This is a genomic window from Bacillus sp. AK031, assembly GCF_053903065.1.
The window spans coordinates 1491776-1549446 of sequence record NZ_CP096424.1; the positions used below are offsets into that span (position 1 = coordinate 1491776).

General features: G+C 41.5%; 61 protein-coding genes (1 of these 61 cut by a window edge). 58 read left to right on the forward strand and 3 right to left on the reverse strand.

The features are described 5' to 3' along the window. Positions 1-65: 65 nt before the first annotated feature. From M1E09_RS07435 to M1E09_RS07450, 4 genes are all read left to right on the forward strand, one after another. Positions 66-971, forward strand: coding sequence for a MerR family transcriptional regulator (locus tag M1E09_RS07435; protein WP_456274203.1), 906 nt, complete (start codon positions 66-68; stop codon positions 969-971). A 175-nt stretch (positions 972-1146) separates the two neighbouring features. Beyond that, a complete protein-coding gene (locus M1E09_RS07440; RefSeq protein WP_456274204.1) occupies positions 1147-1695 on the forward strand; it encodes an adaptor protein MecA in 549 nt (182 codons plus the stop codon). A gap of 414 nt (positions 1696-2109) precedes the next feature. Further along, positions 2110-3387, forward strand: coding sequence for a Glu/Leu/Phe/Val family dehydrogenase (locus M1E09_RS07445; protein ID WP_456274205.1), 1278 nt, complete (start codon positions 2110-2112; stop codon positions 3385-3387). Positions 3388-3618: 231 nt separating this feature from the next. Next, positions 3619-4581 carry a YpdA family putative bacillithiol disulfide reductase gene (locus tag M1E09_RS07450; protein WP_456274206.1) on the forward strand — a complete coding sequence of 321 codons (963 nt, stop codon included), beginning with the start codon at positions 3619-3621 and terminating at the stop codon, positions 4579-4581. A 147-nt stretch (positions 4582-4728) separates the two neighbouring features. On the opposite strand, the gene M1E09_RS07455 is transcribed toward M1E09_RS07450, so the two are convergent. Further along, on the reverse strand, positions 4729-5709 hold the full coding sequence (locus M1E09_RS07455) for an asparaginase (RefSeq protein WP_456274207.1): 981 nt from the start codon (positions 5707-5709) through the stop codon (positions 4729-4731). 110 nt (positions 5710-5819) lie between these two features. Here M1E09_RS07455 and prsW point away from each other — a divergent pair, with 110 nt between their 5' ends. The 8 genes from prsW (at position 5820) to rpsA (ending at position 12816) form a co-directional block, all read left to right on the forward strand. Further along, entirely contained in the window at positions 5820-6509 is a 690-nt protein-coding gene (prsW, locus tag M1E09_RS07460; protein WP_456274208.1) for a glutamic-type intramembrane protease PrsW, read from the forward strand. A gap of 166 nt (positions 6510-6675) precedes the next feature. Continuing rightward, positions 6676-7533 (forward strand): spore cortex-lytic enzyme, encoded by an 858-nt coding sequence (sleB, locus tag M1E09_RS07465; protein ID WP_456274933.1) that lies wholly within the window; start codon positions 6676-6678, stop codon positions 7531-7533. Positions 7534-7546: 13 nt separating this feature from the next. Continuing rightward, positions 7547-8893 carry a germination protein YpeB gene (gene ypeB / locus M1E09_RS07470; protein WP_456274209.1) on the forward strand — a complete coding sequence of 449 codons (1347 nt, stop codon included), beginning with the start codon at positions 7547-7549 and terminating at the stop codon, positions 8891-8893. A 193-nt stretch (positions 8894-9086) separates the two neighbouring features. Beyond that, a complete protein-coding gene (locus M1E09_RS07475; protein ID WP_456274210.1) occupies positions 9087-9734 on the forward strand; it encodes a flagellar brake protein in 648 nt (215 codons plus the stop codon). A gap of 156 nt (positions 9735-9890) precedes the next feature. Next, a complete protein-coding gene (locus tag M1E09_RS07480; protein WP_456274211.1) occupies positions 9891-10079 on the forward strand; it encodes a YpfB family protein in 189 nt (62 codons plus the stop codon). Between the two features lie 219 nt (positions 10080-10298). Continuing rightward, a complete protein-coding gene (cmk, locus tag M1E09_RS07485) occupies positions 10299-10976 on the forward strand; it encodes a (d)CMP kinase (RefSeq protein ID WP_456274212.1) in 678 nt (225 codons plus the stop codon). Next, positions 10976-11557 carry a lysophospholipid acyltransferase family protein gene (locus M1E09_RS07490; protein WP_456274213.1) on the forward strand — a complete coding sequence of 194 codons (582 nt, stop codon included), beginning with the start codon at positions 10976-10978 and terminating at the stop codon, positions 11555-11557. Before cmk ends, M1E09_RS07490 begins: the two co-directional genes overlap by 1 nt. 119 nt (positions 11558-11676) lie before the next feature. After that, entirely contained in the window at positions 11677-12816 is a 1140-nt protein-coding gene (gene rpsA, locus M1E09_RS07495) for a 30S ribosomal protein S1 (RefSeq protein WP_456274214.1), read from the forward strand. Between the two features lie 145 nt (positions 12817-12961). Here rpsA and M1E09_RS07500 read toward each other — a convergent pair whose 3' ends face one another. Further along, entirely contained in the window at positions 12962-13093 is a 132-nt protein-coding gene (locus M1E09_RS07500; protein WP_456274215.1) for a YpzI family protein, read from the reverse strand. Positions 13094-13194: 101 nt separating this feature from the next. Here M1E09_RS07500 and M1E09_RS07505 point away from each other — a divergent pair, with 101 nt between their 5' ends. The 31 genes from M1E09_RS07505 to M1E09_RS07655 all read left to right on the forward strand — a co-directional run bounded on the left by M1E09_RS07505 (position 13195) and on the right by M1E09_RS07655 (position 42290). Further along, positions 13195-13815 (forward strand): YphA family membrane protein, encoded by a 621-nt coding sequence (locus M1E09_RS07505; protein ID WP_456274216.1) that lies wholly within the window; start codon positions 13195-13197, stop codon positions 13813-13815. Then, positions 13812-14708, forward strand: coding sequence for a YIEGIA family protein (locus M1E09_RS07510; protein ID WP_456274217.1), 897 nt, complete (start codon positions 13812-13814; stop codon positions 14706-14708). The genes M1E09_RS07505 and M1E09_RS07510 overlap by 4 nt, the downstream gene beginning before the upstream one ends. After that, entirely contained in the window at positions 14705-14890 is a 186-nt protein-coding gene (locus tag M1E09_RS07515) for a capping complex subunit for YIEGIA (protein WP_456274218.1), read from the forward strand. The genes M1E09_RS07510 and M1E09_RS07515 overlap by 4 nt, the downstream gene beginning before the upstream one ends. Before the next feature lie 414 nt (positions 14891-15304). Next, the gene (gene der / locus M1E09_RS07520) at positions 15305-16615 is read left to right on the forward strand and encodes a ribosome biogenesis GTPase Der (protein ID WP_456274219.1); all 1311 of its coding nucleotides are present in this window, start codon (positions 15305-15307) and stop codon (positions 16613-16615) included. Between the two features lie 81 nt (positions 16616-16696). Next, positions 16697-17689 carry an NAD(P)H-dependent glycerol-3-phosphate dehydrogenase gene (locus M1E09_RS07525; protein ID WP_456274934.1) on the forward strand — a complete coding sequence of 331 codons (993 nt, stop codon included), beginning with the start codon at positions 16697-16699 and terminating at the stop codon, positions 17687-17689. Between the two features lie 491 nt (positions 17690-18180). Beyond that, entirely contained in the window at positions 18181-18378 is a 198-nt protein-coding gene (locus M1E09_RS07530) for a DUF2768 domain-containing protein (protein ID WP_456274220.1), read from the forward strand. A gap of 27 nt (positions 18379-18405) precedes the next feature. Next, on the forward strand, positions 18406-19113 hold the full coding sequence (locus tag M1E09_RS07535) for an LptM family lipoprotein (RefSeq protein WP_456274221.1): 708 nt from the start codon (positions 18406-18408) through the stop codon (positions 19111-19113). 236 nt (positions 19114-19349) lie between these two features. Beyond that, the gene (spoIVA, locus tag M1E09_RS07540) at positions 19350-20828 is read left to right on the forward strand and encodes a stage IV sporulation protein A (RefSeq protein ID WP_456274222.1); all 1479 of its coding nucleotides are present in this window, start codon (positions 19350-19352) and stop codon (positions 20826-20828) included. A 1055-nt stretch (positions 20829-21883) separates the two neighbouring features. Next, positions 21884-22156, forward strand: coding sequence for an HU family DNA-binding protein (locus M1E09_RS07545; protein WP_456274223.1), 273 nt, complete (start codon positions 21884-21886; stop codon positions 22154-22156). A gap of 181 nt (positions 22157-22337) precedes the next feature. Continuing rightward, positions 22338-22904, forward strand: a complete 567-nt coding sequence (gene folE / locus M1E09_RS07550) for a GTP cyclohydrolase I FolE (protein WP_456274224.1) — start codon at positions 22338-22340, stop codon at positions 22902-22904. A 39-nt stretch (positions 22905-22943) separates the two neighbouring features. After that, on the forward strand, positions 22944-23177 hold the full coding sequence (gene mtrB / locus M1E09_RS07555) for a trp RNA-binding attenuation protein MtrB (RefSeq protein ID WP_456274225.1): 234 nt from the start codon (positions 22944-22946) through the stop codon (positions 23175-23177). A gap of 351 nt (positions 23178-23528) precedes the next feature. Beyond that, positions 23529-24353: a heptaprenyl diphosphate synthase component 1 gene (locus M1E09_RS07560; protein WP_456274226.1), complete on the forward strand. Its 825-nt coding sequence runs from the start codon at positions 23529-23531 to the stop codon at positions 24351-24353. A 3-nt stretch (positions 24354-24356) separates the two neighbouring features. Further along, positions 24357-25070 (forward strand): demethylmenaquinone methyltransferase, encoded by a 714-nt coding sequence (locus M1E09_RS07565; RefSeq protein ID WP_456274227.1) that lies wholly within the window; start codon positions 24357-24359, stop codon positions 25068-25070. A 27-nt stretch (positions 25071-25097) separates the two neighbouring features. After that, entirely contained in the window at positions 25098-26060 is a 963-nt protein-coding gene (gene hepT, locus M1E09_RS07570) for a heptaprenyl diphosphate synthase component II (RefSeq protein ID WP_456274228.1), read from the forward strand. Between the two features lie 102 nt (positions 26061-26162). Beyond that, the gene (gene ndk, locus M1E09_RS07575; RefSeq protein WP_456274229.1) at positions 26163-26609 is read left to right on the forward strand and encodes a nucleoside-diphosphate kinase; all 447 of its coding nucleotides are present in this window, start codon (positions 26163-26165) and stop codon (positions 26607-26609) included. 288 nt (positions 26610-26897) lie between these two features. Next, positions 26898-27674: a CheR family methyltransferase gene (locus M1E09_RS07580; RefSeq protein ID WP_456274230.1), complete on the forward strand. Its 777-nt coding sequence runs from the start codon at positions 26898-26900 to the stop codon at positions 27672-27674. 133 nt (positions 27675-27807) lie between these two features. Continuing rightward, complete coding sequence (gene aroC, locus M1E09_RS07585; protein ID WP_456274231.1) at positions 27808-28980, forward strand: chorismate synthase; 1173 nt, start codon at positions 27808-27810, stop codon at positions 28978-28980. Positions 28981-28983: 3 nt separating this feature from the next. Next, complete coding sequence (aroB, locus tag M1E09_RS07590) at positions 28984-30060, forward strand: 3-dehydroquinate synthase (protein WP_456274232.1); 1077 nt, start codon at positions 28984-28986, stop codon at positions 30058-30060. Positions 30061-30244: 184 nt separating this feature from the next. Further along, on the forward strand, positions 30245-31339 hold the full coding sequence (hisC, locus tag M1E09_RS07595) for a histidinol-phosphate transaminase (protein ID WP_456274233.1): 1095 nt from the start codon (positions 30245-30247) through the stop codon (positions 31337-31339). Positions 31340-31393: 54 nt separating this feature from the next. Beyond that, positions 31394-32491, forward strand: coding sequence for a prephenate dehydrogenase (locus M1E09_RS07600; protein ID WP_456274935.1), 1098 nt, complete (start codon positions 31394-31396; stop codon positions 32489-32491). 33 nt (positions 32492-32524) lie between these two features. After that, positions 32525-33820: a 3-phosphoshikimate 1-carboxyvinyltransferase gene (gene aroA / locus M1E09_RS07605; protein WP_456274234.1), complete on the forward strand. Its 1296-nt coding sequence runs from the start codon at positions 32525-32527 to the stop codon at positions 33818-33820. A 185-nt stretch (positions 33821-34005) separates the two neighbouring features. After that, the gene (locus tag M1E09_RS07610) at positions 34006-34902 is read left to right on the forward strand and encodes a hypothetical protein (RefSeq protein ID WP_456274235.1); all 897 of its coding nucleotides are present in this window, start codon (positions 34006-34008) and stop codon (positions 34900-34902) included. A 65-nt stretch (positions 34903-34967) separates the two neighbouring features. Continuing rightward, complete coding sequence (locus M1E09_RS07615) at positions 34968-36227, forward strand: tetratricopeptide repeat protein (RefSeq protein ID WP_456274236.1); 1260 nt, start codon at positions 34968-34970, stop codon at positions 36225-36227. A 50-nt stretch (positions 36228-36277) separates the two neighbouring features. Next, positions 36278-36820 carry a ReoY family proteolytic degradation factor gene (locus M1E09_RS07620; protein WP_456274237.1) on the forward strand — a complete coding sequence of 181 codons (543 nt, stop codon included), beginning with the start codon at positions 36278-36280 and terminating at the stop codon, positions 36818-36820. Between the two features lie 400 nt (positions 36821-37220). Beyond that, entirely contained in the window at positions 37221-37685 is a 465-nt protein-coding gene (locus tag M1E09_RS07625; protein WP_456274238.1) for a YpiF family protein, read from the forward strand. Between the two features lie 146 nt (positions 37686-37831). Continuing rightward, complete coding sequence (locus tag M1E09_RS07630; protein WP_456274239.1) at positions 37832-38341, forward strand: QcrA and Rieske domain-containing protein; 510 nt, start codon at positions 37832-37834, stop codon at positions 38339-38341. Between the two features lie 14 nt (positions 38342-38355). After that, the gene (gene qcrB / locus M1E09_RS07635) at positions 38356-39030 is read left to right on the forward strand and encodes a menaquinol-cytochrome c reductase cytochrome b subunit (RefSeq protein ID WP_456274241.1); all 675 of its coding nucleotides are present in this window, start codon (positions 38356-38358) and stop codon (positions 39028-39030) included. Positions 39031-39085: 55 nt separating this feature from the next. Next, positions 39086-39856 (forward strand): c-type cytochrome, encoded by a 771-nt coding sequence (locus M1E09_RS07640; RefSeq protein ID WP_456274242.1) that lies wholly within the window; start codon positions 39086-39088, stop codon positions 39854-39856. A gap of 231 nt (positions 39857-40087) precedes the next feature. After that, the gene (lhaT, locus tag M1E09_RS07645; RefSeq protein WP_456274243.1) at positions 40088-40696 is read left to right on the forward strand and encodes a lipoprotein heptaprenylglyceryl N-acetyltransferase LhaT; all 609 of its coding nucleotides are present in this window, start codon (positions 40088-40090) and stop codon (positions 40694-40696) included. A gap of 65 nt (positions 40697-40761) precedes the next feature. Then, a complete protein-coding gene (gene ypjB / locus M1E09_RS07650) occupies positions 40762-41553 on the forward strand; it encodes a sporulation protein YpjB (protein WP_456274244.1) in 792 nt (263 codons plus the stop codon). A gap of 56 nt (positions 41554-41609) precedes the next feature. Continuing rightward, positions 41610-42290, forward strand: a complete 681-nt coding sequence (locus M1E09_RS07655) for a zinc metallopeptidase (protein WP_456274245.1) — start codon at positions 41610-41612, stop codon at positions 42288-42290. A 76-nt stretch (positions 42291-42366) separates the two neighbouring features. Here the strand turns inward: M1E09_RS07655 and M1E09_RS07660 are convergent, their stop codons facing one another. Then, positions 42367-43239 carry a YitT family protein gene (locus M1E09_RS07660; protein WP_456274246.1) on the reverse strand — a complete coding sequence of 291 codons (873 nt, stop codon included), beginning with the start codon at positions 43237-43239 and terminating at the stop codon, positions 42367-42369. Positions 43240-43398: 159 nt separating this feature from the next. Here M1E09_RS07660 and M1E09_RS07665 point away from each other — a divergent pair, with 159 nt between their 5' ends. The 15 genes from M1E09_RS07665 to M1E09_RS07735 form a co-directional block, all read left to right on the forward strand. Continuing rightward, positions 43399-43761, forward strand: a complete 363-nt coding sequence (locus M1E09_RS07665) for a nucleotide pyrophosphohydrolase (protein ID WP_456274247.1) — start codon at positions 43399-43401, stop codon at positions 43759-43761. After that, positions 43748-44551, forward strand: coding sequence for a 4-hydroxy-tetrahydrodipicolinate reductase (gene dapB / locus M1E09_RS07670; protein ID WP_456274248.1), 804 nt, complete (start codon positions 43748-43750; stop codon positions 44549-44551). Before M1E09_RS07665 ends, dapB begins: the two co-directional genes overlap by 14 nt. A gap of 84 nt (positions 44552-44635) precedes the next feature. After that, complete coding sequence (gene mgsA, locus M1E09_RS07675; RefSeq protein WP_456274249.1) at positions 44636-45049, forward strand: methylglyoxal synthase; 414 nt, start codon at positions 44636-44638, stop codon at positions 45047-45049. Position 45050: 1 nt separating this feature from the next. Next, positions 45051-45752: a bacillithiol biosynthesis deacetylase BshB1 gene (gene bshB1, locus M1E09_RS07680; RefSeq protein WP_456274250.1), complete on the forward strand. Its 702-nt coding sequence runs from the start codon at positions 45051-45053 to the stop codon at positions 45750-45752. Positions 45753-45755: 3 nt separating this feature from the next. Then, on the forward strand, positions 45756-46889 hold the full coding sequence (gene bshA / locus M1E09_RS07685) for an N-acetyl-alpha-D-glucosaminyl L-malate synthase BshA (RefSeq protein WP_456274251.1): 1134 nt from the start codon (positions 45756-45758) through the stop codon (positions 46887-46889). A 7-nt stretch (positions 46890-46896) separates the two neighbouring features. Next, on the forward strand, positions 46897-48081 hold the full coding sequence (locus M1E09_RS07690) for a CCA tRNA nucleotidyltransferase (RefSeq protein ID WP_456274252.1): 1185 nt from the start codon (positions 46897-46899) through the stop codon (positions 48079-48081). Further along, positions 48066-49046, forward strand: coding sequence for a biotin--[acetyl-CoA-carboxylase] ligase (locus tag M1E09_RS07695; protein ID WP_456274253.1), 981 nt, complete (start codon positions 48066-48068; stop codon positions 49044-49046). The genes M1E09_RS07690 and M1E09_RS07695 overlap by 16 nt, the downstream gene beginning before the upstream one ends. A gap of 332 nt (positions 49047-49378) precedes the next feature. Further along, positions 49379-50215, forward strand: coding sequence for a 3-methyl-2-oxobutanoate hydroxymethyltransferase (gene panB / locus M1E09_RS07700; RefSeq protein WP_456274254.1), 837 nt, complete (start codon positions 49379-49381; stop codon positions 50213-50215). Beyond that, entirely contained in the window at positions 50215-51072 is an 858-nt protein-coding gene (gene panC, locus M1E09_RS07705) for a pantoate--beta-alanine ligase (RefSeq protein WP_456274255.1), read from the forward strand. The genes panB and panC overlap by 1 nt, the downstream gene beginning before the upstream one ends. 1 nt (position 51073) lies before the next feature. Then, a complete protein-coding gene (panD, locus tag M1E09_RS07710) occupies positions 51074-51457 on the forward strand; it encodes an aspartate 1-decarboxylase (protein ID WP_456274256.1) in 384 nt (127 codons plus the stop codon). Positions 51458-52180: 723 nt separating this feature from the next. Next, positions 52181-54982, forward strand: coding sequence for an ATP-dependent DNA helicase DinG (dinG, locus tag M1E09_RS07715; protein ID WP_456274257.1), 2802 nt, complete (start codon positions 52181-52183; stop codon positions 54980-54982). 104 nt (positions 54983-55086) lie between these two features. Then, entirely contained in the window at positions 55087-55917 is an 831-nt protein-coding gene (locus M1E09_RS07720) for a hypothetical protein (RefSeq protein ID WP_456274258.1), read from the forward strand. 191 nt (positions 55918-56108) lie between these two features. Beyond that, positions 56109-56279, forward strand: coding sequence for a YpmA family protein (locus tag M1E09_RS07725; protein ID WP_456274259.1), 171 nt, complete (start codon positions 56109-56111; stop codon positions 56277-56279). A 12-nt stretch (positions 56280-56291) separates the two neighbouring features. Next, on the forward strand, positions 56292-56765 hold the full coding sequence (locus tag M1E09_RS07730; RefSeq protein WP_456274260.1) for a cell wall elongation regulator TseB-like domain-containing protein: 474 nt from the start codon (positions 56292-56294) through the stop codon (positions 56763-56765). A 14-nt stretch (positions 56766-56779) separates the two neighbouring features. Continuing rightward, positions 56780-57671 carry the 5' portion of a pyridoxal phosphate-dependent aminotransferase gene (locus M1E09_RS07735; protein WP_456274261.1) on the forward strand. It continues 308 nt past the right edge of the window, so only the first 892 of its 1200 coding nucleotides appear in the window; it begins with the start codon at positions 56780-56782; its stop codon lies off the right edge, out of view.

The window sequence follows — 57671 nt, forward strand, 5'->3', positions numbered from 1 at the left end:
ATTTTACAGGTGTAAATCTCTCCATTATAATTTTATATTACATGGGACATTTGGAGGATTTAATTATGACGAACCAATCCGAAGGAAAATATAATATCAAAGCGATATCCAATATGCTCGGAATTCAACCCGGCACCTTGCGTGCTTGGGAAAGACGCTATAAAATGATTGCTCCTATCCGCAATGAATCGGGGCACCGCCTCTATTCGGATGAGCATTTGAAAATCTTGAAATGGCTGGTTTCAAAAGTCGAACAAGGATTTACCATCAGCCAGGCAGTCTCTTTATTGGACAAGCAGCAAATAGAAGAGGATATGACCTATTCAAGTTCTACAGGGAACAGAGTCCAGGATTTGTCGGATGAGCTGTTGAATGCACTTCTCAATTTTGATGAAACGAAAGCACATCATTTAATGAATAATGCATTTTCACTTTATACAATCGATAAAGTAGTCATTGATGTATTGGGAACATTGCTTGTGAAAATTGGTGACCTTTGGGAAAACAACCAAATCACCACTGCCCATGAACATTTTGCCACTTCTGTGTTGAGGGCGCGGATTACTACTCTTATGCAAACCTTTCCGCATAACGGACTTCTGCCAAAAGTCGTCGCTGTCTGCGGTCCAGGTGAATTGCATGAACTTGGTTTGCTTGTGTTCACCTTGTATGTAAGGCGCAAAGGGTTTGAAGTGATTTACCTTGGATCAAGTATCAGGGAAGAGGACATTGAGGTCGTACTTGAGACAGTCAAGCCACGCTTCTTATTTCTCTCCTGTACAATGAGGGAGAACGTTGACCAAACGTTGGAGCTTGTTACGAAATTCCAGGCTGAAAAGGACTACCTTCATGTAGGTGTCGGAGGTTTGGCTGTAAACACTCTTCCACAGCGGATCAAGGATCAGTATAAAGAGAACATGGTAGGATCTCAAAAGGAAGACTGGGATGACTGGTTGAAGACAAATTTATAGCTCATTTCAAAAGCTCAATCGTTACCAGGTTGAGCTTTTATAGTTTAATAATATTCCGGCCAATTAAGACAATTACATGTGGCTTTAGAGGTTAGTATAAATGCGGCAGGCAAAGAACCTTATTTCCCTCTTTACATAGTATGGTGGTAACCAGTCATACTCAGGGGGCGGGAAAATGAAGCTTGAGCGGCTATCAAGTAACACGGTCAAATTTTCAATAAGCATGGCTGAATTGGAAACCAAGGGCATACTTGAAGATGAGCAATGGAAAGATTCTTTAGTATGGCATGAGTTCTTTGAGGAATTGATGGATGAAATGTACAACGAATATGGAATTGATTTGGAAAGTACAGTAACGGTGGAAATCAACTCATTTAATTCAAAAGAAATGGTATTAATTTTGACTTTGAACGAAGAAGACATATTTACAGACGATCCATTCGCTGCAGAAGAGGATAATGAAACTTTTTTGTATGAGTTTAAGCTGTTTGAAGATATTCTTTCGTTCTTTCACAGGCTGCCGAAAGAATGTGAAGGGATTTCCCTTTACTCTAAAGGTGGCCTGTACTTCCTGCAATTCAATAAATGGGATCCTTTACTCACTGCACTTGTATATGAGTATGGAGAGAAGACAAATGAAACCATCCATACATTGAATGAATACGGAAAGAAGATTATCGAGGATAATAGCTGTGAGGTTTTATCAGAACATTTCGATATCTGAAAGTGAGAGGGCAGGGCGACTGTTCTCTCTTTTTATTGGAATATCAAGCTTTGAAGGCTTTTTTTAGGCTCTTTTCTAAAGTATTGATGCTTTTAATACTATTTTACCCTTTCCCCTATAACGTAGGAGGATTGGAGTAGTGCGCCTGGAGCGGAAATCCATCACTTTAAAACCGCCACAATCTTTGCGAATAGAGCCTTTTTTTATAATGTATTTGTGAATATGAACAAACTTTTCGGGTAAAAAAATAAGGAGTGATAATACATTAAGCAACTAAAATGACAGCGTTTTCAAAAAAACGAAGATTTTTTATTTTAGTATCTTTGCAACAACATATCAAACGTGTATACTATTGCTTGTAAAGGCGGACATGTTTCCGTAATACAGTGAATCAAACTGGGAGGTTTACATTAAATGGTAGCCGAGAAAGATGCAGCAAGCAACAATCCTGAACATAAAAATGATGTACTGAAATCGACTCAAACCGTAATTCAGCATGCTCTTGAAAAGCTGGGATATTCTGATGAAGTTTATGAACTGCTTAAAGAGCCTGTTAGAATGCTTACAGTTAAAATACCTGTCCGAATGGACGATGGAAAGATAAAAGTATTTACTGGTTACCGCGCACAGCACAATGATGCGGTTGGCCCTACAAAAGGCGGAATTCGCTTCCATCCTAATGTTACGGAAAAGGAAGTAAAAGCATTATCAATTTGGATGAGTTTAAAATGCGGTATCGTCGATCTGCCATACGGAGGGGGTAAAGGCGGTATCATTTGCGACCCTCGTGATATGTCATTCAGGGAATTAGAACGCTTAAGCCGAGGCTATGTCCGTGCGATCAGCCAAATCGTTGGTCCAACGAAAGATATTCCTGCGCCTGATGTGTTCACCAATTCGCAAATCATGGCTTGGATGATGGATGAATACAGCCGGATCGATGAATTTAACTCTCCCGGCTTCATTACTGGAAAACCTCTTGTTCTTGGTGGTTCACATGGACGTGAAACGGCGACTGCCAAGGGGGTAACTATCTGCATCAGAGAAGCGGCGAAGAAAAAGGGCATCAACATTGAGGGTGCGAGAGTAGTCGTTCAAGGATTCGGTAATGCAGGAAGCTTCCTGGCGAAGTTTATGCATGATGCAGGAGCAAAAGTAATTGGTATTTCTGATGCATACGGCGGTCTGCATGATCCAAACGGATTGGATATCGATTATCTGCTGGACAGAAGAGACAGCTTTGGAACGGTTACAAAGCTGTTCAACAATACAATTTCTAACAAAGAATTATTAGAGCTTGATTGTGATATCCTTGTCCCTGCTGCGATTGAAAATCAGATTACAGAAGAAAACGCAGGAAACATCCGTGCGAGCATCGTTGTTGAAGCGGCAAATGGCCCAACAACTTTAGAAGCAACTAAGATTCTTACAGAGCGCGATATCCTTCTTGTACCTGACGTCCTTGCCTCTTCCGGAGGAGTAACAGTCTCTTACTTTGAATGGGTGCAAAACAATCAAGGTTATTACTGGACCGAAGAAGAAGTTGAAGAAAAGCTTGAAAAGATCCTTGTTAACTCTTTTAACAATGTTTATGAAGCGGCACAAACACGCAGAGTGGACATGAGACTGGCAGCCTACATGGTCGGAGTAAGAAAAATGGCCGAAGCCAGCAGATTCAGAGGATGGATCTAATAGAAAAGAAGCCCCATTGTGGAGGCTTCTTTTTTGTATAATTAAAGCAGAGAAACCAAATCATGAAAATTGGAACACAGACAAGACAAAAAATGTTTCTCCTAACAGCTAATGTTTTGCATCCTCCATTAAATTCTCCTATCATATTGTGGTAGGAGAATTTTTATAAATGACTAAATAAGGCATCATAAAGATATATCTAAAAGTGAAGTCCCCAGAGGAGTGAAGGCAATGAGACAGGAAGAGTGTATTATAGTCGGCGGAGGTCCTTGCGGTTTATCTGCGGCTATTGAATTAAAAAAAATCGGGATCAACCCTTTAATTATTGAAAAAGGCAATGTTGTTAATGCGATATACAACTATCCGACCCACCAGACATTTTTCAGTTCAAGCGAAAAACTGTCAATCGGGAACGTACCTTTTATAATAGAACAACATAAACCGAAACGAAACCAGGCTTTGGTCTATTACCGGGAAGTGGCTAGGATGCATGATTTAAGGATCAACAGGTTTGAAGAGGTAATGAATGTAACTAAATTAGGTGATAACGGCTTTACTTTAAAGACCTCCAAAGGTGTTTATGAGTCCAAGAGAGTCATCATTGCCACCGGATACTATGACCATCCCAATGCTTTAGATGTAAAAGGGGGGCACCTGGCTAAGGTTCAGCATTACTTCAAAGAGGCTCACCCTTATTTTGATACCGATGTTGTCGTTATCGGAGGGAAAAATTCAGCAGTTGATGCAGCGATTGAATTGGAAAAAGCAGGTGCACGGGTGACGGTCCTCTATAGGGGAAGCGATTATTCAAGCAGCATCAAACCTTGGATCCTTCCTGAGTTTGAGGCGCTTGTGAAAAATGGCAAGGTGGTAATGGAGTTTGACGCAGAAGTGAAGGAAATCACCGAAGATAAACTCAGATATGCTGTGAATGGGCAATCCAAAGAAATAATTAATGATTTTGTTTTTGCCATGATTGGCTATCACCCCGACCATTCTTTCCTGACTAAAATGGGAGTTGACATCGAAAAAGAATCAGGACGTCCGCTATTTAATCCTGATACAATGGAAACAAATGTTAAGGGTATATTCATAGCCGGTGTCATTGCTGCAGGAAATAATGCGAATGAAATTTTTATCGAAAATGGCCGCTTTCATGGCGGCATGATTGCAAATGCCATTAAAACTCAGTAATTTAAGGTTGAAATAGATGCTCTCCGCCCTTCCCGCGGAGTTGCCCTTATAGTGTAAATCAACATAGATTAGCCTAACAGCAAGAAGGAATTAAGTATAAAGAAGACCGGGAATCCCGCAGCGGGTTTCCCGGTCTTCTTTATATACTCAGTTTTTAAAAATCTCTTCAAGTTCTTTCAGGCCAGGTTCGTGTGAAGTTGATAGGGCTACAAGGAGTTTCATTCTTGCTTTTTGTCCGTTAAGTCCGTTTGAAAAAATGACCCCCATCTCCTTCAGTTGCTTGCCTCCGCCTGCATATCCATAGATGTCCTGGGCGATTCCATTAAAACACCGCGATACAAGGACAACAGGGATTTCTTCCGAAATAAGTGCCTCTAATCCCTTTACTGCGCCAGGAGGAAGGTTTCCCTGACCCAATGCTTCAATGATCACTCCGTCAAATTTCAGCTCTTTTAATGCCGTCAGCAGGGCGGAATCCATACCGGCATGGGCTTTAATGAGCGCGATGTTCTTGGAAACGCTTGCCACTGAATACTTTTCAAGGGAGGTAGGTTTATGGTGGAAAATAACGCCTCTTTTAGTGACAATACCGATGGGCCCGTATTGAGGGCTTTGAAATGTTGAAACATTGCTCGTATGGGTCTTCGTTACATTTTTTGCCGAATGGATTTCATCATTCAGAACGACAAGCACACCTTTATCAGTTGAATTTTCATTGGATGCGACCTTGATGGAAGATAAAAGATTATACAATCCATCTGCCCCTATTTCATTGCTGGACCTCATCGCGCCTGTAACGACAATTGATATAGGCAGATCAACCGTCAAGTCAAGGAAGTAAGCGGTTTCTTCCAGGGTATCAGTACCATGGGTAATGACAACGCCTTGAAATTTTTCTTTTTCATATTCTTCTTCAATAATCTTTTTTAGTTCAAGCATGTGATCAGGCGTTATATGTGGAGAGGGAAGGTGAAATGCTTCCTTCACCGTAATATCTGCTAAAAGGCCCAGGGATGAAGAATGGGCTGAAAGTGGGTTTTCTTCACCAGGCTGCACTGAACCTGTGTGTGCATCTTCCATCATCGAGATGGTACCGCCTGTGTGTATGACTAAAATATGTTTTTTCATATATAATCTTCATCTCCTTTGAATATACTGTTGTGATTGCAATCGGTTATTTTCATTCTCCCTTCTACATGATACGATTAAGAAAACAGAAAGAAAAGAGGACAATTTGTATGCTGGTTATTTTATCAGCTGGTTTTGCACCGGGTCTTGCATTGTTAAGTTATTTTTATCTGCGTGATGAATTCGAGACAGAACCGGTTTCCTTTATTATAAAAACGTTCTTGTACGGCGCTATACTGACGTTTCCTCTCATGTTCATTCAGTATGTATTGGATGCAGAAAACATCATTCCTTCACCATGGCTTAATGCCTATTTTTCTGCGGGGCTGCTTGAAGAATTCTTTAAATGGTTTATATTGTTTTTTGCTGTATTTCAGCATGTCGAGTTTGATGACCCCTATGATGGGATCGTTTATGGGGCAAGTGTATCACTTGGGTTTGCCACTGTGGAAAACATCCTCTACCTGTTAGCCCATGGAGTGGAGTTTGCAATCGGAAGAGCATTGCTTCCGGTTTCCGCTCACGCTTTATTTGGTGTAGTAATGGGGTATTATCTGGGCAAAGCCAAATTTACAGACCCTGAACTTAAGCTCAAATGGATACTCCTGTCACTCATCATTCCAGTTGTTTTGCATGGAACATATGATTTCATCCTAAGTGCAGGAAAGAATTGGATCTACTACATGGTGCCATTCATGCTGTTTTTATGGTGGACAGGATTAAGGAAAATTAAGAGTGCACACAGATTGACCACTACACACTATGACCAGTCAGAATTGAAAAAGAATATCTCAGTTTAGATCTCTTTTCCGGGACATCATATCCTTGGAAGAGAGATCTTTTTTATTATCTGTATTCTCTGTAAAAACTTTCCTTAAAGTAAATAGGAGCCCTCTAAATGTATAAAATGGATTCTACTACAGAAACTAGGTTTAATGTTAATTCATGATTTGGAGGGTAAGCATGATGAAAAAACACATCAAGTTGTTGGCCGCATTTCTGCTCATGGTGCTTATAATATCAACATTATCGTTTACAGAAAATACGGACCATGCAGAAGCATTCTCAAACCAGATAATTCAAAAAGGTGCAACAGGGGAGGATGTCATCGAGCTTCAATCGCGGTTGCAGTACGTTGGCTATTACAATGGTGATATCGATGGAGTATTCGGCTGGGGGACATACTGGGCCGTCAGGAATTTCCAGTATGAATTCGGCCTGCCTATCGATGGTTTAGTAGGCCAGGAAACGAAAGATAAACTGATAAAAGCTTCAAAGTATAATAAAGAATTCGTTAAGAAACAGATTCAGGAAGGAAGAGATTTCTCGCATTACGGAGGTACCGACCTGGCCAAGCAAACCGAAAGTGGAGGGAAGGCAGGTGGAGGAACACCTGCAGATCAAGGTACTGCTCCACAACAAGAAGAGAAACCGAAGGAGCCTACTGCTGTAAATATTCCTAACGGATTCTCACAAAATGATATTCAATTAATGGCCAATGCTGTGTATGGAGAAGCAAGGGGTGAACCATATGAAGGACAAGTAGCTGTTGCAGCCGTTATCTTGAACAGAGTAGACAGCCCGTCTTTTCCTAATACAGTCGCAGGAGTCATATTCGAACCTGGAGCCTTTACCGCAGTGGCGGATGGCCAAATCTGGCTGACTCCAAATGAAAAAGCCAAGAAGGCTGTTATGGACGCTATCCAGGGGTGGGATCCTTCTGAAAATGCCCAATATTACTTCAATCCAGTCACAGCAACAAGCAAATGGATCTGGAGCAGGCCTCAAATTAAGAAAATCGGAAAACATATATTCTGTAACTAAGAGGTGATTAAGTTTGATACGAGGAATATTAATCGCAGTACTGACAATCGGAGTTGCGGGTACAGCCTACTGGGGCTATCAAGAACACCAGGAGAAGAATGCCATTCTAATTAATGCTGAGAATAATTACCAGCGGGCTTTCCATGAGTTGACCTATCAAATAGATCTTCTGCATGACAAAATCGGGACCACACTTGCCATGAATTCCAAGGAATCTCTTTCACCTGAATTGGCAGATGTTTGGAGACTGACTTCACAGGCACACAGTGATGTAGGCCAGCTGCCTCTTACACTTCTCCCTTTCAACAAGACAGAAGAGTTCCTTGCCAATATCGGGGACTTCAGTTACAGGGTTGCTGTCAGGGATTTGGATAAAGAGCCGCTGAATGATAAGGAGTATGGCAATCTAAAGAAACTGTACGAGCAAAGTGCGGATATTCAGAAGGAATTGAGGGAAGTCCAGCATCTTGTTTTAAAGAACAACCTGCGCTGGATGGATGTTGAAATGGCCCTTGCTACAGGAAAAGAACAAGCTGACAACACAATCATTGATGGATTCAAGACGGTGGAAAAGACAGTGGATGGTTATGATGAAGCAAATTTCGGCGGTCCTACATTCGTCAATACCCAAAAGAAAAACGATGACTACAAGAATCTTAAAGGTGAAACAATATCAAAAGAAAAAGCAGTTGACATAATGAAGGATTATACAAGAATAGATAAAGTGAAAGAAGTCAAAGTAACTGAGAATGGCGATGGCGCGAATTTTGGATTTTATAGTGTATCCCTTGCCAATACAGACAGTGAAGCCAGTATGGATGTAACCAAAAAAGGCGGGTATCCTATATACTTCATCCATAATCGTGAAGTGAAAGAGAAGAATATCGGATTAAATGAGGCTGCTAATGAAGCAGTGAAATTCCTTAAGGAAAATAAGTTCAAAAATATGGAGCTCTTTGAGAGTGCCCAATATGATAATCTTGGTGTCTTTACATTCGTCACCCTCATTGATAACGTCAGGATTTACCCGGATGCCCTTAAACTTAAAGTAGCACTGGATAATGGACAGGTCATAGGTTTCGCTGCTGAAGACTATCTGAAGAATAATACAGATAGAGATATTCCACAGCCAAAGATTTCTAAAAGTGAAGCACAAGACAAAATCAACCCCAATGTAAAAATCATGGAAGACAGGCTGGCCGTTATTGTGAACGATTTAAATGAAGAAGTACTATGCTATGAGTTTCTTGGAATGCTCGGTAACGATACATACCGCATCTTTATCAATGCAGACAGCGGTATTGAAGAGAAAGTTGAGAAGCTTAAAAATGCAGAACCGATTTTTGAGGAAACAGTTTAGTGAATTGAGACTCCAGGAGTGTTCCTGGAGTCTTTTTTTTGTAGAGAAACGAATTTCACATATCCTTTTTCTGGGTAAAACATCCCGAAATATATAGCAGAAATTCAAAATTCATGACATAATATACCTATAATACATAATTGTTGAATTGATCATACAGCTTGACTATGCAAACAAAATAGGAAGTGTTTCCATGTTGAAAATAGGAATGATATTGACATTAGAGCCTGTTCAAACCGATAAGGCTGAAAAATACAGATGCAAAGTTGTCGAATTTAAAGATTCCAAGCTATATATTGATTATCCCGTGCATACCGAAACTGAACGGACGGTTTTTTTGATCGATGGAACTCAGCTGAAGGTAAGTTTTGTCCATAATGATACGACTGTCTATTCATTTGAAACAGAAGTGACAGGGAGGAAGAAGAGCAATATACCTATGATTTCTCTTCATTATCCCGGAGAAGAAGAACTTGTTAAAATTCAAAGAAGACAGTTTGTAAGAGTGGATACTTCAGTTGATGCAGCGATAGTGACTTCTGAAGCTGCCTATCCTACAATCACTCTGGATTTGAGTGCAGGAGGATGCGCGGTAAAAGTTCAGAAAAACCAAAACTATGAAGCCGGTATGGAAGTGGAAATTATCCTGGTGCTCCCAATGCAAACCGGAGAGTATCATTATCTCACTGTCCCGGGGAAAGTTGTAAGGGTTTGGGAAAAGGGAGCGAGCAAGGTGGCTTCACTCGAATTTACAGAACTTAAAGACCTCCAGCAGCAGAATATTTTGCGCTTTTGTTTCGAAAAACAGCTTGCTTTACGAAATAAAGGCCTAATTGATTAGAGGTAAGCCTTGGGTACAACTTAAGCGGCAGCCTGCCTCAAAGTTTTTGAACCTGGGATGCCCCGGAAAAAAAGATATCTGGAGTAAGCAAGAATAAAAATTGGCAGAACTACCCATACTTTTAGTAGATAACATATCTAAAAGGATGGAGAAAAAATGAACAGAATAGAACGAATTCTTATGAAACTTGCATTCTTACATTTTATCCTGCTCATGCTCGCTCAAATTGTCATTCATGAATGGAATGTTCTCCCTGAGTTGAATAAGATAACCTTTTATGAGGGTGTCAATAAGCAGAACCATACAGAAATTGTTGAAGTGCTGAACAATCGGCAGGACGGATAACAGAGGGGGATAGAGTCTCCCTCTTTTTTTTATGGGCTAAGTTGGTAAGGGCGATCTTAATTAGTTTAAAAGGAATTTTTTTATTTTTGCAGCTTCTATACATTCAGCATGAAGGAAAACCTTTATGAAAAACAGAATAACATTCTATGTGTGAAAAACATTTTTTATGATAAAATATACAAGAATTTAAGGATTAAGTATAAAAAGTGGGTGTTTTTTATGGAGAAGAAATTAAGGATTGCAATAGATGGCCCTGCAGCAGCAGGAAAAAGTACAGTTGCCAAAATAGTGGCTGAGAACCTTTCTTATATATATATAGATACCGGGGCAATGTATCGTTCGATTACGTATAAGGCAATTGAAAATGGGATTGATTTAAATGATGAGCAGAAGCTGCATGAACTGCTTCTGCGTACAAAAATTGAATTGGCACCAGGCCAAGACGGTCAAATTGTATATGTGGATGACCGTGATGTAACCCAGGAAATAAGACAAAATGAAGTGACTAATTCAGTTTCGATTGCAGCCAAACATCGATTGGTAAGAGAAGATATGGTGAAAAGACAGCAAACTCTTGCCAATGAAGGCGGAGTCGTGATGGACGGCCGTGATATTGGGACGCATGTAATTCCAGATGCAGAAGTGAAAGTCTTCCTGCTGGCGAGTGTCGAAGAAAGGGCCAATAGAAGACATTCTGAAAATATGATGAAAAACATTCCGTCAGATCTCGAACAATTAAAGTCTGACATTTCTTTACGAGACAAACTTGATTCCGAGAGGGAAGTATCTCCTCTCAGAAAAGCCAGTGATGCTGTAGAAATTGATACGACTTCCTTGACGATCGATGAAGTTGCCGGCAGAATTCTGGCGCTTGCTTCTGAAAGGGCTGGCAGGTAATGAAATTTTATTATTTTGCAAAAGGTGTAGTAAAAAGCATTCTCGGACCATTATATAGAATAGAGACAGTCGGAACTGAACATTTCCCTAAAGACGGCGGGGTTCTTCTTTGCAGCAACCATATCAACAATCTCGATCCTCCTGTTGTCGGAATCAGTTGTCCACGGCCTGTCGCTTTTATGGCGAAGGAAGAGCTGTTCAAGGCACCAGTACTGAAACACATTTTACCCCATGTGCATGCATTTCCGGTAAAACGGGGGATGAGTGACAGGGAAGCCTTGCGGACTGGAATGAAAATTCTTAAAGAAAATAATGTTTTAGGATTATTTCCAGAGGGTACTAGGAGTAAAACAGGAAATTTAGGAAAAGGTTTAGCAGGTGCAGGTTTTTTTGCACTGCGGACGGATGCTGCTGTTGTGCCGTGTGCAATAGTAGGAACCTATAAGCCGTTCAGAAAACTGAAAGTGATATTTGGCCATCCTGTTGACCTTGGCAGGCTAAGAGCCGAAAAGGCAAATGCCGAGGAGGTTACTGCTGTAATCATGGCTGAAATCCAAAAACTTTTGGATGAGCATAAGTAAGGTTTTCTGCTTGACAAATCAGTCTATTTATTAGAAGTTAGTAGAAAGAATATTTTTAAAGAAATGTGAATTCATACACTTTAAAATTATTAGCAGTCATGGATTAAGGAGGAGTACATATGGTAGAAGACATGAACCAAGTGGAAGTAAGTAACCTTGAAGTTGGTGACAAGGTTAAAGGAACAGTCACGAAAGTTGAAGAAAAGCAAGTCCTGGTAGATGTAGAAGGCAGTAAAGTGGACGGCATCATTCCGATCAGTGAATTATCCAGCCTCCATATTGAAAAAGCTTCTGATGCTTGCCAGGAAGGCGATGTACTTGATTTAATCGTAACAAAAGTGGAAGAGGAACTTTTGGTCCTTTCAAAACGAAAAGTGGATGCTGAAAAAGCATGGGATGAAATGCAGAATCGTTTTGAAAGCGGAGAAGTTTTCGAAGCGGAAGTTAAGGATGTCGTAAAAGGCGGCCTTGTAGTTGATCTTGGTGTTCGTGGATTCGTTCCAGCCTCACTTGTTGAAGATCACTATGTGGAAGACTTCAGCGATTATAAAGGAAAAACACTTACATTTAAAATTGTCGAGCTTGAAAAAGATAAAAACCGTCTCATCTTATCTCACCGTGCAGTTGTAGAGGAAGAGAAAGAAGAGCAAAAGAAGGAAGTATTGGATAAGATCCAAACAGGAGAAACTCTTGAGGGAACTGTCCAAAGATTAACGGACTTTGGTGCTTTTGTAGATATCGGCGGAGTTGACGGACTTGTTCACATCTCCCAGCTTTCACACGAGCACGTGGAGAAGCCATCTGACGTTGTAACAGAAGGCCAGAAGGTCAATGTGAAAGTATTGTCTGTAGACCGCGACAATGAAAGAATTTCGCTGTCCATCAAAGAAACACTGCCTGGACCATGGAATGACATTGCAAGCAAAGCGCCAAGAGGCGAAGTGCTTGAAGGTGAAGTGAAACGCCTTGTTTCTTACGGTGCTTTCGTTGAAGTATTCCCTGGGGTAGAGGGTCTTGTGCACATTTCCCAAATCTCCCACAAACACATCGGAACGCCTCATGAAGTTCTTGAAGAGGGCCAGACTGTCAAGGTTAAAGTACTTGATGTCAACGAAAACGATCAGCGTTTATCTTTAAGCATCAAAGAACTTGAAGAAAAGCCTGTTGAAGAATATGAGAACTATGAAATGCCTGAAGAAAATACAGGTTTCCAATTGGGCGATATGATTGGGGATAAACTGAAAAACTTCAAGAAGTAATTCACAAAGCCGGCCGGTTTGATGGCCGGCTTTTTTATATCACGCTTCTTTTCCCTCTTCTCTTGTTTCTAAAAAACGTTCTATATCCACTAGTCCACATACGTAATGAGCCCCGCTTGCACGAAAACAAACGGGGCTCATATTTTTATCTCTGTCTCCTTCTGGACTCTTCAGGACTTTCCAATCTTGTTGCTCCGTCTTTCTCGAGTGTCTGGTCTCGATCAGATTCCACTCTGCCTCTCTTTCTAAGTTTTTTCTCCTGGCGATCTTTTCCCATGTCTAAACACCTCCTGTCTTTAATTTTTCACTTAAGATTACAACTATACATGAATGGATTACATAAAGATTTTCCATAATGGAATAATAGGAGGTAGGTAAATGGATGGTTTGTTATATTTATGGCTCATGTGGGCAGGGTGGATTATCGGTACTTTTTTGTTAAGCAAAAAAAGTCCCTGGCGATTAAGGGTTTCTGCAACAACACTTATTTTAATTGTAAGTTTCCCTTATGGAATCGATTTTTTTGATTTTCAAGCGGGAACTGCTGCTGTTTTAGTTTTTATTATTTCATTATTGTTTGCGAAAGAATTTTCTCTTGCTGAAAAACTGTATTTATTTATCTGCAGTTTGATCATTGCCGCTTCATATTCCAGCTTTATTCTTCTGTCTTTTTACGATCCTGTTATTTTAGTGGTTGATAAAAAAATAATGGTGACTGTTATTCTCCTTACTTTGTCTTATTTGCTTTACAGTGGTAAAAAGGCTTTCAAGAAAAGGATTTTGGCGGTAATTGCAGGGATGGTTTTAGGGGAGTTTATGTCAGGAACGGTATTTTTACAGACAGGTTTGCCCTACCTGATAGGAGGACATTTATTTCTTGACGTCCTTTCAATCATAGTTGTTTCTGGTGGCGTCCTGCACCTGTTGCAGTCAATATACGTATCGCAGTCACATCTCATTAAATCTGCATACAGAAAAGGAGAAGTCAAAAATATATGAATGAATATGTTTACCCCGTCGTATTCGGCGTGTTTATCGGTACATTGACCCGAATTTATATGCTGAGGACCGACTATCGCCAATATCCAACTTATCTACATGGGAAAATCATACATATTGCATTGGGTTTCATTGCTGCAGGGTTAGGTACCATAGCCGTACCAGCGTTACTGGAAGAGAACTTTACCGCTATTACATTCTTAACGGTAGCCGCTTCACAGTTTCGGGATGTAAGGAATATGGAGAGGAACACGCTGACTGAGCTTGATGCATTTGAGCTGGTTCCCCGAGGTGCTACCTACATTGAAGGGATAGCCATTGCTTTTGAAAGCAGGAATTATCTAGTGATTTTCGCTTCACTCTTAACAACACTGGCTTATTTGGTCATCAACTTTTGGGCGGCTATAGTTGTTGGAATCATCAGCATCCTTGCTGCTCACAGATTAATGGCTGGAGGGAAATTGCATGATATAGTCGATATAGAATTTGTGCAGCCCCGATTTGATGGAGCAGGGTTATACGTTGATAACATTTACATTATGAACATTGGTTTGCCTGAAAGACAAAAAGAAATATTACGATATGGCATGGGGTTTCTGCTCACGCCCAAATCATTCGATTCCCGCTCGACCATAGCCAACTTAGGACAGAGGCAAGCAATATTGCATGATATGTCAACAACGCTGGGGATTTATAAAGATTCTGGGACACCAGCTCTTACTCCATTGGCAAAGAGAGATTTAGATGACGGCCGTGTAGGTGTTTTTGTTCTTCCTCAGGAGAAGGATGTTGAAAAAGCGATAGCGGTGCTTGGGCAGGTTCCAACCTTAGAAAATGCAATCAGAATGCCTACAGAATCCAAGGCGAATAAAAAGGGGAGAAGGCTTAAATGACACTAGACAAGTTTATTTTAGCTGCAGTCACTATTTACCCTGAAAAAGTGCCAAGCGGAACGGCGGTTTTCCACTGCCAAACAACTGAGCAGCTTGAAAAGGTCTCAGCAAACTTGGAAGCGATATTAGATGGGATCGCCCACGAAATTGATGACGGATTGTTTATTATCGTTAAACATTAAAAAGGGTACTGAGCTGGATTCAGAACCGGCAGTAAGGGAGTTCCTACAGTATGCCATTAGTAAAAAATCCAAGATTAATTGCTAGAAATTGCATTTACTGATAAAATAACGAAGTTAAGGGGGCTGGCCTGTAAGGATATATTACCTTAAAAGGTCAGTCTTTAATTTATCCTTCAATTATTGAGGGGTACTCTCAACAAAAGCCGAAGTCAATAGAGACAAGCATTGTGAATCGTTGGAGAATAATGATTGATTAAATCAGGCTTTTTCCTGAATTTTAATATAGTGATAAACATTTTTTAAAGTGAAAGAATAAAGAAAAAAGCCTGCAATTAACATTACGGAGTACTGCTTCCATTAACGAAACCTATGAAAACGGCCTTGAATCAACCTAATATAGGAAGGGTGAACAATGTGACAAAACCTGTTGTTGCAATAGTGGGAAGACCGAATGTCGGAAAGTCCACGATCTTTAACCGTATTGTCGGTGAAAGAATATCCATTGTAGAAGATGTTCCTGGAGTTACAAGGGACCGTATTTACAGTTCAGCTGACTGGCTGACACATGATTTTAATATTATCGATACAGGCGGGATTGAAATAGGAGATGAACCATTCCTTGACCAAATCCGCCAGCAGGCAGAAATTGCGATTGATGAAGCGGATGTTATTATATTTCTTACAAATGGGCGGGAAGGTGTAACGGCTGCTGATGAAATCGTCGCCAAAATCCTATACCGATCAAAAAAACCCGTCGTCCTTGCTGTAAATAAAATTGATAACCCTGAAATGAGAGAGCTCATTTATGACTTTTATTCTCTTGGGTTTGGAGAGCCATTCCCGATCTCGGGCTCTCACGGAATTGGCTTGGGAGATATGCTTGATGAAGTGGCGAAGAACTTCAAGAAGGATGCTGGTGAAAACTACAGTGACGATACAATCAAGTTTTCCCTTATTGGGCGGCCGAATGTTGGTAAATCGTCGCTAGTCAATGCCATGCTCGGCGAGGATCGAGTCATTGTCAGTGATGTGGCCGGCACTACCCGGGATGCAATCGACTCAAAACTTAAAGTTGATGGCCAAGAGTACGTGATTATCGATACAGCCGGGATGAGGAAAAAAGGAAAGGTCTATGAATCGACAGAGAAGTACAGTGTCCTTCGTGCTTTAAGAGCGATTGAGCGATCTGATGTTGTGTTAGTGGTCATAGATGGTGAAGAAGGAATCATTGAGCAGGATAAGAAGATTGCAGGGTATGCACATGAAGCAGGCCGGGCTGTAATCATCGTGGTGAATAAATGGGATGCTGTAGAAAAAGATGAAAAGACCATGAAGAACTTCGAACAAAATATCAGAGAACATTTCTTGTTCCTTGATTATGCGCCGATCCTTTTCTTGTCAGCCAAGACAAAGAAGAGGATTCACACGCTTATACCTGTGATTAATCAGGTTAGTGAAAACCATGCATTGAGGGTCCAATCCAGCATTCTTAACGAAGTGATAGCTGATGCTGTTGCCATGAACCCGACACCTACAGACAAAGGGAAAAGGCTCAAGGTATTTTATGCAACTCAGGTTGCGGTCAAGCCTCCGACTTTCGTTGTATTTGTAAATGAACCTGAATTAATGCACTTTTCTTATGCACGATTTCTTGAAAACCGAATACGTGAAGCATTTGTTTTTGAAGGAACGCCGATCCGGATTATTGCTCGTGCACGAAAATAAAGCAGTGGGGTGAAAAACGTGGAGAAACCTAATAAGACAATCACCGTATTGGGAGCGGGAAGCTGGGGAACAGCTCTTGCCATGGTTCTGGCGGATAATCATCACAGTGTCCATTTATGGGGGCACAACGCCGTCCAAATGGAAGAGATCAACTCCAGGCACACAAATGAAAAGTATTTAAAGAACATTCAACTTCCAGAACAAATAATAGGGTTCACCGACCTTGGAGAAGCTCTAAACGGAGTGGATACAGCCATCCTGGCTGTTCCAACCAAGGCTGTCAGGGAAGTTCTTCGAAAAGTAAAAGAGGCAGTCACTGTGCCGTTAACGATTGTTCATGTAAGCAAAGGAATTGAACCCGATACTTTAATGCGGATTTCGGAAATGATTAAGGAAGAAATGGATGAATCCACAATGAAGGATGTGGTCGTTCTCTCGGGGCCGAGCCATGCGGAGGAGGTAAGCCTTCGCCATCCGACAACGGTAACCGTTTCTTCGGATAATATGGACAGTGCAGAATACATCCAGGATCTATTTATGAACCAAAGCTTCAGGGTCTATACGAACCCTGATGTCATTGGAGTTGAAATCGGCGGAGCACTGAAGAATATCATTGCCCTTGCTGCTGGAATCACAGATGGTCTTGGTTATGGGGATAATGCGAAAGCCGCGCTCATTACCAGGGGGCTTGCTGAAATTGCCAGACTGGGTGCGAAAATGGGTGCAAATCCGCTTACCTTCTCCGGATTGACGGGCATTGGTGATCTGATCGTTACTTGTACAAGCGTCCATTCCCGGAACTGGAGAGCAGGCAATCAGCTGGGTAAAGGATTGAAGCTTGATAAAGTGCTTGAAGAAATGGGTATGGTGGTAGAAGGTGTCCGAACCACTAAAGCGGCTTATCAACTTGCAGAGAAATTTGATGTTCAAATGCCGATCACGCAAGCTCTTTATGACGTCTTGTTCAATGACATTCCGCCTAAGCAAGCGGTGGACTCTTTAATGGGCAGGATGAAAACCCATGAGATGGAAGATCTGTTTAATATACTTGGGGAGAAAATGACCGAAGAATAATCACCTTAATAGGCATTCGATGATGCAATTCGAATTGGATTGCATAGTATGAATGGAACATAAAAAGCTTTAAACATGGATGGGTTACTGTCACCTTGACTGAAGCGGAGAAGTTTCTTCGCTTCAGTTTTTTTGTGTTTGTTTAAACCAAGTTTGCAGTAGCGCGGAAAATCGGTTACGCGGGAGTTATTTTATGGATTAATACAACAAGTGCCGAACTTGTTCAGAGTAGGTTGCGGGAAAGCGTGAAAAGTGAGACCAAGGTTACGTACCCACTGGAACGTAACCCCGCAGGCAAAGTCGAGGATGTTCACCGCACGCCTGGAGCGGATAGTATTACTATGACCGTGTTAAACAGCCACAATATATAAGAAAACACAGCTATATCAAAGAAGAATAAAAAACGACATAACAGTGAATTATTCCTCCATGCTATTAACTTTTTAAAATGGTGTGATATAATACTTTCGACAAATAAGGAGGGACGTCCAATGTCTTCTATGATGAAAATGTGGGTATCATTTGCTTCTATGGGATTTATGATTTTAGCCATACTAACAATTTATTTAAGCAGATATAAACTGAAAAAAGGCCTTTTCCGCTTTCTAACTGCCTTGATAGCTTATGTTCTTATGATAAGCGGCGGCTTGATGATGGTCTATATTGTCCTAAGCGGACCGACAAATTAACAAGTTATGCTTGAAGGATGTGTTACTTTGAAAAAGATTATTACCTTTCTTCTGATGGTATTAACCGTTTCGCTCTTGACGGGATGTTTATATCCCTCTGAAGATCTGCAGAAGAACCAGATTCCTTATGAGGACCAGCTAACAGCCGTCCAGACCGGAATTGAGAACTATCAATCTGCTAATGGCGGAATACTGCCAATCAAAACGAAGGATCAGGATACACCCATTTATATAAAATATCCAATTGATTTTACTAAATTGAAGCCTCAGTACCTGGCCGAAGTTCCCGGGAATTCATATGAGAATGGCGGAATATTTCAATATGTCCTGATTGATGTTGAAGAAAATCCAACAGTAAAGATATTTGATCTCAGAATTGCTGAGAAAATCAGGGAAATCAATATAAGGATCCGTTCTGCGGGCTATCCGCCTTTTAAAGAAAGCGTTGCCGACAATGTTTATACTCTGGATTATTCAAAGATTGGATATGATGAAGAGCCATACGTAGTCAGCCCCTATTCCAATCAAAATCTGCCGCTCCTGATTAATGGAGCCGGAGAGATATTTGTGGATTACCGAAATGATTTGAACAGCCTTCTCCAGGAGAAGGATTATGATTTGGAAAAAGGGGACGATATTCGTTCGATCTTGACAGAAAATTCTCCTTTTGTTCCTGCCTACTCACCTCCATATACAATAAATGAAGATAATGAACCTGTCTTTATGATGAAATAGGCATAACCCCTTGCTTACAAAATATATTTGTAAGGAAAGGGGTTTTTTCATTTTTGTTATTCCCATTTCTGCCAATTTTTTTGCCTAAACCATTTATTTTTTTCTATTTTAGTAATAAGGAGGCAAAAAAAACATATTAATAGTCATAAGTAATTGGGACAACATCATAAATATAAATTGTCCAAACAGCTAACCGGATGAAACATCCCTGGAAGATAAAGATTGGAGGGAATCTCTTGGAAAGAGTAGATCTATTTAAAGACATTGCAGAAAGAACTGGCGGAGATATTTACCTAGGTGTTGTAGGAGCCGTTCGAACAGGGAAATCGACATTCATCAAGAAATTCATGGAGTTAGTCGTCCTTCCTAATATTTCAAGCGAGTCAGAACGTGCACGTGCTCAAGATGAACTGCCCCAAAGTGCAGCAGGAAAAACCATCATGACAACAGAGCCGAAATTTGTACCTAATCAAGCGGTATCTGTCCATGTGGATGAAGGCCTGGACGTCAATGTTCGGCTGGTTGACTGTGTAGGCTATACAGTCCCTGGAGCAAAGGGATATGAGGATGAGAACGGACCTAGAATGATTAATACTCCATGGTATGAAGAGCCGATTCCGTTTCATGAAGCGGCAGAAATCGGTACGCGAAAGGTTATTCAGGAACATTCAACCATTGGTGTGGTTGTAACGACTGACGGATCAATCGGTGAAATTCCACGCAGTGATTACTTGGTTGCTGAGGAAAGAGTCATCGAAGAACTAAAGGAAGTCGGAAAACCTTTCATCATGGTGATCAACTCAGCTAAGCCTCATGCACCAGAGACGGAAGACCTAAGATTGCAGCTTCAGGAAAAGTATGATATACCTGTGCTGGCGATGAGCGTTGAGAGTATGAGAGATTCAGATGTTCTGAATGTTCTTCGTGAAGCATTATATGAATTCCCGGTACTTGAAGTGAATGTGAATCTTCCAAGCTGGGTAATGGTACTGAATGAAGATCACTGGCTTCGTGAAAATTACCAGGAAGCAGTGAAAGAGACGGTGAAAGATATCAAGCGGCTCCGTGATGTGGACCGTGTCGTCCATTACTTCAGTGAGTTTGAGTACATTGAGAGAGCAGGGCTGGCAGGTATCGAGATGGGCCAGGGTGTTGCAGAAATCGACCTGTATGCTCCTGATGAACTCTATGATGAAGTGCTGAAGGAGATTGTCGGTGTGGAAATCCGCGGTAAGGATCATCTGCTTGAGCTAATGCAGGACTTTGCCCATGCTAAGCGTGAATACGATCAGGTTGCAGATGCACTGAAAATGGTTAAACAAACTGGTTATGGCATTGCTGCACCGTCACTTGCTGATATGAGCCTAGATGAGCCGGAAATCATCCGTCAGGGATCTCGCTTCGGTGTCAGCCTTAAAGCGGTAGCGCCGTCAATCCACATGATTAAGGTGGATGTCCAATCCAAGTTCGAGCCGATTATCGGGACAGAAAAGCAGAGTGAGGAATTGGTCAGATATTTAATGCAGGACTTTGAAGACGATCCACTTTCTATCTGGAATTCGGATATCTTTGGCCGCAGCTTGAGTTCAATCGTTAGAGAAGGGATCCAAGCCAAGCTATCACTGATGCCTGAAAATGCACGCTATAAATTAAAAGACACGCTTGAAAGAATTATCAATGAAGGTTCTGGCGGATTAATAGCCATCATCCTGTAGGAGGCTCTCTTTTTGAGAGTCTTTTTTTTGTATAGTAAGGGGGGCCGTATAAGGTCTGGGTTCATAGTCATCCAGTAAATTGATTCGGGCTCTTTCTGACTCTCGAGGTTTATTGGAGTCCGAATGGCCTCAGGGTTCGGACACAAGCAGTGCCATTTGGCGTTTTTCTGTCCGAATGGGGCAACGATTCGGACTCAGAATAGCCCCCGATCTTCATTAGAGTCCGAATGGCCCCTGGATTCGGACACAAGCAGTGCCATTTGGCGTTTTTCTGTCCGAATGGGGCAACGATTCGGACTCAGAATAGCCCCCGATTTTCATTAGAGTCCGAATGGCCCCTGGATTCGGACACAAGCAGTGCCATTTGGCGTTTTTCTGTCCGAATGAGGCAACGATTCGGACTCAGAATAGCCCCCGATCTTTATTAGAGTCCGAATGGCCCCTGGATTCGGACACAAGCAGTGCCATTTGGTGTTTTTTAGTCCGAATAAGGTACTAAATCGGACTCATTCGCACTTACGGGTGATCGAAATCAGCAGCAGGTTAATTCGTATGTAGAATACATGCCATACTCTATTCAAATCTCGAGCATGAGATTAAAACAGAACCTTTATATAACATGATTATTGTTAACAAGCCTTCCGCTGCAGGTTGACTGCCTAAAGGTATAATTGATAATTCTTGTAGAATAAGACAATGTTTTTACTCTATTGCGAAATAATATTTTGCTTCTTAAGACGTTTCAACCCCTTTATTACGGGATTTTGGAATGTTTTATGAGCGCAAAAAATTTAGAATAACAGCAAAAAACGTTCGCTGACAAGAATTTTACCCCTAAAAAAGAAAAGATTCCCATTATTTCTTGAAATATTCTTGCTAACCTTATTTTTATATGATAATCTTTTAACAGAATTGATGTCGAACATTGATTCTACAACGTTTTTGACGGTTTTTGTTCTGGATCATGTATAGAAACCGAAAATTATGTTTACTAATGTAACAAGACAGTTAATGAATCATGACTGAGACATTTCCTTTGGGAGGAGGTGAATGGCATGAACAAGACAGAACTAATTAATGCTGTTGCAGAGGCTGCTGAGCTTTCTAAAAAGGACGCTACAAAAGCAGTTGATGCCGTTTTTGATAGTATTCAAAACGCACTAGCAAATGGTGATAAAGTACAATTAATCGGTTTTGGTAACTTTGAAGTTCGTGAGCGCGCAGCCCGTAAAGGACGCAACCCGCAAACTGGAGAAGAAATCGAAATCTCAGCTAGCAAAGTGCCTGCATTCAAACCAGGTAAAGCGCTTAAAGAAGCTGTAAAATAATTACATACCTTAAGCGTAAAAAGGGCCGCATTTAATGCGGCTCTTTTTTTAGCTCTTTTAAACATAAGAGAAAAGCGGATATTGCTTAAGAGTCGTGTGCTAGAAGATTTTACCCTTTCATAATGCATATGCTACTATATCTTTAATATCAATTCTGGAACTTCTGGGAGGCAGCAGGCATATGAAAGATATTAATAAGGCTCAAATTGAGGATGCTGTTCGTCTTATACTTGAGGCTATCGGTGATGACCCTAATAGAGAAGGGCTTCTTGATACACCAAAACGTGTGGCGAACATGTATGAAGAGGTTTTTGAGGGTTTGAAAACAGATCCTGGTGAATTTTTTGAAACAATATTCAGTGAAGAGCACGAAGAATTAGTGCTTGTAAAGGGCATCCCTTTTTACTCTATGTGCGAGCATCATCTTGTTCCATTTTTTGGACATGCCCATGTGGCTTATATCCCAAAAGACGGAAAAGTTGCCGGGCTGAGCAAGCTTGCCAGAGCAGTTGAAACTGTCGCACGGAGACCCCAGCTGCAAGAAAGAATCACTTCCACAGTTGCAAATACGATTGTTGAAAAATTGGGGCCATATGGAGTAATGGTGGTGCTGGAAGCTGAACATATGTGCATGACCATGCGCGGGGTTAAAAAGCCGGGTTCCAAAACGGTCACAACAGCTGTTCGGGGAAGGTTCAAAGAAGACGCACAATCCCGTAATGAAGTCTTATCGTTAATCAAAGAATAGGAAATTGATCAAAATATAAAGTGGAGCGGAGTGAAGGATATGGCAAACAGCCAATCAGATTATATTGTTATAAAGGCAATAGAAGATGGAGTGAATGTCATTGGTTTAACCAGGGGGACAGACACGAAGTTTCATCATTCAGAGAAACTGGACAAAGGTGAAGTAATGATAGCCCAGTTCACAGAGCATACATCGGCAATAAAAGTACGGGGGAAAGCTACGATTATCACAAGCAATGGGGAGATAGAGAGTGAAATGAAAAGTAAAGGATGAATAGACCATTCCATTGGCAGCAGCACGAATATTAAAGGCTGCTGCTTTTTTGGGTAAATGAGCATCAGCTGAAAAAGACAGGGGGGGGCAGGCTGTTACTCGCCATCTGCACAGCCTGTGGCTCAGTCGATAAGGGGGGAAATTGCTTTTGCTCCAGCCGTGCCTTTTTAACAGGAAGAATGAGCCGGGAAATCACACCTGAATAAAATACTTCAGGCTTTCAGAGCCCAAAAACTACCCTTGTGAACTGACAATGCAGATATAGTATTCGCCCGGGTTGGCTTATTATGTTATAATATTTGTTGCTGAAACGACTAAGTAGATACATATTAGAAATGGGGATTTAGGTTTATGAAACAATTGGACTGTTTTCATCTTGAAGCATCAATAAAACACTATGTGGAAGAGAAGTTATCCTATTCTTATTTGCAAAAGTATATTGATTCCCCGCAAATTGATGAAGACAGGATAAGCTTTCTTGCCCTTCCCTTCACTCGGGGTGGACATGGAATGAATGAGAAAGAACTTATTCAATTGATTTCAACTGTTATGCTTATCCAGATTGGCCTTGATACCCATGAGAAAGTTACAAATTCATCTAGTGATTCATTAAAAGAAAGACAGTTGACTGTCCTGGCCGGGGTTTACTTCAGCGGACAGTACTATAAAATCTTGTCTGAGCTTGAAAATGTCGAGTTGATAAACCATCTTGCCCAAGCGATAAAGACAGTGAATGAAAGCAAGATATCCCTGTATAAGCAGGAGTTTCAAAATATGGGAGAGGTCATGGAAAGTGTCAAAGCAATCGAATCCACTTTGATTGCAAGCTTTCTTGGTCATTACGGGACAGGCCGGAAGATTGAGCTTGCAAAAGAAACCTTATTTTTGCGCCGCTTGCTATCAGAAGAGACGCTGCTTGATCAAAATATTCCAACCCCGCTTCTTTCTGCAATGAAAGCGATTGTATTGTTTTCAACTAAGGAAGAATCCCGAATGGCATTTAACCATAAAGAAGTCCTGGGAAGGATTATGACCCACTACATTACTGAATCAAAAGATAAAATATCAGATATGCTTCGCGATAGCTCCTTTGATGGCCTGTTGATAGAAAATAGAATCGGTGAGTTACTTGAGCAGGCCAGGCCATACACGAAAATATTTGCGGAAGAAGGGTAATGAATGAACCAGTCTAAAGAACAGCGAGTTCATACTGTGTTTGAAAAGATTTATGGCAACTATGACAAGATGAACTCATTAATCAGTTTTCAACAACACAAAAGATGGCGGAAAGACACAATGAAAAGGATGGCTGTCAAGAAAGGGGCATCTGCTCTTGATGTTTGCTGCGGTACTGCTGACTGGACGCTTGCATTGGCTGAAGCTGTTGGAAACAAAGGGACGGTAAAAGGCTTGGACTTCAGCCAGAATATGCTGAAGATCGGGGAGGAAAAAGTACGCAACTCCGGAATGGGTCAAGTGGAATTGATTCATGGCAATGCGATGGAGCTTCCTTTCGAAGATAATTCCTTCGACTATGTAACAATCGGTTTCGGCCTTCGGAATGTGCCAGACTACCTGCATGTATTGAAAGAAATGCATCGTGTATTAAAGCCTGGCGGGATGGCTGTCTGCCTCGAAACCTCACAGCCTACCATGTTTGGATATCGCCAATTATATTATTTCTATTTTCAATTTCTTATGCCTGTATTCGGAAAGGTGTTTGCAAAGAGCTACAATGAATATTCCTGGCTTCAAGAATCTGCAAAGGACTTCCCTGGTATGAAAGAACTTGCGGACATGTTCCGTGATGCAGGTTTTGATGAAGTGAATTATAAACCTTATACTGGTGGAGTTGCAGCTATGCACATGGGGTTAAAGAAGAATGATAGATAGAAAAATTTAAATCTGGGTGGAAATGAAATGAAGTTTAAAATGATCTATTCGTTTCTCAAAGCGGATATCGACCTCATTGAAAAAGAATTAAAGACGGCCATCGATTCCCGTTCGCCTCTTTTAAATGAAGCATCCCTGCACTTGCTTGAAGCGGGCGGAAAAAGAATCCGCCCTGTATTTGTTTTGTTATCTGCAAAATTCGGTGATTATGATATACAACGCATTAAAAATGTGGCAGTTGCATTAGAGTTGATTCACAGCGCTTCTCTTGTCCATGACGATGTCATCGATGATGCAGACCTGCGAAGAGGAAAGCCGACGATAAAGTCTCAATGGGATAACCGGACGGCGATGTACACAGGAGATTATATATTTGCCCGTTCGCTTGAATATATGACAAAAATCCAGAATGAGGAAGCGCATAAAATACTTTCAAATGCGATAGTTGAACTTTGCATTGGTGAAATCGAACAAATCAAAGATAAATATCGTTTTGAACAAGATTTGAAGGATTATCTCCGCAGAATTAAAAGGAAGACTGCATTACTGATTGCAGTAAGCTGCCAGCTGGGTGCTATTTCAGCAGGTGCTCCTTCACATATACATAAAAGGCTCTATCGATTCGGCTACTATGTCGGCATGTCTTTCCAAATTACAGATGACATTCTGGATTTCACAGCCAGTGAGGAAGAACTGGGCAAGCCTGCCGGAAGTGATCTTCTTCAGGGGAATATAACCTTGCCTGTTTTATATGCAATGCGAAACGAAAGTCTGCGAGACAGAATTAAGACAATCAATGAGGAGAGGGATAAAGACTATTTAACTCCAATCATTGAAGAAATCAAAAGGTCAGGCGCCATTGAAAAGTCTCACGAAATGAGTTCGCGTTACCTTGATAAGGCGTTGAAAGAATTAGAAGGGCTGCCTAAAAACAGTGCTAATAAGACTCTGAAAAATATTGCCAATTTTATCGGCAAGCGAAAATATTAGAAAATTTGAAATGGAAACGTTGCCAAAATCGACAATCAATGATACGATTTTTTGTGGGAAATCAAATAATGACCCATACATACATATCTAGGAGTGGAAAAAATGGAAAAAACATTTTTAATGGTAAAGCCTGACGGCGTACAACGTGGTTTAATTTCTGAGTTTGTTTCTCGTTTTGAGAAAAAAGGTTTCCAACTTGCTGGTGCTAAGCTTATGAGCATCTCTAAAGAATTGGCTGAAGAGCATTACGGTGAGCATAAAGAGCGTCCTTTCTTCGGCGAACTAGTGGACTTTATCACTTCCGGTCCTGTATTTGCAATGGTATGGCAAGGTGAGAATGTAATCGGAACTGCACGCCAAATGATGGGTGCTACAAATCCTAAGGATGCTGCTCCAGGAACAATCCGTGGAGACTTCGGTATCACTGTGGGCAAAAACGTAATCCACGGTTCTGATTCAGCAGAAAGTGCTGAAAGAGAAATCGGCCTGTTCTTCAAAGAAGAAGAATTGGTAGAATACTCTAAGCTGATGAACGAGTGGATCTATTAATCAGATAATTAAAATGAACCCTGCAGCTTCCTATCATTTATTTGGAACTGTACAGAAAAAGCCTGATTCAGTCGAAACTAACTGAATCAGGCTTTTTTGTTAGGTTTTTCGTACATGGAGAGGAAACCATTCTGCAGATATTTAATAGCGGGTATATACTAAAAAAGCGATAGAATAAGAGTAGTTTTGTTAATGATTAATTATTATATTTGGTATTTTTTGCACCTTTTTTCTGAAATTTCAGCTATACTAGAAAGGCAAATATTATCGAATTTTGGAGTGTAGAAAATGACGGTTTACGGCTATGAACAATTCACCAAAGATATATACAGGAAGACTGGAATCAACCTTTTCTTATACAAGGAAGCCCAGATGAAGCGCAGGCTTACTTCTCTCTATGAAAAAAAAGGATTGGCGAATTTCAAAGATTTTTTTACGGCGATGGACAAGGACAGCCAGCTTCTTAACGAATTTCTCGACCGAATGACAATAAATGTAACAGAGTTCTATCGAAATGAGAAAAGGTGGGCAGTGCTCCAGGAAAAGATACTGCCGCGCCTTTTATCCCAAAGTAAGAAATTAAAGGTTTGGAGCGCAGCGTGTTCTACAGGAGAGGAACCCTATACGATTGCAATGATTATGTCCCATTTCCTGCCGCTCTCTGATATTTCTGTCAAGGCGACTGACATCGACACCAATGCCATTGCGAAAGCCAAGTTGGGGGTGTACCCTGAACGTTCATTAAATGAAGTGCCCAGCTTGGTTAAACAGAAATATTTTTCTAAAGAAGGCGACTTTTATAGTGTTTCGCCCCAGATAAAAAACACAGTATCCTTCAGGAGACAGAACCTGCTTGCCGATCCCTATGAGAGCAATCATGATTTAATCGTCTGCCGGAATGTCATGATATATTTTACGGAAGAAGCAAAAGAAGAAATCTATCATAATTTCAGTTCTGCGCTCCGCCCTGGAGGAGTACTCTTTGTCGGCAGTACAGAACAAATTTTTAATCCCGCGAAATACGGGTTGGAAACAGAAGACACTTTCTTCTACAGAAAGAAATGATCTGCACGCCTGGGCTCCCCTGGCGTTTTTTTTGTATAAAAATATGATCAGGACCGGAGATAATCTTCTAGGTACTGAAAGCCGGAATGTGTTATATTGATACAAAATTGTTAAGGTGGAAGGAGAGGCGAAGATGAGGTATTTAACAGCCGGAGAGTCACACGGCCCTCAGCTGACAACGATTCTTGAAGGAGTACCTGCAGGAATGCCGTTAAGCGCTGAAGATATAAATAATGAACTGGCGAGAAGACAAAAAGGACATGGGCGCGGACGCCGTATGCAAATCGAAACAGACAGAGTCAATATAGCAGGTGGGGTAAGGCACGGATTGACGCTGGGCTCTCCTCTTGCATTAATTGTAGAGAACAAGGACTGGAAGCATTGGACCAAAATTATGGGGATAGATTCTATATCTGCTGATGAACAAGATGATATCAAAAGAAAAATCACAAGACCGCGTCCGGGACATGCCGATTTGAACGGCGGCATTAAATATGGACACAGGGACTTAAGAAATGTACTTGAACGCTCCTCAGCAAGAGAGACAACTGTCAGGGTTGCTGCAGGGGCTGTCGCCAAAAAATTACTGGCCTTGCTGGGAATTAAGGTTGCAGGACATGTAAGAGAAATTGGTGGAGTAAAGGCAGAAAATACTCATTATCGAAATATTGACGAGCTTATTGAGAAAACGGAGAAATCTCCGGTCCGCTGTCTTGATGGGGAAGCTGCAGAAAAGATGATGCTGGAGATTGACGCTGCGAAGAAATCGGGTGATTCGATTGGGGGAGTAGTAGAAGTAATTGTTGAGGGAATGCCTCCCGGAGTCGGGAGCTATGTCCATTATGACCGAAAGCTTGATGCGAGGATTGCTATGGCTGTCATGAGCATTAATGCATTCAAAGGTGTTGAGTTTGGGCTGGGCTTTGAGATGGCAAGAAAGCCTGGTAGTGAAGTGCATGATGAAATCGCCTGGAATGAAGAAATTGGTTACTACAGGAAAACCAACCGCCTGGGCGGCTTTGAGGGCGGTATGACGACAGGGATGCCAATTGTGATAAAAGGAGTCATGAAACCGATCCCGACCCTTTACAAACCGTTAAAGAGTGTGGATATTGACAGTAAAGAGGAGTTTGAGGCAAGTATAGAACGTTCGGACAGCTGTGCAGTACCTTCGGCGAGCGTTGTTGCTGAAGCGGTGGTTGCCTGGGAGCTTGCTAGTGCTCTGTGCGCTCAGTTTAACAGTGATGAATTTACTCGGTTTAAGGCCTCAGTTGAAGAATATCGCGAGTATTCAAAGGAGTTTTAAGAAGTGGATATACTGCAGATTAAAACCGACACCAAACAATATCCAGTCTACATAGGAAATAATATCTTGGGCGAGCTTCAACACATCTTAAGTGAGCTGGAAATTTCCCGCATCATGGTGATAGCTGACAAAACAGTCCATGGCCTTTATATGGAGCTGCTGCAAGAGTATTTGCCTTCATCAGTGGTATGTTCGGTTTTTCCTGTTCCTTCAGGAGAAGAAGCAAAAACACTAAAGGTATATGAAGATTGCATGACATTCGCTATTAATAATGGACTGGACCGCCAGTCTGTTATCATTGCTTTTGGCGGCGGAGCTTGCGGTGATCTGGCTGGTTTTGTTGCAGCTACCTTTATGAGAGGGATCAGGTTCATCGGAATACCGACTACAATACTCGCCCATGACAGTTCAGTCGGCGGGAAGGTAGCAGTCAACCATAGGCTCGGAAAGAATCTTATAGGACAGTTTTATCATCCTGAAGCAGTTATCTATGATACAGCATTCCTGGCCAGTCTCCCTTTAAAAGAAGTCCGTTCGGGTATGTCTGAAGTCATTAAACATTCTCTGATTTCAGATAACAGCTTTTATGAACGCCTGCAAAAAAACCTGGCCAGTTTTTCCGATATTGACCAATCATTCTTAATAGACTGTTTAAAGCAGGGCATCGCTGTAAAGGCGGAAATCGTTTCTCAAGATGAAAGAGAAACAGGAGTCAGGGCATTTCTGAATTTTGGCCATACCTATGGACATGCCCTTGAAAATCTTGCAGGCTATAAAGGGGTTTCACATGGTGAAGCGGTTATGGCGGGCATGATTTTTTCTTTGTTTTTGAGTATAAAGTATACTGGACTCCAATTCGACCTCAAACAATTTATTAAATGGATTAAAAACCTTGGCTATCCTACATCTTTCGCAGGACAATGTTCTTTTGAGGAGATATATGCAGTTATGTCCAGGGATAAAAAAGCTTTTAAAAAAGTTCCTAAGTTTGTGCTGTTAAGTGAGATAGGAAAGCCTGTTTTGATGGAGGTTGGCAAGGGAGACTTGAAAGCTGCACATAAATTTGTTGCCGGAATATAAAAGGAGGTAAGGGACGCTGAGATAATCCAGTGATCTCTATATCATGAATTGAAAACGAAATGCGGTCATTCTCTAGTAGCTGCCATTTAAGTATAGATTAATCCCTGAAAAGTATGGTAGTATATACGCAACACTTTAGTGTGATAACGCATTAGAGGATTGAAGTGAAAAGGGAGTGGCTTAGGTGAATTGGAAAAAGCAAATAGAAAACTTAAAAGCTTATCAGCCGGGGAAAACAATAGATGATGTGAAGAAGATTTATGGTTTGGAGAAGATTGTAAAACTCTCCTCTAATGAAAATCCATTTGGTTTTTCAGCTCGGGTGAGAGAATACCTGAAAAAATCTGAGTTTGTCTATTCTGTTTATCCTGATGGTTATGCAAAGACGCTAAGAAATTCACTTGCGGATCATCTTGGAGTGTCGGAACAGCAGCTTATCCTTGGCAATGGATCGGACGAAATCATTCAGATCATTGCAAGAGCTATACTGCAGAAAGGCACTAATACAGTGATGCCGGCACCAACGTTCCCTCAATACAAACACAACTCGTTAATTGAAGGGGCAGAAATAAGAGAAGTCAATCTGGATGAAGAAGGCAAGCATAATCTTGATCAAATGCTGGAATCAATAGATGAGAATACAACAGTTGTTTGGCTTTGCAGTCCTAATAATCCAAGCGGACAATACATTTCGAAGAAGGAACTTACAAGCTTTTTGGACAATGTTCCTGCTCATGTTTTAACGGTTTTAGATGAAGCTTATTTTGAGTATGTTACTGCAGAAGATTATTACGATTCCATCAAGCTTATTGAGAAGTATCCTCGCCTGATCGTCACAAGAACCTTTTCTAAAGCTTATGGGCTGGCAGGTCTTCGTGTCGGCTACGGAATAGCAAATGAAGAAATCATCTCCAAGCTGGAGCCGATCAGAGAGCCATTCAACAATAACATTATTGCCCAGGGGGCAGCGGCAGCTGCGCTTTCTGACCAGCAGTTCATAGAAAATTGCTGTCAATCCAATCGAGAAGGAATGCAAATGTACTACGACCTTTGTGAAGAAAACGGGTTGAAATATATTCCTTCACAGGCTAACTTCATTGTAATCGATTTTGGGATTGATGGAGATGAAGTGTTTCAATTCTTATTAAGCAAAGGGTATATTGTCAGGTCTGGTAAGGCATTGGGGTATCCAACTTCCGTAAGGATCACCATCGGTACACCCCAGCAGAATAAAGGATTGATTGCCACGATTAGAAGTTTTCTGAAAACATTAGAATGAATTTCAGAGAGCTGCCTGTTAATGACAATCTGGAAAGAAGAAGGTGAATTCCTGTTGAAAGGAACAGTTCTGGTTGCCGGTTTAGGTTTAATCGGCGGCTCTCTTTGTATCAGTATAAAACGCGCTCATCCTCAAGCAGTCATTTTAGGATATGATAAAGATAAGAATGAATTAAACCGCGCCAAAGAGCTCGGGATAATCGATGCAGAAGCAGACTCTTTTCAAGAGGCAGCTGAATCAGCGGACTTAATTATACTGGCAGCCCCTGTGATGCAGATCGTGAAATTAATTGAACTAGTTCAAACATTCGACTTAAAGGAGAATGTTTTAATAACAGATACAGGCAGTGTGAAAAAGCCAATTATGAAAATCTCCAGCATGCTTTCCCGCAAAGGAGTTGCATTTATTGGCGGGCATCCGATGGCCGGTTCACATAAAAGTGGAGTGGCAGCAGCGAAAGATCTCCTGTTTGAAAATGCCTATTACATTTTGACGCCTGCTGAAGCGGCTTCGAAAGATCAAATAGTGACTCTTGAAGAATGGTTAAAAGGAACGAGAGCGAAGTTTCTTACCATGAAAGCGATACAACATGATGAGTTAACTGGAATCATCAGCCATTTTCCTCATCTGGTTGCTGCATCATTGGTTCATACTGCTAAAAATGCACACGGGGCGTTTCCGCTGCTTTCCCGGCTGGCGGCAGGGGGCTTCAAGGATACAACTAGAATAGCCTCAGCTGATCCGCAGATGTGGAGTGATATTACTCTGCAAAACAGTGAAGTGCTAATCAAGCTGCTGAAGGATTGGAATAGCAATTCTTCAAGGCTGCTCGAAATGCTGGAGAAACAAGATGAGGAAAAAACCTATCAGTTTTTCTCTGATGCAAAAATGTTTCGAGATGGATTGCCGGCCAAAAGTAAAGGGGCCATTCCGGCATTTCACGATTTGTTCATTGATATTCCCGATCATCCTGGTGTTATTTCTGATATAACTGCCCATCTTGCCCAAGAAGGCATCAGCATCACAAACATCCGCATCTTGGAGATGAGGGAGGATACGGTCGGCCGTTTGGTTATCAGTTTTCAAAGCAATGGGGACCTTGATAAAGCCAAGAGTTGTTTAACTAGAAAAACAAAATATGAAGTTCTATGATATCAGGATAATATCAATATAAAGGTGGTTGCTATGGGGAATTCTATGGAGTTAGCGATTTCAAGCAAAGGACTGAATGGGACATTAAGAGTGCCAGGTGACAAATCGATTTCACACCGGGCTGTCATGTTTGGGGCGGTTGCCAATGGCCTTACCACCATACATAATTTTTTAAAGGCCGAGGATTGCATGAGTACTATATCTTGTTTTAGAAAAATGGGCGTGAAAATATCTGAGGTAAATGATCAGGTTGTCATTGAAGGGAAAGGCTGGGAAGGCTTGAATGAACCTCAAGATTTCCTTGATGTAGGGAATTCTGGGACCACGGCCCGCCTAATGGCAGGTATCCTGGCAGGTAGACCTTTTTATTCCGTCATTATTGGAGATGAATCAATAGCTAAAAGGCCCATGAAAAGGGTGACGGGTCCCCTTTCCCTGTTTGGGGCAGCTATAGACGGCCGGAACAATGGCCAGTTTACCCCGATTTCCATCAGGGGGGGAGAGCTTGTACCGATAGAATATAGTCTTCCTGTTGCAAGTGCTCAAGTGAAATCAGCCTTATTATTTGCTGCTTTGCAGGCAGATGGTGTCTCAGTGATAAAAGAGCCGGTTCCGACCCGGAATCATACTGAGTCGATGATCAAAAAGTTCGGCGGAGAGATCAGAAGTGAAAAAGGCATAATTACGCTAAAAGGCGGGCAGGAGTTCAAGGGAACAGAAGTACTTGTACCGGGGGATATTTCATCTGCTGCTTTTTTCCTGGCTGCTGCCGCGATTGTACCTGGGAGCAAGGTGGTGCTGCCGGGCATTGGGCTGAACCCTACAAGGACAGGGGTTATTGAGGTTCTGGAAAGAATGGGTGCTGACATTTCCGTTGAAGTGGAAGAGGGGGCACACTTTGAACCAAGGGGAACTGTCATCGTCCAAACGTCCAACTTAAAAGGAATAGAAATTGGCGGAGAAATCATTCCCTCATTAATTGATGAAATTCCTGTCATCGCCCTCCTTGCAACTCAAGCAGAAGGACGCACTGTCATAAGAGACGCAGAAGAATTGAAAGTCAAAGAAACGAACAGGATAGACGCAATTGTGACTCAGTTAAAAGCACTTGGAGCAAACATTGAAAGTACTGAAGACGGAATGATTATCCATGGGAAAACAGAGCTGTCAGGAGGAACTGTCGACTCACTTGGTGATCACAGGATTGGCATGACCCTTGCGGTTGCAGCATTAATATGCAATGAAGAGGTCAGCTTAAAAAATGCCCAAGCCGTTAACATATCGTATCCCTCCTTTTATTCTGACCTGGCCGGATTATCAAAAAAGTAAATTAAAAGGAAAAGACATCCCTTTAAACGGAGATGTCTTTTCCTTTTTGCTTTGTTAATTAATGATATTGTTAATTAGGACTAAAAAAAGTATTCAAAACTCCATATAGGCTTTAACAATGTTTTTTGTCATTAGTTTGCTCTTTTTCTCATAGCTTGTCTTAAGAGAAGAAGGGAGAGTAGGCAATGGCATATATAATAAATGATGTACCCTGTATCGAATATGACCGAAGAAGAAACCTTACAATTCTAGTAAAGGATAATCAAATCCGTTCTATTAATGCAAATTACAATCGCTGCAGCTTCCCGCGTATGAATATTTCTCCATTTCTCATGTCTCCTGTCCACGTCATGGCGGATCTTGATCTTCCGGAATTCCTTGAGTTCACTAACTTTAAATCTTATTTTACAACTGAATTTATAAACCGCGGATGCACTACACTGATCACTTCATTCCGTATAGAATACCTTTCGGAATTTGCCGATAACCTGAATAGGAAGAGGACAACTATGTTAAGCAGTCCGATCGATTACGTACTTGTCCTTAAATGTAAGCCAAAACTGGTCACCCCTGAACTCATCAGGCTTTTAAAACGAAACAAAATTCCCGCCATATTTATTGAAATATCGTCTGCAGAGGATTTGCAGGAAATTGCCTGGGGCTGGATCAAACAAACAATATATGGATATCCTCTAGTTTTTTGTCCACTAATTTCACCGGAAATCGACAAGAGAGAGTGTGCGAAGTTATTGAATGTATGGCAAGATATTCTAAAAAACGAAGGAATTCCTCATTCAAAATCTCAAATATCGCCAAAAAAACCCCTGCCCTTGCAGTTTTTGAAAAAAATTGGCATCTTTCCCCTTAAAGGGAATTTCACTGTAGGCGGAGAAATTAGTTATAACCTATATAAAACTCCCCCTTCTGAAATAGTTGATGATTGCCAATCATTTCTTTATGATAATCATATGTTAATCCTCACAGTTAACAAGGGTAAAGTACTTATGTCTAACGGTAGATGTTTCTTTCAGCCGGGAGCAGGAGAAGAGTTAAGAATTAAAACACCCGGCTACTTTACGTGAACATCTTCTGATATAATTCGGAAAACCCTTCTATAAAGTACTTGTAGAAGAAAGGAATATTTAATATGAACTATGCAGAAGAAATGCTGACTTCCCTGGAAAGCGGGGATTTGGAAAGTGCGAGAAAACATTTCAAGCGGGTGAAGAACTTAGGTGCTGATGAAGAAAAATTTTCACTTGCAGAAAGCCTTTATCATCTGGGATTTTTGGAAGAATGCAAGGAATTACTTGAAATCCTCGTGTCAAAATATCCTGGAGAAGGCGAGCTGCTGGTAATGTTGTCAGAAGTTCATGTGGAAATGGACGATGAGGAAGGTGCGCTGGATCTGCTTTCAGATATGGATGAGGCGGATCCGGATTATCCGAGAGCATTACTTTTACAGGCGGATTTATACCAAATGCAAGGCCTTTTCGAGGTAAGCGAGCAGAAATTGCTGCAAGCCAAGAGAATCTTATCTGAAGAACCTGTCATTGATTTTGCGCTCGGGGAACTATATCTGGAAATTGGCAAGTTCCTTGAAGCAATCCGGTCATATGAAAATGTGCTGAAGTCAGGCAAAATCAATGTAGGCGGGGTCGATGTTCATCAAAGGATGGGAGAGGCGCTTAGTGCTGGAGGAGACTTTGAGCAAGCGATGGACCATTATGAAAAAGCGCTGGATGAGCACCTGGAAATTAACACTCTTTTCGGTTATGCATTCACTGCTTACCAGGCGGGCCATTATTCTAAAGCTATAGAAAAGCTTGAATCAGTTAAAGAACTTGATCCGGATTACAATTCACTTTACCTTTTGCTTTCAAAAGCCTATGAGCATGAAGAAGAACTTGAAAAAAGCCTTGAAACAGTGAAGCAGGGAATCACACATGATGAGTTTAACAAAGAGTTACTGTTCCACGGAGGTAAAATCCTTTTGAAGCTGGGTAGAGAAGAGGAAGCTGAGCAGTTTATGCGGGAATCTCTGGCGCTTGACCAAGGCTATATGGAAGCCGCACTGACACTGAACAAATTGTTTCTTCAGCAGGAAAGGTACGAAGACATCCTTGAAATAATCAAACTGATGGAAAGTGAAGGGGAGGAAGATCCTCAGCTCCACTGGGACGCAGCTACAGCTTATGAAAAAACAGAAGATTATAAAGAAGCATTAAAACAATACCGTCTTGCATATACTTTCTTTAAAGAACATACTGAATTTCTTCAAGAATATGGATATTTCCTTATCGAAGAAGGAGAACACGGCGAAGCACGAGAAGTATTTAAAGAATTGTTAAAGAAAGATCCTTCAAACGAAGAATGGGCAATGGTAATAGAAAGATTGGAAGAATAGCTCCGCTCCGATTGAATCGGAAAGAAATAATACGCAGAGGAGGGAATAGAATGAAGACCCCTGTATCTGTCAACGAGAAAAAGGATTTCATCCGGTGGTTCTTAAATCGTTACCAGCTGAAAAGACGCGAATGTGTTTGGATTCTAAATTACCTTATGAGTCACGACCAGCTTATGAAAAAAGTTCATTTTGTTGAAGAAGCACAGTATTGTCCAAGAGGGTTGATCATGTCCACCCACTGTGTAGAGGAAGTGCCTTTCAGGTTCTACAAAGAAAATATCATGACAACAGACGCAGAAAAGTCGTTTCATGATATCAGGCTGAACAAGGATGAGGATATTTACATTCAACTGAATTTCAGCAAGTCAAATGCCTCTTATCAGTACGCTGCAGTACAGGAAGAAAACCCATTCATGCCGAAATACCTGCTTATCAATGAAAAAGACAGGATCATCGCTGAACAATTCCTGAAAAGCAGTATAGAGACATACCAGAAACAAAAGCTTCTGGCGGCCATAGATCAGGCTCTTGACCGAAATGATAAAGAGGAATTCGAAAGGCTCACCACACAATTAAAGAACATACCAAGCTGACTAATAAAAAAGCTGACAATCCATAATAAATGGATGTCAGCTTTTTTATTTTATTATACAACCCTCATTTGTAAGTATTGTTGCTATTCAATTAGTGCAGGGGATTTTTTGGCGTTGGATCTCAATTTACGTAAACCCGCAGTATTTCTTAAGCCAAATTGAACCCCCTGCAAAGACGGTATGCCGCCATAGAAAACAAAAAAACATCGTAGAGAAGCCTAGATGCTCAAACGATCAAGAAGTTTGAAAAACTGTCTTGAAAGTAAATGAATTGTAAATTGCACTTCACTCGCACACCTGATTCCAATAGGTTTTTATATCCTAGGTACCATCAAACTTTCATCCGAAAAGATATAGTGGTATCATAATCGGCAAGAAGGACAAACAAGAGGTGAATGCAATGAACTGGAATGGCAAGGAAGTTGAGCTTTATTTACAAGAAAAAAAATACATCGACACAGCGATTGTCCCCCTGCTCCCTGTAGGGATGGAAGAAAATATGAAAACATTTGCTGCCCAGGGAGAATTCATATCCCTGCTGTCCATGTATCTTGAACATCAATTCAAAGGGAGGCTGATGTTATTCCCGGCCTTTACTTATCTTAATTCGGAAGACAAGGGGGCAGTTGAGAAAAGGCTGAGTGAGTGGAGATCAAGCATGAAAGATTCAGGGTTCCAATATGTGTTTTTCCTGACTTCTGATAGTGATTGGAAATTCAGTAACGAAGGGCTGGAACGAGCACTGATGTGGGTTCCTTCAATTCCGCTTGATAATCTTGAAGAAAAATACAAACACTCAATAATGGAGGATCAGGTCAAGCAGCTGTTAAATGTAATCGTAAAAAAATGGCAGAGTGAGGGCTGACATAAAAAAGTCACATTGTTGCCATCTTTTTAAATCACTCTCTTATTGACCTGATAGAGAGATTAATATATCATTATTATGTCCTAGTTTTATATTTGTGCGAAAAATGTCCGTCGGACTGACCTTACGATAGAGGGGGGATAAGGATGAGTAAACAACGTGTATCTAGACGTCAATTCCTTAATTATACGCTAACTGGTGTAGGCGGTTTCATGGCTGCCGGAATGTTGATGCCAATGGTTCGTTTTGCAATCGATCCTGTACTGAAAGCAGAAGCAGGAGGCGATTTCATCGCAACGAAACAAAAGGTTGATGATTTAACAACTGAACCTGTACGTGTGGATTACAGCTACGAGCAAGTAGATGCGTGGTACACCTCTGAGATCACTCAGACAGCTTGGGTTTACAAAGATGAAGAAGGCAATGTTGTAGCGCTTTCGCCAGTTTGTAAGCACTTGGGCTGTACAGTTAACTGGAATGGGGACAAGAATCATGAGAACATGTTCTACTGCCCATGCCATGGCGGCCTTTATAAGAAAAACGGGAAAAACATTCCTGGAACACCGCCGGTAGCACCGTTGGATCAATATCCAACACAGGTAAAAGACGGTATCTTATACCTTGGAAAACCAGAACCAAATAAACTTGTAAAGTAAAGGAGGCGTAATCAGTGCTGAACAAAATGTATGATTGGGTTGATGAGCGTTTAGACATTACGCCTTTATGGCGCGATATTGCTGATCATGAAGTGCCTGAGCATGTTAACCCTGCACATCATTTCTCTGCATTCGTCTACTGCTTTGGCGGTTTGACTTTCTTCGTGACAGTCATTCAAATCTTATCTGGAATGTTCCTGACAATGTACTATGTTCCGGATATTCAAAACGCTTGGCAGTCTGTTTATTATCTTCAAAATGAAGTAGCTTTCGGACAAATTGTCCGCGGTATGCACCACTGGGGAGCCAGTTTAGTTATTGTAATGATGTTTTTACATACGTTACGTGTCTTTTTCCAAGGAGCATACAAGAAGCCTCGTGAATTGAACTGGGTTGTCGGAGTACTTATTTTCTTCGTCATGCTTGGTCTTGGGTTCACCGGATATTTATTACCATGGGATATGAAAGCGCTATTTGCGACCAAGGTTGGTTTGGAAATTGCAGCAGCAACACCGTTTATCGGAGAACAAGTTAAGACCCTCCTAGCCGGTGATGCTACGATTGTAGGAGCACAGACTCTTACTCGTTTCTTCGCCATTCATGTGTTCTTCCTGCCTGCAGCTTTGCTTGGCTTAATGGGAGCTCACTTCTTGATGATTCGTAAACAAGGGATTTCAGGCCCGTTGTAAGATATTCAATTCAACAAGGTTATTGATTCACCTTAATTAAAAAGGAGGGGACACTATGCATAGAGGGAAAGGGATGAAGTTCGTAGGTGACTCGCGTGTACCTGCAGAACGTAAGCCTAACATTCCGAAAGATTATTCCGAGTTCCCTGGGAAAACAGAAGCCTTCTGGCCGAACTTCTTGTTAAAAGAATGGTTGGTTGGAGCGGTATTCTTAATCGGTTATCTGTGCCTGACGGTAGCTCATCCATCGCCGTTAGAGCGTATTGCCGATCCAACGGATGCGGGATATATTCCATTACCTGACTGGTATTTCTTATTTCTTTATCAATTGTTAAAGTACACTTATGCATCTGGTCCGTATAATGTTATCGGTGCATTTGTTATTCCAGGACTTGCTTTTGGAGCTCTTCTATTAGCTCCATTCATTGACCGCGGGCCTCACCGCCGTCCTACAAAGCGTCCATTTGCGACAGGATTCATGTTATTGGCTCTTGCAGCGACGATTTTCCTGACTTGGGAATCAGTTGTCAACCATGACTGGGAAGCAGCTAAGAAACAAGGCCAGATCGTTGCGGAAGTTGAAGTTGATACTGAATCTGAAGGTTACCAGATCTATCAAGAAAACGGATGTATCAACTGTCACGGTGATACACTTCAAGGCGGTGCAGCTGCACCTTCTCTAGCTAACTTAGATCTTAGCGAAGAAGAAATTGCTGATATCGCAGTGAACGGTAAACCGCCAGGAATGCCTGCAGGTATGTTTAATGGTACTGACGAAGAACTTGCTAAACTGGCAACATTTATTGCAGAACTCCAAAGTGAATAAAAAAAGATCCAGCTTTGCTGGGTCTTTTTTTTATTGAAAAATATAAAGATAAAATTTTAAAAAAGCCTGCTTTATTGACACTTATGCGCCTGTATAGAGGATTCTTTCCCATGCAGGAAGGTTTCTGCCTTTAGAAAGTGGATAATCTTCCCTTGTTTCTTTATAATTTATATGGATGCATATTTTTTAACATGATGAGAGCTTTTAGACCGAAGCTGAAAGGAAGAAAGTATGAATTTATTATATTCTTATCTGACCAACAAATCGTTCCTGGGATTGTTACTGGTTATCAATGTGCTTGGTACAATCTATGGTTACATCTGGTATCTTCCTCAATTGGAAAGAACCGCTCCGCACTTTTTAATTTTTGTTCCAGACAGTCCTACTGCCAGTTTGTTTTTTTGCTTTGTGATTGCTGCCTTTTTACTGGGGAAAAATTGGCCATTGATGGAAGCGCTGGCTATCATAACGTTATTCAAGTATGGCATTTGGGCAGTGGTCATGAATTTATTGACGCTGGCCGTAGCAGGTGATTTATCCTGGCAAGGTTATATGTTGATCGGCTCCCACTTTGCAATGGCTGTACAAGGAATCCTCTATTCCCCTTATTACCGTGTGAAGGCATGGCATATTGCCGCAGCTGCGATTTGGACTTTGCATAATGACGTCATCGACTATGTATTTATGCAATACCCTACCTATTCACAACTCCATCTGTACATAAGGGAAATCGGGTATTTTACATTCTGGCTGAGCATTGCCTCAATATTCTTGTGTTATATTTTCACTAGAAAAGTGGAGAGAAGAAACATCGGATTGCAGGATTCTCTCTATCAATAGAATTTTAAGGTCTACTCTTGTCCACCCTCTCATACAATTTATTAGTAGTTTGAGGGGGGACAAGTATGAAATTATTCAGATCGGTTTTGCTTGCAATATTACTTTTTATGCTAAGTGTTCCGGTTTATACATCAGCTGGGGAAACATCTTTAACAGAGCTGGATAACATCGCCGATGAGGCCTTGCAAATGACAAAATCGGGTCGATTTGATGAAGCGAGACAGCTTTTACAATATTTTTCGGACAAGTTCGATGAATTGACGGCAATGGACCGCTCTTTCACAATGGATGAACTGAGGATTCTTACGGTGTCACACGAAGGGGCCTTGCAATCTCTGACGAATTCCTCTGAGACTTTAGAACAAAGAGTAGATTCAGTCATCACCTTCAGGCTGGTCATGGATGCGATATCCTCCCAGCATCAGCCACTCTGGACAGAAATGGAAAAGCCGATCATGGCAGCCTTTCAACAAGTACAGGAGGCTGCAAGTGCCGGGAACACCGAGGAGTATCACTCCACTCTCAATCAGTTCTTGACGAAGTACAGTATCATTCAGCCAAGCATCAAACTGGATGTGTCCGTTGAAAAGGTTCAGCAGCTTGACTCCCGGATCACTTTTATAGACAGGTACCGGAGTGAAGCAGGAGGAAGCCCTGAAGCAATGAATGAATTGAATACACTGGAGAGTGACTTACAGGATTTGTTTGACGGCCTCACAGAAGATGAAGCAGATCCATCTCTGTGGTGGGTGATTACCACAACAGGAAGTATCATTATCCTTACATTATCTTATGTTGGCTGGAGAAAATATAAAGGTCAAGCCGGGCAGTCAAAGTCTGAAAGGCAAAAGGATTGACAACCTTTATCTGTCGGGATAAAATTTGATTAATCACATCAAGATGGAGGTTTGAAATGGGAGGATTTATCCTTTATTTCATTATTATTTCACTGATACCTATTATGGCCAGCCTTAATGTCAAAAAGACGTTCAAGAAATATTCAAAGGTGGCCACCACATCCGGAATGACGGGAGCCGAAATGGCCAGAAGAATATTGGATGAAAATGGCTTGCATGAAGTGAAGGTTGTAGAAGGACGCGGCTTTCTAAGCGATCATTACAACCCATTAACTAAGACAGTTGCATTATCACCGGATAATTTCCATGGTCATTCTGTGGCTGGTGCAGCGGTTGCTGCCCACGAAGTCGGTCATGCAATCCAGGACGGCCAGAACTACAGTTTCCTTCGTTTTAGACACGCGCTGGTACCTGTTGCCAACATCGGTTCCAATTTATCCTGGGTGTTTATCATGATCGGATTCTTCACTACTATTACTGAAATGTTCCTGCTGGGTATTGTATTGATGGCGGCTGGTGTGCTGTTTCAGTTGATCACTTTGCCAGTCGAATTTAATGCCTCTTCAAGAGCAATGGACCAAATTGTTTCTCTTGGCCTGATTCGCAATGAAGAAGAACGTCATGCGAAAAAAGTCTTGAATGCAGCTGCCTTAACTTATGTAGCAGCAGCCGCTGTGGCAATAATTGAATTGCTGCGTCTTGTGCTGATTTTTACAGGAATGCAAGGCGAAGATTGAACAAAACAAAAAGTGCTTCCACAACAGGAAGCACTTTTTGTTTTCATCTATTGCTGCATGCGTTATAGAATTGACTTTAGTCTTCCAAAGGGTTCTTGTTAGCATCCAGTGTAAATCCTTCTCCTAACACATCATGTACAACTGTAACGGATACAAATGCATGAGGATCGACAAAACTGATAATATTTTTCAAACGCACAATTTCATTTTTGCCGACGACACAATAGAGAACATTGCGATTTTGTTTAGTAAACGAACCATGACCTTTAAGGACAGTTACACCACGGTCCATTTTCTCATTGATGGTATCCGCAATTTCTTCATGTTTCTCAGAAATGATCATTGCCCCTCTGGCGGCGTATGCTCCTTCTTGCATGAAATCAATCACACGGGCTCCAACAAAGACGGCAACAAGAGTATACATCGCTTCTCTGTAGCCAAGGTATGTAACTAGAGAAACCGAAATGACAATGGCATCAAACATAAACATAGTCTTCCCCATACTCCAGCCTACATATTTATGGACAAGCCTTGCGATGATATCGACTCCGCCAGTTGTGCCGCCATATCGGAAAATAATACCGAGTCCGACACCGAGGAATACGCCGGCGAACAATGCAGCCAGGAACAAATCTCCTTCCAGCGGGATTGCCATTTGATATCGCTGGAAGATCCATAAGAATACTGAAAGACTTATCGTCCCTATAATAGTATAGAAAAATGCACGCCTGCCCAGAAACTTCCACCCGATTAAAAATATAGGGATATTTAACGCCAGGTTAGAATAAGAAGGATCAATGCCGGCAAGAAAATATAGTAACAGGGTAATACCTGTAAATCCGCCTTCTGCAAGCTCATTCTGCATATTGAAATGAACCAGTCCGAATGCAAATATTGCAGAACCGAGCAATATGAATAGTGTGTTTTTGATTTTGAGTCCGAAGAGCATAGACATTTCCTCCAATCTTTCCAATTTTTATAACAGAGCAATTATATAGGAACGGGTGAAAACTATCAATAAACATCAGAAATGACACCCTAGTCTAATTATTTGTAAAAAATTGATTCTTTAGCTAACATAATAGAAGAAATTAGCGAGGTGTTTACAATGAACCACAATGACAACAATAAATCAATCAAGCAGATGCAAGAAGAAGTGGATACATACATAAGCCAGTTTAAAGAAGGGTATTTCAGTCCATTGGCCATGATGGCGCGGTTGACGGAAGAAATGGGGGAACTGGCCAGGGAAATCAATCACTATCATGGTGAGAAACCGAAAAAAAGCACTGAAAAAGAAAATACAATTGAAGAAGAGCTTGGGGATGTTCAGTTTGTCATCACCTGTTTGGCCAACTCGCTTGGAATAGACCTTGAAAAAGCTCATAATACAGTTATGCACAAATTTAACACCAGGGATAAAGACCGCTGGACACGTATAGAGGAGGACGAAAGTAATGGCAGCAATTAAGGTGACGATTGCGGGACCGAGAGGCAGGATGGGCAGTGAAGCGGTGAAAATGGTGGAAACTACAAGCCATTTGAAGTTGATCAGCGTCCTTGATCACAAAAATGGAGGTGTGATGCTCAGTGATATAGAGGGGTTCGCGAATTCACGCGGAGTCCCTGTCTACACAGATATCAATGAGTGTTTCAATGAAGGAACTCCGGATGTACTTATAGATTTAACCACCCCTGAAACGGGTTATTTACATACAAAAACAGCATTAGAGCATGGTGTCAGGCCGGTGGTGGGGACAACAGGTTTTACCACTGAACAATTGAAGGAATTGACTGAACTGGCTTCTGAGAAAAGCCTAGGCTGTATCATCGCACCTAACTTCGCTGTAGGTGCAGTATTAATGATGAAATTTTCTCAAATGGCTGCTAAATATTTTGAAGATGTCGAAATCATCGAACTTCACCATGACCAAAAGCTTGATGCACCATCGGGCACAGCTGTCAAAACAGCGGAAATGATTTCCTCTCAGAGAAAGCCAAAGGTTCAGGGCCATCCGGAGGAAAAAGAGACGATTGAAGGAGCAAGAGGTGCAGACTATGAAGGTATGCATATTCACAGTGTCCGGCTGCCTGGACTTATTGCTCATCAGCAGGTGCTTTTTGGTGCTGACGGTCAGACATTGACAATCCGGCATGATTCATATAACAGGGCCTCATTCATGTCAGGTGTAAAGTTCTGCGTGGATACGGTAATGAACCTGGAAACATTGGTGTATGGGTTAGAAAATCTTTTAGATTGATTAATAAAGTTCAGGAGGCAGGACAGCTTTGTGTTCCAATAGGCGTTGTGTCTGCTGCCTGGGTTTACAGAAGGGGTGTTTGTGTTGAACATTGCTTTAGTTGCGCATGATAAAAAGAAGGATAATTTAATCCGTTTTGTTCTGGCTTATAAAAATACATTCCTACAACACCGTCTCTATGCAACAGGGACAACCGGGAAAAGAATTGCGGAAGAAACTGGCCTGGAGATTGAACGGTTTAAATCAGGGCCTCTGGGCGGAGATCAGGAAATAGGGGCATATATTGCAAATGATAAGATGGACGTCGTCATTTTCTTCAGAGATCCACTGACAGCACAGCCACATGAACCGGATGTTTCAGCTCTGATCCGCCTCTGCGATGTCTATTCAGTTCCGCTTGCTACTAATATGGGGACTGCGGAAGTACTGATTAAAGGACTAGAGAGAGGGCATATCGAGTGGCGTGATATCCAAAAAGATTTGAAGGAGAACAGTTGAGATGGAAACAGATATCCTGGCGTTTGGTGCTCATTCTGACGATGTTGAAATCGGAATGGGCGGAACAATTGCCAAATATGCAGCAGAAGGAAAGCAAATCGTCATTTGTGACTTGACTAAGGCTGAAATGTCTTCAAATGGGACACCGGAGTCAAGGGAGAAGGAGGCAGAAGAGGCTGCTTCTATTCTCGGTGCTGCGGTAAGGCTGAATATTGGCTTGCCGGACAGAGGGTTATATATGAAAAAAGAATTCATAGACCAGATTGTCCGAATCATCCGGCTTTATAAGCCGAAAGCAGTATTTGCACCCTACGAAATTGACAGGCATCCCGATCATGGCAATGCTTCAGGTTTGGTTAAGGAAGCATTCTTTTCAGCAGGTATCAGAAAGTATGGGAGCGAAGAATTAGGGGATGCCCATAAGCCTGCTGCTTTGTATTTTTACATGATCAATGGTTTTCATAACCCTGATTTTGTCATCGATATAAAAGAATACATAAAAACGAAATTAAATAGCTTGCAAGCATATCAAAGTCAATTTGTCCGTTCTGAAGCTAGCGTCTCCACCCCTCTCACAGAAGGGTATCTGGAGTCCGTGGAAGCCAGGGAAAGAATGATGGGAAAATCAGCAGGACTGACTTTTGCAGAAGGATTTTTTGCTCATAACACTTTGATTGTTCACAAGGATTTATTAGGAGAGTAGTATATGAAATTAAAAATAGGGATTACCTGTTATCCTACTGTGGGGGGATCCGGAGTAGTAGCGACCGAGCTTGGCAAATTGCTGGCTGAAAAAGGCCATGAAATACATTTTATAACGTCCAGTGTTCCGTTCAGGCTCAATAAAATGTATCCTAATATCTATTATCATCAGGTTGAAGTGAATCATTATTCAGTGTTCCAGCACGCTCCTTACGATATAGCACTTGCTAACAAGATGGCTGTGGTGGCTAAGAGGGAAAAGCTTGATATTCTACATGTTCATTATGCTGTGCCTCATGCTGTTTGTGCGATTCTGGCTAAACAGATGGCAGATACTGAACTGAAAATCGTAACTACTTTACATGGTACAGATATTACAGTATTGGGGTATGATCCTTCCTTAACAGAAGCTATTCGATTCGGGATAGAGCAATCCGATCATGTGACAGCTGTTTCCCATGCTCTCGTGGATCAAACGCATTCACTGATCAAACCCGATAAGGATATAGAAACAGTCTACAACTTTATCGATGAACGTGTTTACCGAAAAGTGGACTCTGAACATCTAAAAAGAGATTATGGAATAATGCCTGAAGAAAAAGTGATTATCCACGTCTCAAACTTCAGGGCGGTCAAAAGGGTCCAGGATGTTGTCCATTCCTTCAACAAGATAAGTCAGCAAATCCAATCCAAATTGCTCTTGGTAGGGGATGGACCGGAAATGACCGTTATTTGCCAGCTGGTAAGGGAGCTGGGCTTGAAAGATAAGGTACTCTTTCTGGGTAAACAGGACAGCCTTGAAGAGCTTTACTCCATGAGTGACCTGATGCTGCTGCTTTCTGAAAAAGAAAGTTTTGGATTGGTTGCCCTAGAAGCAATGGCTTGCGGGGTCCCTTGTATAGGAACGGATATAGGCGGAATACCAGAAGTGATCGAAGACGGCTTTAACGGATTCATTTGTCCATTGGGGGATATTGATACTGTCGCTGATAAGGCTGTATCTTTGTTTAGTTCTGGCCGTTCCTACCAGTTGCTTTCAGAAAATGCGTTGAGCACAGCGAGAACTAAATTTCATTGGAGTAAAATAGTCAGCCAATATGAAGACATATATATGAATCTGCTGGCGAAAGATAGGTGATTATGAGATGCTGCCTGAATTGTTTGAACAGGCGAGGCCTGTCCTTAGGAAGCTGGAGGAAGCGGGATATCAGGCTTTCTTTGTCGGGGGGGCTGTAAGGGATTTACTCTTAAACAGATCGACCAACGATATTGATATTGCAACTTCCGCTCTGCCTGAAGAAGTAAAATCGGTTTTCCCTAAGACAATAGATGTGGGGATAGAACATGGTACAGTTGTAGTCATTAATAAGAGTGTACCCTATGAAATTACGACGTTTAGAAGTGAATCTGGCTATAGGGACCACCGAAGACCGGAATCAGTCACATTCATCACTTCACTAAGAGAAGATTTAAAAAGAAGAGATTTCACGATGAATGCAATCGCCATGGACAGTTCCGGCCGCATTCACGATCCTTTTCAGGGAGAAGAAGACCTGAAAGCGTGTATGATCAGGACAGTAGGAGCAGCAGATGAGCGTTTCAAGGAAGATGCCCTCAGAATGATGAGGGCAGTTCGTTTTATGGCCCAGCTCAATTTCAAGGTGAATATTGAAACATTTGAAAGCATTAAACAAAATGGAAAAACCCTAAATTATATTGCTGTTGAAAGAGTAACTGCTGAGTTTGAAAAACTGCTGAGCGGAAAGTATAAAGAGGCATCCTTTAAGACAATGGAACGTACAGGCTTACATAGATATCTGCCTGGCCTGAACAGCGGCGAAGAAGCGTTTCGGTCACTAGGAATGCTTTCTTATAATCATCTTACTAACGTCCAAATGTGGCTGCTTCTTGTGTATCTATCAAAAGACGGCACTTCTTTCCTGGAAAACTGGAGACTTCCATCTAAAAAGGCGAAATACATTACTAGAGCGCATTCGTTCCTTCTATCGAGGATAACGAAAGAATGGGATCAATACGCACTCTATCAGGCCGGTTATCAAACAGCTGTCGATGTTGAAACGGTTTACGCTGTACTCAATCATTGTAAGGCAAAAGCTGATGAACTAAAAAAATCATTCGATAAGCTGCCGATAAAGGACAGAGGGCAGCTTCAGTTAACCGGTAATGACCTCATGGAATGGACAGGAAAAACAGGTGGCGCCTGGATAAAAGAAGAGCTGAAAAAAGCAGAAATGGCAGTCATCAAAGGCAAGATACCCAATGAAAAAAATGCCATAAGGGAGTGGTTAGGGCTTTGCAATCACCAATAAGAAAAAAACTGATGGATGCATTTATGGAAACTGAAGGCGAGTTCTTATCAGGACAAGCTTTAGCTGATATAGCAGGTTGTTCACGTACGGCTGTGTGGAAGCATATCGAAGAGCTGAGAAAAGATGGCTATGAATTCGAGGCTGTAAAAAAAAGGGGATACAGAATCGTCAAAGCGCCTGATAAGGTAAGCCAGAATGAAATCAACATGGGCTTAAGAACAAGAGCAGTAGGAAGAACGATTGAATACGTAGAATCAGCACCTTCAACCCAGAAAATCGCTCACGCCCTTGCGCAAGAAGGAGCAAAAGAGGGCACTGCCGTCATTGCGGATGAGCAAACGGAAGGAAGAGGAAGGCTGCTGAGAAGCTGGCATTCACCTAAAGGAACTGGAATCTGGATGAGCATCATTCTAAAACCGCAGCTTCCTCCCCAAAAAGCTCCTCAATTCACTTTGATAGCTGCAGTGGCGGTGGTGCAGGCAATAGAAGAGGTGGCAGGTCTAAGTCCGGAAATTAAATGGCCTAATGACATTTTGCTGCACGGAAGGAAAGTAACCGGAATATTGACAGAACTTCAAGCAGAAGCGGACAAAATCAATTCGATCATTATCGGCATCGGTATGAATGTCAACCAGGAGACAGAAGATTTTCCTGAAGAGCTTCAAACTATTGCAACTTCCCTGGCAATGGAGAAAGGGGAAAAGATTTCCCGGGCCAAGTTAATCCAAAAGGTAATGGAAAAGCTTGAAATGTACTATGACTTGTACATGGAGAAAGGTTTTACTCCGATAAAATTACTTTGGGAAAGTTATGCCGCCAGCATTGGCAGACAAATTACGGCCAGGACCATAACCGGAAGTATCCATGGAAAGGCACTGGGAATCAATGAAGATGGCGTATTAAGAATAGAGGATACTGAAGGGCGTATCCATGAAGTATACTCAGCGGATATTGAATTGAATTGAAATCGCTTTCTTGCTGCCTTTTTTCTATTGAATTCCTCATTACTTTTGTTATAATCTTCAATGAAGGGCAGTATCGGCTGCGAACTGCACCATAATTAACTTACAACATTATAATAAGTATTATTCTGCCTTGATCCAAATGGACAGGGACGGAGGATCGAAACAATAACTATGAATTATACGGGATCCTTCTGCCTTTTTAGGGAAGGGTCCCTTTTTGTGTAAGGCTCTTTTCGGAAACTTTGTTTGATGCGTTTATGACAACTTTTTCGAAAGCAGCCTTTTTCATTTATATGTTTCGCAGCCTCTGACTTAAAAAGGAGGAACCGCTTGTGAAGAACACTTCTGATTTTATTAAAATGAAAAAAGAAAATGAAAAAATATCAATGGTGACTGCGTATGATTTTCCATCAGCCAAGCTTTCGGAAAAGGCGGGCCTTGACATGATCCTGGTAGGCGACTCGCTTGGAATGGTGGTTCTAGGTTATGATTCCACCGTGTCAGTCACCCTTGATGATATGATTCATCATACAAAAGCTGTGAAAAGGGGGGCTCCAGATACGTTCATCGTAACGGATATGCCCTTTATGACCTACCATCTTTCTAAGCGGGACACGTTGAAAGCGGCGATGGAAATCGTTCAGAAAAGCGGAGCTCACGCTGTAAAGGTAGAAGGAGGGGGACAGGTCGTTGATACTATCCGGGACATGACAAGTGCCGGTATTCCTGTTGTCGCTCATCTTGGATTGACTCCTCAGTCTGTTGGTGTATTAGGCGGATACAAAGTTCAGGGTAAAACCGCTGAAGCAGCTTCCAAGCTAATGGAAGAAGCGAAAAGGTGTGAAGAAGCGGGAGCGTTTGCCCTTGTAGTTGAATGTATTCCCCGACAGCTTGCTTCCGAAGTGGCCAAAAGCCTCCGTATTCCTGTAATCGGAATCGGAGCAGGGAGTGAAACAGATGGCCAGGTTCTTGTCTATCATGATATCTTGACCTATGGAGTTGAACGTATTCCTAAATTCGTCAAGAAATATGGAGACATGAATGAAGTAGCTCTTGCCGGCCTTGAGCATTACCATTCGGAGGTCAAACAGGGGCAATTTCCTGAAATGGGACATACGTTTACAATGAAAGAAGAAGAACTTCAAACGTTATATGGAGGAAGCAAATAATGCAGAAATTCACTGACATCTCCTCGATTCAGTCTTTTCTTCTTAAAGAAAAGCGCAACGGGAAAATGATAGGGTTTATTCCAACAATGGGATTCTTGCATGAAGGCCATCTTACACTTGCAGAGAAGGCAAAAAAAGAAAATGACATTGTTGTAATGAGCATCTTTGTTAACCCCCTTCAATTCGGGCCTAATGAGGATTTTGAAAGTTATCCGCGTGATCCTGAGAGGGACGCTAACCTTGCTCAATCAGCTGGTGTAGATGTGCTGTTTCTTCCTTCAGCGGATGAAATGTATTCCGGTTCTTCTATAAAGATGCAAGTAACGGAACGTACCAATGTTTTATGCGGAAGCAGACGGGAAGGGCATTTTGACGGAGTCGTAACTGTAGTGTCAAAGCTGTTCAATATCGTTGTCCCGGACAATGCTTATTTCGGCCTGAAGGATGCACAGCAAGTTGCCGTGATAGAGGGATTGACAAGGGATATGAACTTCCCTGTCAACATTAATCGGGTCCCGACTGTCAGGGAATCAGACGGGCTTGCCAAGAGTTCCAGGAATGTCTATTTATCACAGACAGAAAGAGACGAAGCACCTGTCCTCTACAGCAGCCTTCAAGAAGCTGAGATGTTAGTTTCTGAAGGTGAATATGACCCGTCAACAATCATTTCTTTTATTGAGAAACGGATTACTGCAGAAACAAGCGGTTTGATTGATTATATCGAAGTCTATTCATTTCCGGAACTTAAAGAATTACCGTCACTAACCGGAGAGTTTATCATAGCCTTAGCAGTGAAATTTGAGAAAGCCCGTTTGATTGATAATATTATCATCAAGGCAGGCCAGGAGGAGAAATAAAATGTTTAGAACGATGATGAGCGGAAAGATTCATAGAGCTACTGTAACGGAAGCGAATTTAAATTATGTTGGCAGTATCACAATCGACCAGGATATCCTTGATAATGTCGGAATGCTGCCGAATGAAAAAGTACAAATCGTCAACAACAATAATGGGGCAAGGCTGGAGACGTATATTATTCCAGGAGAGCGCGGAAGCGGAGTTTTTTGTTTGAACGGAGCAGCGGCCCGCCTTGTACAACCAGGTGATGTAATCATCGTTATCTCTTATAAGCTGGTTGCTGAGGAAAACGTCCATACACATGTACCGAAAGTCGCGATCATGGATGAAAACAATAAAATTGTAGAAATGATCGGAACCGAACCTGAAGCAACTGTATATTGATCAACCCAAAAAGCGAGTGACAGCCACTCGCTTTTTTATATTCGTTAATTTTCGAATTTATTGTTGTTTCAGGAAAGGGCTTAACCTTCTGCTGCTGAAATACAAAACGATTGGTTCACTGTGAGCCTGTTTGAAGTGGAGCGTTTGTTACGAGTTACTGGACCGCTGTATTTACGTGCTCTGATGCTTCCACTCTGAAATTATATATCTTCACCATTCATATTTTAAAATCTAGTATTGAATTTGAAAGTATTGTTAGATAATGATGTTGGTATTAGTTTAATAGTAAATGGGTTTTAACCAATGAAATAACAAAATGCACTGGTTCCCTCATGCTTTTGCTTAAATAAGATTTAAAATTAATCTAGAAATGAAACTCATGACTTCGATGGAGTAAAGCATGATATGGTCGATTGGAGCGGAAGGCGTGCGACCTCCTGCGTGATTAGCGGGACAGGTGAGACCAAGGTTACGTACCCACTGGAACGTAACCCCGCAGGCAAAGCCGAGAAGGCTCAACGCCCGCCCCGCGGAGTCGTACGCCTGGAGCGGAAATCAGCCAACACTTTTAAAGACAGAGACCTCAAACCACAACACTCTATAACACAGCCAATGTGACAAAGCAGCAATTCATTTTACTTTCATGGCTCTCTTCTAGCTCTGTAATCGGGTAATATGGTACACTTGTGAGGATAAACAGAGTAGATAAAGGCTGTGTGATTTATGATACCTCAAAAAATAGTGGTAGTAGATCTTGAAACAACTGGTAACTCCCCGAAAAAGGGAGATAAAATAATTCAGTTAGCTGCAATGGTCGTACAAGATGGAGTCATTGCAGATACATATACAACATTCATAAACCCCGATGTTGCAATTCCTTCCTTCATCGAGGAACTGACCGGCATAAATGATGATATGGTCAAAGATGCTCCTGAATTTGCAGAAATCGCTCCTAAGGTGCTGGAGCTATTGGATGGAGCTGTTTTTTGTGCCCATAATGTGCAGTTTGATTTGGGATTTTTACAGGCGGAGTTGGAAGAGGCGGGATACAATTCCTTTACCGGTCCTTCATTTGACACCGTCGAACTGGCGAAAATCACCCTGCCTACAGCAGACAGCTATAAACTGACGGAGTTGTCGGACAGATTGTCTTTTACCCACAGCAGACCGCATCAGGCGGATAGTGATGCCCTAGTGACAGCTGAGCTGCTGATTTACTTCATCGAAAAGCTTTCAACTTTGCCTCTTGTGACGCTTGAACAAATGGAAAGGCTGTCATCATGGCTGAAAAGTGATTTATCGTTATTATTTTCAAACATCCTTGCCGATAAGCGCAAGTCAATAGAGGACATAGATCCTGAGCTCGAAGTATATAGAGGGATTGCTTTAAAGAGAAAAACGGCATTGCCCCAGAACCCTTTGCTTCCTGCTGAAATCACCTACCCTCATGGCGATAATGATAAAACGGCCTTGTTATCAGCAGTGTTATCAGGGTTTGAGAAAAGAGACGGCCAGTTTTATATGATGGATAAAGCACATGAGGCCATGTCGGAAAGCAGACACGTTATCATCGAGGCAGGTACTGGTGTTGGAAAGTCGTTAGGCTATCTTTTGCCGGCTGTATACCACAGCAAGCAAAATGGAATACCTGTTGTATTAAGTACTTATACCATTCAGCTTCAAGAACAGCTTTTGGAAAAGGAAATAAAGTTTCTGAAAAAAATGCTGAATTTCCCTTTCAATGCAGTTCTTTTAAAAGGGAAAAATCATTATTTGAATCTTTTTAAGTTTGAACAATCACTGACTGAAGATGAAAACCACTATGATACAGCGATAACGAAAATGCAGATCCTTGTATGGCTGACTTCAACCAAAACAGGCGATGTTGATGAACTGAACCTTACAAGTGGAGGCCGGCTGTATTGGAACAGAGTCCGCCATGACGGCTGGCATATTAAAAAAGATCCTTGGGTCGGCAGAGACTTTTATCTCCATGCACGAGCAATTTCAAAAGAAGCGGATCTTGTTATTACGAACCACTCCATGCTGCTTGCGGATGTTGTCAGTGACAGCAAGCTGCTGCCCTCATATGACACAGTGATCATAGATGAAGCACATCATCTGGAAAAGTCGGCAAGAAGTCACTTTGGCAGGGTCATTGATTATTTATCAGCTAAATTTGTCATTGGCCAATTAGGAACCTGGGACCAGCGGCAGTTATTTCATAAACTTGAAAGAATACTTGAAGCCCATCTCATCAAACCTCAATTGCACTCTTTTGAATTAGATCGGTTCGTAACAGAATTTTATAGAGAGATCGAGGAATGCTTTTCAATCATTACCGCTCTATTCACTAAGCAGGCAAAAAAGAGAAAAGGCGTCCAAAAAATACAAATGAGACTGACGGATTCCGTGCTTTCGTCAAAAGAATGGCAGCCAGCCATAATGTGTATCGAAAGAGTCGTTTCCCAAATGAAAAGATTATCGAATGAAATGATGGAACGCCTCCAAAAGCTAAAGGAAAAGGAAAGCGAGCTTGAAGATTCAGAAAGAGCGGCCGTAGAAGAATTCTTCAGCTTCCTTGTTGAGTGGGATGAATTGAAATCAGGATTCCAGGATGTGTTCCTTTCACCTTCAAAAAATGATGTTATATGGCTTGAAGGCGATCTCCGTTCGCTGCCAAACAGCCTGATGATCCAATCGCAGCTCGCCTCTGTAGGAGATAAGCTGAAACAATCATTCTTTGATGTAAAGAAATGCGCGATCATGACTTCTGCAACATTAACTGTTCAGAACTCATTCAGGTATTTCATTGAAGAGATTGGCTTATCCGATCATAATATCGATACGTACAAAATATCTTCACCCTTTAACTATAGTGAAATGACAAAGCTTTTTATTCCTACAGATGTCCCTGAAATTCAAAATGTATCGCTTGATGAGTATGTAGAAGCAATTGCCACTCATTTAATCGGAGTTGCCCAAGCAACAAAGGGAAGGATGCTGGTGTTATTTACTGCATTTGATATGCTTAGAAAGACACATGATTTGATGAAGGACAGCGGCCTCCTTGAGGATTTTGTTCTCATGGCTCAAGGGATATCCAGTGGAAGCAGGACACGGCTGACGAAAAATTTTCAGCGGTTCGATAAAGCAATCCTGTTTGGAACAAGCAGTTTTTGGGAAGGTGTGGATATTCCCGGTGAAGATTTATCCTGCCTGGTCCTCGTAAGGCTGCCATTTTCTCCACCAGATGAGCCAGTCGCCCAAGCTAAAAGTGAGATCTTAAAAAATGAAGGAAAGAATCCTTTCTCTTACCACTCACTCCCGGAAGCGATCCTGCGATTTAAGCAGGGTGTCGGAAGGCTTATCAGAAGAAGCACAGATAGAGGAATTGTGATTGTTTTCGACAGAAGGATCATTACGGCAAGGTACGGAAAAGCTTTTCTCGAATCGATTCCAGATATGCCTGTAAGGCAGGGAGAACTCCAAGAAATGGTTGAATTGATTGAAGATTGGCTGTAGCAGGGCGCTGAATAAATCTTGTATATGGTCATCCCTTCTTGGCCGGATAAATTTTCATGATTAACGTACTCTATATGTAGACGTGTTTTGGAGGTATGTTAATCATGAGACGCATGTTAGCCGGAATCCTGATGGTTATGTTTTTTCTTTCTACAGGAGGGAATATAATAACAGCAGCTCCGAAGGTTGATTTAAAACTTAAACCTGATGAGTTTGCCTTGACTTTTTTGCCTTTTAAAAAAGGAGAAATCGGCATTATACATCTCCCGCAGGGGATAAACTATTTAATCAATTCAGGTGAACCCGAACAGTTAAAAGATCTTTCTGCGATTTTAAAGCAATATGGAATCGAGAAAATAACGGGTATCCTGGTTACGGATATAAAAGAATATCATCCAGAATCCCTGAAAGAGATCATCAAAAAATGGGGAACGGAAGAAATATTGACGGGCGCCATGATGGCTGCGCAAGTAATGGACCCGGACTTAAAGGTCCATGCATTGAAAAAAGGGGAAAAGGTTTCATTAAATGAAAAGGTCACCATCGATGTGATGTATGAAGGCTATCAGGATAATGAAGGTTTTGATTTTACTGTTACGTCATTGCCTCATCGATTCCTATGGCTCAGCTCGCATTCTTCCATTGCAGAAGATTCACTCATCAATGAACAACTCAGCAATGTAAATATACTAAAGGTTCCCTTGTATGATAAAACAGAGCTTTTATCTGAAAGGCTCTTAAATCATATTGACCCGCAAACAGCTATCTTTTACAGGGAGAAGAAGAAATTTATCAACACAGATGTACTTGAGCTTTTTCATGAAAGCTGGATTGATGTGTATTTTACAGGGCAGCATGGCCTGATAACGATTAAATTCAATAAAGATAATTATGAAGTGATAACATTTCCAGAGGAGAACCAGATATTAGGCTGAAGAAATCCATATGAAAGAGGACTGAGAACAGCCCCCTGAAGAAGTGTGTGTGTGGATTAGAATTATTTTTTTGTTGATAGTGTCGGCTATTGCTTGATTGCTGTTATAATGATTTATGGTTCTAATGTTATTGTGTCTTAACTTCAGGCTCAATATTTATAACAATTTTTGTGATGTAAGGAGGATTTTCTTTGGAAAGCAAAATTGAAGTGTTGTCGACACTTAAAATCCAGCATTCACCCGACTTATATAAAGTGGTTGATGCATTAAACCGGACACTGAAAGAAAAAGATTTGATGTTTGGACTGGCTTTGGATCCGGAAGACCAGGAACAAGCTGTTTTCACAATATATCGTACATAAAGAAGTGATGAAATGAAGAAAATTATATTTTTAATTGTATTGGTTTCAGTTGTCATTGTTGGAGCGATGGCGGCAATCTTTTTGAATGCCAGGTCACCGGTAAACAACAAGGCAGAGGGTGCTCTTCAGAGAGCTCAGAATGAAACGGAAATTGCATCGACCGAGGATGTTTCCCTCTACAACGGAAAAAACTCATATGTTGTCATTACAGGGGAAAATACAGACGGCGAGAAAATAATCGTATGGGTCCCTGAAGAAGACGAGGAAATTATCGTGAAAAAATGGGCGGATGGAATCTCGAAAAAGGCTGCAATTAATAAACTGAATGAGGAAGAAGAAGTACACGAAATCCTATCAGTAAAACTGGGCATGGAAAGTGTTGGTCCGGTTTGGGAGCTGACTTATCTTGATGATAATGAGCATCTGAATTACTACTACCTTCTGTTTGAAACGGGAGAGTGGTGGAGGAAGATTGAAAATCTTTAATAGGAGGAAACGATATGAAATGGGAATTAGCTGAAAGGGTTAGTGCTTTGACACCTTCAACAACCCTTGCTATCACAGCAAAGGCAAAGGAAATGAAAGCACAGGGCATTGATGTGATCGGCCTTGGAGCAGGAGAGCCTGATTTCAACACACCTGAACACATTATGGCTGCTGCTAATACTTCAATGAACGAAGGCCATACAAAATACACTCCAGCCGGCGGTTTGCCTCAATTAAAGAAAGCAATCATCAATAAATTCAAAAATGATCAAGGTATCTCGTATGAAGGGGAAGAAGTAATCGTAACAAGCGGTGCTAAACATGCTCTGTTCACACTCTTTCAAGTCCTTCTCAATGAAGGGGATGAAGTTATCATTCCGACACCATACTGGGTGAGCTATCCAGAGCAAGTTAAGCTTGCTGGCGGGAAGCCTGTCATTGTTGAAGGAAGAGAAGAGAATGAATACAAAATCACCCCTGAACAGCTGGAAAATGCTGTCTCGGAAAAAACAAAAGCCGTCATCATCAATTCCCCGAGCAACCCGACTGGAATGCTCTACAGCAGGGAAGAGCTTGAAGCAATTGGGGAGGTTTGTCTGGAGAAGAACATTTTGATTGTTTCAGATGAAATTTACGAGAAATTGGTTTATGAAGGAAACAGCCATGTGTCAATCGCTGAAATTTCTTCCCGACTGAAAGAACAGACCATCGTTATCAACGGAGTATCTAAATCACACTCCATGACGGGCTGGAGAATCGGCTATGCTGCAGGAGATGCCCAGATAATTAAAGCAATGACAAACCTGGCAAGCCATTCTACATCGAATCCGACGACTACATCTCAGCATGGAGCCATTGCCGCATATGATGGAACACAGGAACCGGTAGAGGAAATGCGCAAAGCCT

Excerpts from the sequence above, each read along its gene's own strand:
- M1E09_RS07435 (WP_456274203.1), top strand. The coding sequence starts at position 66 with ATGACGAACCAATCCGAAGGAAAATATAATATCAAAGCGATATCCAAT.
- M1E09_RS07440 (WP_456274204.1), top strand. The coding sequence starts at position 1,147 with ATGAAGCTTGAGCGGCTATCAAGTAACACGGTCAAATTTTCAATAAGC.
- M1E09_RS07445 (WP_456274205.1), top strand. The coding sequence starts at position 2,110 with ATGGTAGCCGAGAAAGATGCAGCAAGCAACAATCCTGAACATAAAAAT.
- M1E09_RS07450 (WP_456274206.1), top strand. The coding sequence starts at position 3,619 with ATGAGACAGGAAGAGTGTATTATAGTCGGCGGAGGTCCTTGCGGTTTA.
- M1E09_RS07455 (WP_456274207.1), bottom strand. The coding sequence starts at position 5,709 with ATGAAAAAACATATTTTAGTCATACACACAGGCGGTACCATCTCGATG.
- prsW (WP_456274208.1), top strand. The coding sequence starts at position 5,820 with ATGCTGGTTATTTTATCAGCTGGTTTTGCACCGGGTCTTGCATTGTTA.
- sleB (WP_456274933.1), top strand. The coding sequence starts at position 6,676 with ATGAAAAAACACATCAAGTTGTTGGCCGCATTTCTGCTCATGGTGCTT.
- M1E09_RS07475 (WP_456274210.1), top strand. The coding sequence starts at position 9,087 with ATGTTGAAAATAGGAATGATATTGACATTAGAGCCTGTTCAAACCGAT.
- M1E09_RS07480 (WP_456274211.1), top strand. The coding sequence starts at position 9,891 with ATGAACAGAATAGAACGAATTCTTATGAAACTTGCATTCTTACATTTT.
- cmk (WP_456274212.1), top strand. The coding sequence starts at position 10,299 with ATGGAGAAGAAATTAAGGATTGCAATAGATGGCCCTGCAGCAGCAGGA.
- M1E09_RS07490 (WP_456274213.1), top strand. The coding sequence starts at position 10,976 with ATGAAATTTTATTATTTTGCAAAAGGTGTAGTAAAAAGCATTCTCGGA.
- rpsA (WP_456274214.1), top strand. The coding sequence starts at position 11,677 with ATGGTAGAAGACATGAACCAAGTGGAAGTAAGTAACCTTGAAGTTGGT.
- M1E09_RS07500 (WP_456274215.1), bottom strand. The coding sequence starts at position 13,093 with ATGGGAAAAGATCGCCAGGAGAAAAAACTTAGAAAGAGAGGCAGAGTG.
- M1E09_RS07505 (WP_456274216.1), top strand. The coding sequence starts at position 13,195 with ATGGATGGTTTGTTATATTTATGGCTCATGTGGGCAGGGTGGATTATC.
- M1E09_RS07510 (WP_456274217.1), top strand. The coding sequence starts at position 13,812 with ATGAATGAATATGTTTACCCCGTCGTATTCGGCGTGTTTATCGGTACA.
- M1E09_RS07515 (WP_456274218.1), top strand. The coding sequence starts at position 14,705 with ATGACACTAGACAAGTTTATTTTAGCTGCAGTCACTATTTACCCTGAA.
- M1E09_RS07525 (WP_456274934.1), top strand. The coding sequence starts at position 16,697 with ATGGTTCTGGCGGATAATCATCACAGTGTCCATTTATGGGGGCACAAC.
- M1E09_RS07530 (WP_456274220.1), top strand. The coding sequence starts at position 18,181 with ATGTCTTCTATGATGAAAATGTGGGTATCATTTGCTTCTATGGGATTT.
- M1E09_RS07545 (WP_456274223.1), top strand. The coding sequence starts at position 21,884 with ATGAACAAGACAGAACTAATTAATGCTGTTGCAGAGGCTGCTGAGCTT.
- folE (WP_456274224.1), top strand. The coding sequence starts at position 22,338 with ATGAAAGATATTAATAAGGCTCAAATTGAGGATGCTGTTCGTCTTATA.
- mtrB (WP_456274225.1), top strand. The coding sequence starts at position 22,944 with ATGGCAAACAGCCAATCAGATTATATTGTTATAAAGGCAATAGAAGAT.
- M1E09_RS07560 (WP_456274226.1), top strand. The coding sequence starts at position 23,529 with ATGAAACAATTGGACTGTTTTCATCTTGAAGCATCAATAAAACACTAT.
- M1E09_RS07565 (WP_456274227.1), top strand. The coding sequence starts at position 24,357 with ATGAACCAGTCTAAAGAACAGCGAGTTCATACTGTGTTTGAAAAGATT.
- hepT (WP_456274228.1), top strand. The coding sequence starts at position 25,098 with ATGAAGTTTAAAATGATCTATTCGTTTCTCAAAGCGGATATCGACCTC.
- ndk (WP_456274229.1), top strand. The coding sequence starts at position 26,163 with ATGGAAAAAACATTTTTAATGGTAAAGCCTGACGGCGTACAACGTGGT.
- M1E09_RS07580 (WP_456274230.1), top strand. The coding sequence starts at position 26,898 with ATGACGGTTTACGGCTATGAACAATTCACCAAAGATATATACAGGAAG.
- aroC (WP_456274231.1), top strand. The coding sequence starts at position 27,808 with ATGAGGTATTTAACAGCCGGAGAGTCACACGGCCCTCAGCTGACAACG.
- aroA (WP_456274234.1), top strand. The coding sequence starts at position 32,525 with ATGGGGAATTCTATGGAGTTAGCGATTTCAAGCAAAGGACTGAATGGG.
- M1E09_RS07610 (WP_456274235.1), top strand. The coding sequence starts at position 34,006 with ATGGCATATATAATAAATGATGTACCCTGTATCGAATATGACCGAAGA.
- M1E09_RS07615 (WP_456274236.1), top strand. The coding sequence starts at position 34,968 with ATGAACTATGCAGAAGAAATGCTGACTTCCCTGGAAAGCGGGGATTTG.
- M1E09_RS07620 (WP_456274237.1), top strand. The coding sequence starts at position 36,278 with ATGAAGACCCCTGTATCTGTCAACGAGAAAAAGGATTTCATCCGGTGG.
- M1E09_RS07625 (WP_456274238.1), top strand. The coding sequence starts at position 37,221 with ATGAACTGGAATGGCAAGGAAGTTGAGCTTTATTTACAAGAAAAAAAA.
- M1E09_RS07630 (WP_456274239.1), top strand. The coding sequence starts at position 37,832 with ATGAGTAAACAACGTGTATCTAGACGTCAATTCCTTAATTATACGCTA.
- M1E09_RS07640 (WP_456274242.1), top strand. The coding sequence starts at position 39,086 with ATGCATAGAGGGAAAGGGATGAAGTTCGTAGGTGACTCGCGTGTACCT.
- lhaT (WP_456274243.1), top strand. The coding sequence starts at position 40,088 with ATGAATTTATTATATTCTTATCTGACCAACAAATCGTTCCTGGGATTG.
- ypjB (WP_456274244.1), top strand. The coding sequence starts at position 40,762 with ATGAAATTATTCAGATCGGTTTTGCTTGCAATATTACTTTTTATGCTA.
- M1E09_RS07655 (WP_456274245.1), top strand. The coding sequence starts at position 41,610 with ATGGGAGGATTTATCCTTTATTTCATTATTATTTCACTGATACCTATT.
- M1E09_RS07660 (WP_456274246.1), bottom strand. The coding sequence starts at position 43,239 with ATGCTCTTCGGACTCAAAATCAAAAACACACTATTCATATTGCTCGGT.
- M1E09_RS07665 (WP_456274247.1), top strand. The coding sequence starts at position 43,399 with ATGAACCACAATGACAACAATAAATCAATCAAGCAGATGCAAGAAGAA.
- dapB (WP_456274248.1), top strand. The coding sequence starts at position 43,748 with ATGGCAGCAATTAAGGTGACGATTGCGGGACCGAGAGGCAGGATGGGC.
- bshB1 (WP_456274250.1), top strand. The coding sequence starts at position 45,051 with ATGGAAACAGATATCCTGGCGTTTGGTGCTCATTCTGACGATGTTGAA.
- bshA (WP_456274251.1), top strand. The coding sequence starts at position 45,756 with ATGAAATTAAAAATAGGGATTACCTGTTATCCTACTGTGGGGGGATCC.
- M1E09_RS07690 (WP_456274252.1), top strand. The coding sequence starts at position 46,897 with ATGCTGCCTGAATTGTTTGAACAGGCGAGGCCTGTCCTTAGGAAGCTG.
- panC (WP_456274255.1), top strand. The coding sequence starts at position 50,215 with ATGCAGAAATTCACTGACATCTCCTCGATTCAGTCTTTTCTTCTTAAA.
- panD (WP_456274256.1), top strand. The coding sequence starts at position 51,074 with ATGTTTAGAACGATGATGAGCGGAAAGATTCATAGAGCTACTGTAACG.
- dinG (WP_456274257.1), top strand. The coding sequence starts at position 52,181 with ATGATACCTCAAAAAATAGTGGTAGTAGATCTTGAAACAACTGGTAAC.
- M1E09_RS07720 (WP_456274258.1), top strand. The coding sequence starts at position 55,087 with ATGAGACGCATGTTAGCCGGAATCCTGATGGTTATGTTTTTTCTTTCT.
- M1E09_RS07730 (WP_456274260.1), top strand. The coding sequence starts at position 56,292 with ATGAAGAAAATTATATTTTTAATTGTATTGGTTTCAGTTGTCATTGTT.